The sequence below is a fragment of the Streptomyces nitrosporeus genome, assembly GCF_008704555.1.
Classification (GTDB): Bacteria; Actinomycetota; Actinomycetes; order Streptomycetales; family Streptomycetaceae; genus Streptomyces; species Streptomyces nitrosporeus.
On the sequence record NZ_CP023702.1, the window covers coordinates 569,648 to 625,608 of the forward strand.

Here is a 55,961-nt window from a genome sequence, read left to right on the forward strand (position 1 = left end):
GTCCTCGCGCAGCTCGGCGGCCGAGGTGAACGCCCAGGCGGCGTAGGCCCCGAGGAGGACGGTGGCGGCGCAGAGCAGGGCGGGGAGCCGGATCCGCAGCCGGGGCAGCCGGCGGCGGGGGCCGGCGGCGGGCTCCTCCTCGTCCTCCTTCCCCCGGTCGCCGCCGTCGCCGTCGCTGTCGCCGGGGGCCGCGCCCTCCTCGCCGGCCGGGGTCTCCGGTTCCGCTCCGGTCCCGGGGCCCGCCCCCGGGTCTCCCCCGGCGTCCGCCGCCGGGTCTCCCGCGGCGTCCGCCGCCGGGTCCGCCCCGGGGCCGGCCGGGCTCTCGGTGTCACGCGGCGGGGCGGCCGTCGCGGCGACGACGGCGAGCCTGCGGCGGCGGTTGACGAGGTGTCGGGTCGTCGACATGTACGGGTCCTCTCCGAAGGGGTGCTGGTCAGCCGGCCGTGTTGCCGACGGGTGCCTGGCCGAGGGCGCTGAGCTTCCAGCCCTGTGAGGTCCGGGTGAGCTGCCCCAGCATCCGGCTCTCCTTCACCGCCGGTTCGCCCTCCGGCGCGGTCACCGTGACCCGCAGCGCCACCATCACCCCCGCCTTGCCGGCCCGGTCGTCCAGCTCGGTCACCGCACCGGACAGCACCTCGGCGGTGCTGACGGTCCTGGCGGTCCGGATCTGCTCGACGAACGCGTCCCGCCCGTCGACGAGTTGGCGGTGCAGGTCGCCGGTGGTGGAGTCCTCCCAGCTGTCGAGCCCCTTCTCCAGCTGCGCGTGGTCGAGGGTGTTCATGTTCTGCACGGCCTGCTCCCCCGCCGCCAGCGCGTCGTCGCGGGCCTCGGCGTAGGCCGCCGCGTCGTCATGGGCCGCGTCGTAGTGGGACCAGCCGCCCCAGCCGGCCGCGCCCGCCGCCGCGACCGCCAGCACGATCGCCGCTGCCACCAGCGGGTTCCGTGTCGTCCGTACCCGTGCCATCCGGTGCCTCTCCCCTACCTGGTGGTGATGTCGACGATGACCCAGTGCCCGTCGCGCAGATGCGCGGTGACGGAGAGCTGGGCCGCCGCCGTGGTCGCGGTCTTCCCCTCGCGCTCGTACACCTGGTCGAGGAAGACCAGGAGGTGGGCGCTGTCGGTCCCGAGCCGGCTGACCCCGGCCCGGACGACCTGCGAGGTGAGCGTGAGTTTCTGGTCGGCCGCCTGCCGCTCGACCTGGCCGAACAGCGCCGCGTACTGCTGGAGCGCCTTGCCCGCGAGCACCTGCTTCGCCGTCGCCTTGGTGGCGGCGGTGGACTGCGGGCTGTACGAGAAGACCTTGCCCAGCGCGCTGCTGACGTCGCCGACCACGCGGGTGGTGGCGGCGGTGTCGGTCAGGGCCCGGTCGGAGGTGGCCGGGGTGTCGCGGAGCCGCTGCGCCTGGACGAAGAACACGGCGCCGGCTGCCACCAGGGCGGCCACGAGGACCGCCACGAGGGCGCGTACCCACGGGGCGCGCCGGGGCGCGTCCGGCTCCCCGGCGCCGTCCCCCGCCTCCGCCCTCGTCTCAGTCCCCGTCCCCGTCTCCGTCTCCGTCTCCGTCTCCGTCTCCGGAGTCTCTTCCGCCCCTGCCGCCGCAGCCGGTTCCTCGTCGTCCGGGTCCGCCGGGGTGTTCGCGAGCGTGGTCCCTCCGGGCTGTGTCATCCGCCGCTCCCGACCGGTATCGCGTCCAGTGCCTTGATCTTCCAGCCGTCCCCGGTGCGGGCCAGGGCCGCCTCGAAGCGTTTGCGTTCCGTGCCGGCCGTGCCGCCGCGCGGGGTGACCTCGACATCGACGGTGGCGATCAGCGCCGCGGTGCCGGCCCGCTCGTCGAGGGCGGTGAGCGCCGCGTCGGTGACCTTTCCGCGGGCGGTGGTCCCGGACTCGGTGAGTTCGGCGGCGTCCTTCTCCGCGCTCTTCCTCAGCTGGTCGCGCAGCGGTCCGGTGGAGGCGTCGAGCCAGCCGGCCAGCCCGGACTCCACGCTCGCCGCGTCCTTGCCGTCCATGCTGGTGAGGCGGGCGAGGTACCGCTCGCCGTCCTGCAGGGCGGTGTCCCGGGCCTTGGCGTAGGCCAGGGTGTCGTCGCCGCGCGCGCTTGCGTACGACCAGCCGCCCAGTGCGCAGACGAGCACCGCGGCCAGCAGGGCGGCCCAGCCGCTCAGGGTCTTCGTACGGGAGTTCACTCGCCGCCTCCCAGGCCCAGCAGGCCGGCCATGCCGCCGGTCCGGTGGGCTCCGCCGCCGCCGAGGGCGCCGGGCAGTGCCGTGCCGTCGGTACCGGCGAGGAGGGAGCCCGGCCGGGCCGGGGCGGGCACGGGGCCGCCCCTGGGGGCGTTCGCGCTGCCCCGGACGTTGATGCCGGTGCCGGGTGAAGAGGTGCAGCGGGCCTTGGTGTTGACGGCGGGGGCGGGCGAGAGGTCCTTGCCCGGACGGTAGGTGGTGCCGCCGTAGCCTGCGGTGCAGGGCAGCGGCTCGAAGAAGGTGACGGACATCCCGAAGCGGGCCTTGCCGTCGGAGTCGATGATGCTCGCCCCGGCCGCCGCGACCGCCGGAACCTTGACCAGCAGTTCCTCCAGACCGCGTTGGCGGGTGACGGCCACCTCGGAGGTGGTGAGGAGGTTGGCGACCACGACTCCGAAACCGGGTTCGAGGTCGCGCAGCAGTCCGCTGATCTGGGCGGTGGCCCCGGGCGCGGCGGCGATCAGCTTGCGCAGGTCGGCGTCGGAGGACTTGAGTTCGGCGGCGAGCTGTTCGGCACCGGAGGCGAAGCCCTTGAGCGCCTGCCCCTGTTCGGCCTGGGTCCGCAGGACCCGTTCGCCGTCCGCCATCAGTTTCGTGGTGGTGGGCAGGGCCTCGTCGGCTGCGTCGACGAATTCGCTGCTGGTGTCCAGCAGTACCTGGAGGTCGTCGCCGCGCCCTTCGAAGGCCGCGCCGAACTCCTCGACGACGGTGCGCAGGGCCTCGGTGTCCACGGAGCCGGTCAGGGCGTTGACGCTGGTGAGGACGTCGGTGACGGGCGCGGGAATGGTGGTGTCGGCCTGGTCGATGACCGAGCCGTTCTCCAGGAAGGGCCCGTCGGCGCGGGTGGGCCGCAGGTCGACGTACTGCTCGCCGACCGCGGAGAGGCTGGCGACGACGGCCTGGAGGCTGTCGGGGATGCGCGGGGCGTCGTTCTCGATGCGCAGTTCGGCCTCGACGCCGTCGTCGGTGAGCTCGATGGGGCCGACCCGGCCGACGGAGACGCCCCGGTAGGTGACGTTGGAGTGGGTGAACAGCCCTCCGGTCTGCGGGAGCTGGACCTTGACGGTGTAGTAGCCGCGCAGGCCGATGTAGTGGCCGAGGTCGGCGTAGCGGATGCCCAGGTAGCCGAGGACGAGCACCGCGATGACGAGGAAGGCGAGGTTCTTCAGCCGGGTGGCGGTTGTGATCATCAGCGGGTGCCCTCCGTACCGGACGGTACGTCCGTGGATGTGCCCGGGACGGTGACCGACGGGAGCGGCAGGGGCAGTGCCGCCGTCTGCGGGGTCTGCGCGGGCGGGTAGGTGGGGGTCGGGCTGCCCGGGATGAGCGCGGGGATGATCTGGGTGCCGGGGGCGGCCGTCAGGTCGAGGTAGACGTTGAGGTAGTCGCCCTTCACTCCGCGCAGCACCTCGTCGGTGAAGGGATAGGTGAGCAGGACCTGCAGGGAGTCGGGGAGGTCCTTCCCGGAGTCGGCGAGTGCCTTGAGGGTGGGGGCGAGGGCCTTGAGGTCGGCGACCATGTCGGCCTTGCTCCGGTTGACCGTGTCCACGGCGACGGCGGAGAGCGTGTCGAGGGAGCTGAGCATCGTCATGAGCGAACCGCGCTGCTCCTCCAGGACCTTCAGTCCGGGGCTGAGTCCGGTGAGGACGGTGCCGACCTCCTGTTTGCGGGTGGCGAGGGTGGCGGCGAGCCGGTTGACGCCGTCGAGGGCGTCGGTGATGTCCTCCTTGTGCGCGTCCAGGTCGGTGACCAGGGTGTCGACGCGGTTCAGCATGGAGCGGACCTGCGGTTCCTGGCCGGCCAGCGCCTTGTTGAGTTCGGTGGTGATGGTCTTCAGCTGGGCGACGCCGCCTCCGTTGAGCAGCATCGACAGGGCGCCGAAGACCTCCTCGACCTCCGGGTTGCGGTTGGTGCGGTCGAGCGGGATCCGGTCGCCGTCGGAGAGGGAGCCCTGGGCGGTGCCTTCGGCCGGCGCGGAGAGCTGGACGTACTTCTCCCCCAGCAGACTGGACTGTTCGAGGTGGGCGTAGGCGTTGGCGGGCATGTCGATCTCGCCGTTGACCCGCATGGTGACCTTGGCGGTCCAGCCGTCGGGGGCGAGGGTGATCCGGGTGACCCGGCCGACGGCCACGTCGTTGACCTTGACGGAGGACTGCGGGGAGAGGCTGAGCACGTCCCCGAACTCGGCGGTGATCTCGTACGGGTGGTCGCCGAGGTCGGCGCCGCCGGGCAGCGGCAGCTGGTCGATTCCGGTGAACTCCGGCAGGTCCACGCCGGTGACGACGAGCGCGAGGCCGACGCCGGCGGCGGCCAGGGCCACGAGGCCGGTGGTCGCGCGGGCCCCGGGCCTGCGCAGGGCGCGGCTCATCGGTCCGCCTCCTTCTTCTTCCGGGAGCCGGATCCGGTGTCGTCCGGCGTGCCGTAGACGGTGCCGACGGCCGGCAGCGGCAGGACGGGCAGGGACTTGAGCCGGCCCGTGTCGACGGGGGCCAGTCCTTCCAGGCCGGGGCTCTCGGCCTCGGGGTCCAGGAGCGGTCCGCCCATGGAGAGTTCGTTGAGGTTCGTCCGCCCGTTGAGGGTGCGGTTGGCCGGGTCGTAGGCGTTGAGCACGTTGCCCGCCGCCAGCGGCAGGGTGTCCAGTGACTCGGCGAGCGAGGCGCGCTGGTCGACGAGGGTCTGGGTGAGCGGGACCAGCAGGTCGACGTTCTTCTTCAGCGCGCCGCGGTTCTTCTGGATGAAGCCCTTGACCTGGCCGAGCGCGGTGCCCAGTTCCTTCAGCGCGGCGCTGAGGTTCTCCTTGTCGTCGGCGAGGAAGCCGGTGACGGTGTTGAGCTGCTGTTCGGCCGCGCGTACGTCACCGTCGTTCTCCTTCAGCATGGTGGTGAAGGTCTGGAGGTAGGACAGCGTGTCGAAGAGGTCGCCGCTGGACTTGTCCAGGGTCTTCGTCGCCTTCCCGAACTGCTCGATGGAGTCCCCGATCGCCTCGCCGTTGCCGTCGAGGTTCTTCGCGCCGGTCTCCAGGAGCCGGGAGAGCGCCCCGTCGGCGTTGGCGCCCTCGGGGCCGAGCGCCGTGGAGAGTTCGGTGATCGACGCGTAGAGCTGGTCGACCTCGACGGGGGTGGCGTTGCGCGCGGCGGGCAGGACGGCTCCGGCCTCCAGCCGTGCCCCGCCGGTGTAGGCGGGGGCGAGCTGGACGTACCGGTCGGCGACGAGGCTGGGGGCGACGACGACGGCGTGCGCGTCTTCGGGGACGTCCACCCCCCGGTCGAGCCGGAGCGTGACGCGGACCTCCTCGCCACGCGGCTTGACCGATTCGACGGTGCCGACCTTGACTCCGAGGATGCGCAGGTCGGAGCCCGGGTAGACACCGGTGGCCCGGTCGAAGTACGCGGTGATGACGGTGCCTTCCTGTTCCGTGGCCATCACCCCGGAGGTGGCGGCCACGGCCACGACGGCCAGTCCGGCGCCGATGCCGGTGATGCGGGTGCGTCTCATGTCAGCGGCCCCCCTGTTTCGGCGGCATGCAGTCGTTCCCCGGCTCCGTGTCCTCGGGCAGGTAGTTCTTCGGGACGACACCGCAGACGTAGTTGTCGAACCAGCGGCCGTTGCCGAGGGTGTTGCCGACGAGCCGGTTGTAGGTGCCGGCCATGGAGAGCACCTTGTCCAGGCTCTTGCGGTTCTTCACCAGCACTCCGGTGACGCGGCTCAGCGCGTCCAGGGTGGGCTTGAGCTGCTTGTCGTTGTCGGAGACGAGCCCGGTGAGCTGGGTGCCGAGGTCGCGGGTGCCGGTGAGCAGGAGGTGGATGGAGTCGCGGCGGGCCTGGATCTCGCCGAGGAGCAGGTTGCCGTCCTCCAGCAGGGTCTCGAAGCTGCTCTTCCTGGTGGCGAGGGTCCTGGTGAGCTGCTTGCTGCCCTTGAGGAGGGTGGCGAGCTGGGCGTCGCGTTCGGAGACCGTCCTCGACAGCGCGGAGAGCCCCTCGGCGGCGCTGCGTACGTCGGGCGGGGAGTCCTTGAAGGTCTCCGAGATGGTCTCGAAGCTCTGTGCGAGCTGTGCGGTGTCGATCTCCTCGATGGTCTCGCCGAGCCCGGTGAACGCCTGGGTGACGTCGTACGGGGAGGTGGTGCGGCTCGACGTGATGCGGGAGTCCGGGTCCTGGGGTCCGTCGCCGAGCGGGTCGACGGCGAGGTACTTCTCGCCCAGGAGGGTCTTGATGGCGATGCCGACGGTGGAGGAGTCACCGATCCAGGCGTCCTTCACCGTGAAGTCCACCTTGACCTCGTCGCCGTCGAGGGACACCCCGGTGACCTCGCCGACCTTCACGCCGGCGATGCGTACCTCGTCGCCGTCCTCCAGTCCGGCGGACTCGGTGAAGTCGGCGCTGTAGGAGGTGCCGCCGCCGATGAGGGGCAGCGCGTCGGCGCGGTAGGCGGCGAGGCCGAGGAGGGCCAGGACGACGAGTCCGGCGGTGCCGACGACGACGGGGTTGCGTTCCCGTACGGGCTTGGTCCTCATCCCGAGCACCTCGATCCGCCGATGGTGACGCCGGTGGGCGGGGCGCTGCCGTCGTCGGCCGTGACACCGGCGACCTTCGCCTCGCAGAGGTAGAGGTTGAGCCACGAGCCGTAGGAGGTGAGGCGGGTGATGGCCTCCATCTTGGCGGGGGTCTTCTCCAGGAAGTTCTCGATCGCGGGCGTGTTCTCGCCGAGCTGCTCGCTGAGCCGGCCGAGTTCGGCGATGTCCTTCTTGAGCGGCGCGCGGCCGTCGTCGAGGAGGTCGGCGGTGACGGTGGTCAGCGCGCCCATCGCGGTGACCGCCTCACCGAGCGGTTCGCGGTCGCCGGAGAAGCCGGTGACCAGTTCCTGAAGGGTGACGACGAGGTCGTTGAAGCCCGCCTCGCGGTCGTTGACGGTCTTCAGGACCGTGTTGAGGTTCTTGATCACCTCGCCGATCACCTTGTCCTTGGCCGCTACGGTGCCGGTCAGCGATCCGACGTGGGAGAGGATGCTGTCGACGGTGCCGCCCTCTCCCTGGAGGACCTGCACGATGGATCCCGCGAGCTGGTTGACGTCCGGCGGGGAGAGCCCTTCGAAGAGCGGCTGGAAGCCGTTGAAGAGCTGGGTGAGGTCGAGGGCCGGGGTGGTGCGTTCCAGCGGGATGGTCTCCCCCGCTCCGAAGGTCTCGCCGACGGGTCCGGCGCCCTGGTCCAGGTCGATGTAGCGCTGGCCGACCATGTTGAGGTACTTGATCGAGGCGGTCACCGAGGCGGGCAGGTCGCGGCCCTCGCGGACGGCGAAGGCGACCTCGGCCTCCCGCCGGTCGGCGACCCGGATGGACTCGACCTGTCCGATCTTGACCCCGGCGACCCGGACGCTGTCGCCGACGACGAGTCCGGTGGCGTCGGCGAACCTCGCCTTGTAGGTGGTGGTGTCGCCGACACCGGTGTTGGCGATGGACAGGGCGAGGACGGTGGTGGCCAGGGCGGTCACCACGACGAAGACGAGGGATTTCGCGAGCGGTCCCGCGAGGGAGCGGCGCTTCACTTGAGCTTCACCTCCGCACCGCGGAAGGCCGGACCGATGAGCACGCTGCTCCAGTCGGGCAGGGACTGCGGCTGGACTTTCAGTGAGGGGGCGACGAGTTCGTTGACGAGCCGGCTCTCCTGCGGGGAGTTCGGCAGGCCGAGGGCGCCGTCGTCCACGGCGGGTTCCCCGGCCTCCGGGGCCTTTCGGGTGTCCTTCGGCGCGGTGACGGGCGCGGTGCGCACGTCGGCGGTCGGGACCGTCCTGCCGGTGTACGGCACCGAGTAGCAGTGCGGGCCGCCGGTCGAGCCGTAGACCGGGGTGTCCTTCCCGGCCACGTACTTGCCCTTGGACTCCACGGTCTTGACGGTGACGTGGAGGCCGGGTGCGCCGGTGCCCTTGCCGAGCGCCTTGTCCATGGCGGGGACGAACCCGGCCATGGTGCGCAGGGTGCAGGGGAAGGCGTCGGAGTACTCCGCGAGGAGTTCGAGGGTCGGCCGTCCGGAGGCGGAGAGGCGGATGAGGTTGTCCTTGTTCTTCCGCAGGAACGCGGTGACGTCGTTGGCGGAGGCGGTGGTGGAGCCGTACAGGGAGGCGAGTCCGGCCTGCTGCTCGGCGACGGTCCCGCTGGTGGTGGTGAAGTCGGTGAGCGCGTCCAGGACGTCGGGGGCGGCGTCGGCGTAGAGGTGGCTCACCTTGACGAGCTGCTTGATGTCCTCGTTGAGCGTGGGGAGTTGCGGGTTGAACTCCTTCAGGTGCGCGTCGAGGGTGACCAGGGTGTCGCCCAGCTTGTCGCCGCGCCCCCGGAGCGCCTGGGACACGGCGCCGAGGGTGGCGGAGAGCTTCTCCGGCTTGACGGCGGTCAGCATCGGCAGGACGTTGTCGAGGACCTCTTCCAGCTCGATGGCGTTGCTGGAGCGGTCCTGCGGGATGACCGCGCCGGCGCTCAGGGGCCGCGCGGAGGGGACGGCGGGGGGCACGAGGGCGACGAACCGCTCCCCGAAGAGGGTGGTCGGCAGCATCTGGGCGGTGACGTCCGCCGGGACCTGGCCGATCCGGTCCGGTTCGATGGCGAGGGTCAGCCGTGCCCCGTCCCCGTCCGCCCGGATGTCCGTCACGTGTCCGATCACGACGCCGCGCAGTTTCACCTCGGCGTTGTCGTGCATCTCGTTGCCGACGCTGCCGGTGCGTACGGTCACGGTGGCCACCTCGGTGAAGTCCTTCTCGTACACCGAGACCGACACCCACACGAGGACCACCGGCACGAGGACGAAGGCCGCACCGGCGAGTCTGCGGCGCGCCTTCTGCGCTTTCGGGGAAGTCATCAGCCGGCCACCTTCACCGTTGTCGTCGCACCCCAGATGGCGAGCGAGAGGAAGAAGTCGGTGACGCTGATGAGCACGATGGCGTTGCGCACCGAGCGGCCCACGGCCACACCGACCCCGGCGGGGCCGCCGGTGGCGTGGAAGCCGTAGTAGCAGTGGGCGAGGATCACCAGCACGCTGAAGATCAGCACCTTGAGCACCGACAGCAGCACGTCGTCCGGGGAGAGGAAGAGATTGAAGTAGTGGTCGTAGGTCCCCGCCGACTGCCCGTTGAACAGGACGGTGATGTAACGGGAGGCGAGGTAGGAGGAGAGCAGTCCGATCGCGTACAGCGGGATGATCGCGACGACCCCGGCGATGATGCGGGTGGTGACCAGGTAGGGCATGGACCGTATGCCCATCGCCTCCAGTGCGTCGACCTCCTCGTTGATCCGCATCGCGCCGAGCTGGGCGGTGAACCCGGCGCCGACGGTGGCGGAGAGGGCGAGTCCGGCGACGAGCGGGGCGATCTCCCGGGTGTTGAAGTAGGCGGAGATGAAGCCGGTGAAGGCGGAGGTGCCGATCTGGTCGAGGGCGGCGTACCCCTGGAGGCCGACGACCGAGCCGGTGGCCAGGGTCATCGCGATCATCACGCCGATGGTGCCGCCGATGACACCGAGGCCGCCGCTGCCGAAGGCGACCTCGGCCAGCAGCCGCTGCACCTCCTTCAGATAGCGGCGCAGGGTCCGCGGGATCCAGATCAGGGCGCGTACGTAGAAGGTGAGCTGTTCGCCGGAGCGGTCCAGCCAGCCGAGCATCGACATCGCTCAGCCCCCCTTCGGGGGGACGATCTGGAGGTAGACCGCCGTCATGATCATGTTGACGGCGAACAGGAGCATGAAGGTGATGACGACGGACTGGTTGACCGCGTCGCCGACGCCCTTCGGGCCGCCGCGCGGGTTGAGTCCGCGGTAGGCGGCGACGATCCCTGCGATGAACCCGAAGATGAGCGCCTTGAGTTCACCGATGTACAGGTCGGGCAGCTGGGCCAGGGCGGAGAAGCTGGCGAGGTAGGCGCCGGGGGTGCCGCCCTGCATGATGACGTTGAAGAAGTAGCCGCCGAGGGTGCCGACGACCGAGATCAGCCCGTTGAGCATGACCGCGACGAACATGGTGGCCAGGACACGGGGCACGACGAGCCGCTGGATCGGCGAGACGCCCATGACCTCCATGGCGTCGAGTTCCTCGCGGATCTTCCGTGAACCGAGGTCGGCGCAGATCGCGGAGCCGGCCGCACCGGCGATCAGCAGGGCCACGATGAGCGGGCTGGCCTGCTGGATGACGGCGAGGACGCTGGCGCCGCCGGTGAAGGACTGGGCGCCGAGCTGCTCGGTGAGCGAGCCGACCTGGAGGGCGATGACCGCGCCGAACGGGATGGAGACGAGGGCCGCGGGCAGGATCGTGACGCTCGCCACGAACCAGAACTGCTCGATGAACTCCCGTACCTGGAAAGGCCGGCGGAAGACGGCCCGCAGGACGGCCAGGGCCAGCGCGAACAGCTGCCCGGTCTGGCGCAGCGGGGCCAGCAGGCGCGACGGGGGCTTCACCCCCGCCGTCTTCGGGGCCGGCGGGTTCGTGGGGGGCGGCTCGGGCGGCCGCACCGGCAGCGGGGCCGTCATGGGCGTCCACCGCCCGGGGCGGGGCTGTAGCTGTTCATGATGGCCGCGCGGGCGGCCTCGGGCAGCTGGCCCATCATCGACAGGACCCGCTCCCGGCGCCGTACCGCCCCCTGGCGCACCGGCAGCCCGGGGGAGGGTTCCAGCTGCGGTACGACGGTGCGCGGCCCGGAGGCGAAGGGGAGGGCCCGCGCCGATGGTCTGCTCGGCGGCCAGCGTCGCCGCGTCCTTCTCCTCGGACATCCCGATGGGGCCTTCGCGGCGCCCGGCGAGGAACTGGGAGACCACGGGCGTGTCGCTGGTGAGCAGCACCTCGCGGGGCCCGAAGGTGACCAGGTTGCGGCAGAAGAGCATGCCCATGTTGTCCGGGACGGTGGCCGCGATGTCGAGGTTGTGGGTGACGATGAGCATCGTCGCGTCGATCTGGGCGTTGAGGTCGATGAGGAGCTGCGAGAGGTAGGCGGTGCGGACCGGGTCGAGTCCGGAGTCCGGTTCGTCGCAGAGGATGATCTGCGGGTCCAGGACGAGGGCGCGGGCGAGGCCGGCGCGCTTGCGCATACCGCCGGATATCTCGCCGGGCAGTTTCCCCTCCGCGCCGAGCAGTCCGACGATGTCGATGCGTTCCATGACGATGCGGCGGATCTCGGATTCCTTCTTGCGGGTGTGTTCACGCAAGGGGAAGGCGATGTTGTCGAAGAGCGACATCGAGCCGAAGAGGGCCCCGTCCTGGAACATGAGACCGAAGAGTTTCCGGGTCTCCATGATGTCCTTCTCCGGGCTGTTCACCATGTCGACGCCGTTGATGAGCACACGGCCCTGTTCCGGCTTCAGCAGTCCGATGATGGATTTCAGGAACACGGTCTTCCCTGTTCCGGAAGGACCGAGCATCACGCTCACCTCACCGGCCGGCAGTGTCAGGCTGACATCCTGCCAGATGTTCTGTTTACCGAAGGACTTCGTCAGGCCTTCGACGACTACTTCGATTCCCATCGGCCCTCCTTCGAAAGGGTGGTGAACGATGTCATCATTCGGCGCTCCGGCTCCGGCGAATCAGGCAGCTGCTCGTCACCCGTGCACCAGGAGGCGCACGGTATGTCCGTCGAAACCGCCGGGACAAGCCGTTGAACAGCGGAAATCGTCGGACTTGGATCTTCGGGTGGATCACTTGTCACCGAGTGACAAAGTCGCGCCGCGGCTTTGTCGGATACTGCGCAAGTGCTCCGTGTGCGAGCCGGGTCCCACGTCCCGGGAGGACCGGCCCGTGGGGCCCGACGGCGGGAGCACCGGCCCCGGAGTCGAAGGTGCGGGGCCGGGCGACTCCCGGGGGAATCCAGGCTCAAGGGGGGCGCGACCAGGACTCCGTATACGTCGGACGAGCAGGTACGGACGCGTTTCCGAGCCGCTCAGGCGGGACGCTACGGGTGAGTAACCTGACTGCGCAATACCGCTCACAAAGAATTACGCAAGCCGATACCGGGAGGCTCGGTCTTTTGTGATCGGGTGAGCATGCGACGGCCGGGGGTTGTCTCTTGTTGAGCAGAAACGCTCTCCTCGCCGGCGGATCGGCGGGCAGCCTTTGTCATCGCGCGAGGAGGGGCGGCGCGGTCCGAGGGACTGTTCTGCTCGGAAAAGGCGGAACCGGCCGGTGCCCCCGCGTTCCGTGGGGAACGGGGGCACCGGCCGGTCCGGGGGGTTTCAGCGCTCCGGTGTGGGCTTCTTCGCCGGGCAGTCCGGGCTGGTGGTGTCGGCGATGACGCACAGCGGCGCCTGCGTCATCTTGATGTAGTTCCCTCCGCCGGAGACGGAGGAGGTGAGCAGGGAGGACACGTCCTCGCCGACGCCGCAGCCGGTGAAGGCCGGTATGTAGGTCTCGCCGTCCATGCTCCCGCCCCGGTTGACGGTGTAGCCCGAGGGCGGGTTGCCCGTGCCGAAGGCGTTGAGGGTCTGCTTGATCGGCTTGACGGTACGGCAGTCGGGTCCCACGTCGAGGGGGACGCCGTTGATCTCGACGTCGCTGATCCTCATCTCGAACTCGGCCGTGACGGTCGTGTACTCGGGCATGGTGGGGTCACTGGTGACGCTGACGGACTCGATCCGGGCGGGCGGGCCGACCTGGATCAGTTCCATGGTCGCCGTGGTCGGCATGAAGCCGTAGGTGAGGAAGGTGGCCTTCGCCGGGGGGAGCTGCCGGCGTCCCTCGTACTCGAAGTCGGCTTCGCTCTTGACCTTGAAGGTGCTCGTGCACGGGTCGGGGATGTACTCCTTCATGAGGGTGACCTTGAGGAGGGCCGGGCCGAGCCGGGCCGCCCCGCGCATCTTCTCCGCGTTGGCGTAGCCCGCCACGTAGGTCTCGGCGGGAGAGGGGAGCGGGATCGGGGGGAACGGGCAGGGCTCGGGGGCTTCGTCGAGCGCCTTCGCCTCACGGCGCGCGGCCTCCAGCTTCTCCCTGGTACCGGGTGGCAGTTTCCCCTCGATCACCGGCGCGCCGGGCTCGGCCCGTCCGGGATCGGACGGTGCCGCGGGCTCCGTGGGTTCCACCGGGGCCGCCGGGTCCGCCGGGCTCACCGGCTCCGCGCCCTCTCCGCCGCGGATGACGACGGTGGCCAGAGCGGTGTCCGTGCCGTCCGCCGGTGTGCACGCGGCCTCGATCACCCCGGGTTCCGTGGCGGCCCCGTCCGCCCGGAGGGGCTGGAGGGAGAACTTCAGGTCCCCCGCCGACAGGGTGGCGGGCCCGGCCGACGGGAACGTCGCGGTGGGGACGGGGCCCGAGACCTCGATCGCCACCTCCTCCTCGCCGGTGATGTCCTGGGCGGGTGCCGACAGCCCGGACCAGTCGGCCGTGGCGGTCTCCTCCCCCTGGGAGTGCAGCACCGTCAGGTCCGCGCGCGCGGAGACCGAACCGGCCCCGAGAGCGGCGAGTTCCGCGACGACGGGACTGGGCAGATCCAGGCCGACGGCTATGTCCTGCGGCTCCAGCGGCCGGCCCGCGGGCCCGCCCGCCGGGATGCGGCCCGTGAGCACGGCGGTCATCGCGTAGGTGCCGGAGGGGAACTGGCAGGTGTAGTCGACCGGGGCCTCCAGCTCCCGTGTCTGCGCCTGTGATCCCGCGGCCGGCAGGAAGGTCGCGGCGGCGATCAGCAGACCGCCCGCGGCGAATCTGGAGGAGTGACGCGTCGTCCGACGCATTCGGGCTGCCATGGTTTCCTGCCCTTCGGGTGAGGTGGGGTACGGGGCAGCGACGGGCCGCCCGCTCCGCGGTGCGCGCCGACCGGCCTACTCGGCGGTACGGTACGCGCGGCCCCGCCTCTTGGGAAGCAGCCGGGGCGCGCCGTACCGTCTCCCGGCGCGCGGGTGTGCGGCGGTTGCCAGATGGTGGCAACTCCCCGGCGGGGCCCTGCCGGTCACCGCGCACCGGGGATGACGGACGGCCCGGCCGCAGAGCGGGCCGGGCCGTCCGCGGCGGGTGGGATCAGCCACCCGCCCCGGAATCAGCTGTACTTGACGACCGGGGAGCCTCCGGCGGCGCTGACCACGGTGTAGTCGCCCTTGAAGGTCGCCGTCGCTCCGACGATGCCGCAGCCGGGGCCGGTCTTGCCGCTGATGGTGAGCAGCAGCGGGCTGGTGGCGGCGGGGGCGACGGCGAGCGTCCCGTTGGAGCCGCCGGCGGACGGGTTGTTGTACTTGGCGTTGACCGATCCGGTCACGTTGAAGGTGCAGGCGCCCAGCACGCTGGAACCGCTGACCGTGGCCTTGATGGCGCTGATGTTGCCGGTGGCCACACCCGTTCCGTTGGTTCCGCCCGTGGCGTACGAGGTGGCGTTGAGCGCCCAGGGCATGGTCGTGCTGATCGTCCAGGTGCTGCTGAAGGGGCCGGTGCAGGGCGCGTTGAACGCCGCCGCGGTGATCGAGGCGATCTGCGGTCCCGCCGTGGGCGAGGTGGGTATGTTGCCCGAGGCGGATGCCGTGGTGCACTTGATCGCGTTACCGATGTTGTCGGTGAGGGTCGTCACTCCGGCCGTCGCGCTGAAGTTGCCGGTGGGGGTGACGGTCCAGACCGCCGAGGGGCCGGCCATCGCCGAGGGGGCCGCCAGGGCCACGGCCGCCGCCGCCGCACCGACCGCGGTCACGATGCTGGTTCGCTTGAGCATGGAACTTCTCCTGTCCCGTTGGGGATTGGCCGGGCGGCTGCCTCCGTCAGGAGCGCGGCACGATCCGGCGCGGGCTTTTACGGGGAAGTGCACCCTCTCGTCGGACGAGAGGGAATCAAATGGGAGCGGAATTCGCCTGCCGGTTCACCGCATGACTCGCCGGTATCGGACGGGCGGGAATGAGCGTCGAACTCCGGCGCCGTTCCGGCTTCTCGGATCACATTCGCTACCAACCAGTACTGTAAGGCGCTGCGGCGATTCCGAGAAGGGGATGGGAATGGTTTTTCTTTTTCTTTCCGTTGGACGGGATCACTCCACGCCGACGACGGGTGATTCGCCGGCGACGAGGACTCCGAAGGTTCCCCGGAGGGTGAAGGCCGGGCCGATGGGCCCGCAGCCGGGCCCGGTCCTGCCGCTCGTGACCAGCTGCTGGGCCGCTCCGGCCGCCCCGAGGACGAGGGTTCCGTCCTGGCCCGAGGGCCCGGGGTTGTTGTAGGCGAAGTCCGATGTGCCGCTGAGGGAGAAGGAGCACGCGCCCAGGAGCCCGGTGTACCGGGCCCGGATCAGGACGGGTCCGGCGCTGCCCGTGGTGACGCCCGTGCCGTGGGTCCCGCCGTCCGGGTCGTGCGCCTGGGCCCCCAGCGTCCAGGGCATGGTGGCGGTGACCTGGAGGGTCCCCGCGAAGGCCCCCGTGCACAGGGGGAACGAGACCGAGGTGAGCCGGACGAGCGGGTCGGACGAGAAGGTGCCGCCCACGGTCGTGCCGGCGCACTGGAACTGGCCGCCGTTGCTGTCGGTGAACTGCGTGGGGGCCGTGGCCGTGAACGGCCCCGCCGGGTCCACGCTCCAGCCGTCCTCGGTCCCCGGGACGGCCGCGGCCGTCCCGGGGAGGACCGAGAGGGCCAGGGCCGAGGCGACGGCGAGCCCCCACCGGCGGAGCCCGCGCTCACCGCGCCCGCGGGCGGGGGCCGCGCTCACCGGACCGCGGAGTGCCAGAAGCGTGACAGCGCCTTGCCCTCGTCCGGAGCCAGGGACGCGGGGGCGTAGGGGCTCGCGAAGTAGGTCGAGGCGTCGTTCAGCACGACGTTGTTGTTCCCCGAGGCGGAGGGCAGGCCGGTCTTGAGGTTGACCGCCCAGTTCAGCAGTCCGGCACCGCAGCCGCTGGCGCCCGGCACGGCGAACGCGGTGTCCGCCTGGTCGGCGCCGGCGAAGGTGTAGCGGCCCATCTCGCCCGAGTCGTCGGGGGTCCCGTCGCCCGCGAACTGCTGGAGCGAGAGCGAGGGCGCCGTCACGTTCTTCGGCTTGAGCAGGATGGGGTCGGCGGTGGTGCCGAGGTAGCACTTGTCGCCGAGCAGCGGGTTCTTCAGGTGGACGCGCACCGGCAGGGTCAGGATCGGCACATCGGTGGTGAAGGCCGCGCCCATGTTGAAGTCGCGGGGGGCCCCGGCCGGTTCGATGGTGGCGGTGATCCGGTTGAGGTCCGCGTTGGTGATCGAGGCGCAGACAGCCGAGACCACGGGGATGTTGCTGGGGCACATCAGCCCCAGCAGGCCGCCGGGCACGGTCGCCGAGTCGGCGACCAGCGCGCCCTCGGCGGGCGCGACCAGACTCGTGGTGCCGTCGCTCCGCTGGAGCACACCGAGCTGGAGGTCGGTGCTGCCGGTGACCACCTCGGTGTTCCCCAGCTTGATGGAGCCGCCGGCCGAGCTCGACGCGATACAGGTCGCGACGGTCTCCACGCCGTCCGCCGCGAGCATGGCCGGCGCGTCCACCGGGCAGCGGTCGAACGGAGCCCAGTGACCGTTCAGCTGGGTCGCCGCCGTCGCCGTACCGGTGGAGAAGAGCGCGCCGAAGGCAGTGAGGGCCGCCAGCGTGCCCACACGCTTTCTGGTCGAAACGGATCTCATGTCGTCCCCTTCTCGGGCGCCGCCGTGAAAAGGCGGCTCCGGTGCACGGAATTTTGGGTCCATCGACACGTCGGGGCGCGGAGGATGGCATGCGCTGACGGCCCGATGTATGCAGTGCATTGCGGATGGTGCCGAACGGCTGAGGGCTGTCACGTAATCCGTGGTGGATCAGCGTGCGGCGTCAGACGCGGTGCATCGCAAGGCGGAGGGGCGTCCGCATACTGGATGTATGCGAACGTTCCGACAACGCCGCGAGGTGCCGTGACTTTCGCCGCACACCCGCCAGGGATTACGGGACAGTCCTTAATCTACGGGCTCGTAATTCGGGAGGATTTCCGGTCCGAATTGGATGAGCCGTGATGTTACTCGCGGGAAACACGGCGACACAATCCCGTCGTCCTAAGATCTTTTCGGCCGGAGTTTTTTGATCCACAGGTGAGCAGTGGCGGGGCCGGTCTTGTCACGGAGTGCGCATCCGGGGCGGCTGCGGCGGGCCGGATGCCGGACACCTCCACCGGATGTGCCAAACCCTGGCGGCACGCGCTCCTCGGCCGGAATGTCGCGGAGCATGCCGTTACCCGAGGTCACCTTCGGTGCCGCCAGGCTGCCGGCCGGCTGCCGCCCGTCCACCGCCCGCCCGCCGCACGGCCGAAAACATTGTCCTGAAGTGAGCATTCCCGTCCCACCTGCACGAAAGCCCCACAGCGAGGCCGAGTCGTGTGCCCCCTGCACTTCGATCTTGTCCAAGTAGTGGGCACCGCGCCTGACTTGGTCTATCTTCGGCGCCGTTGTCGGGACGCACCTGTCGGTCCGTGGGAGCGCTGCCCCCCACTGCTTCACCCACCCACCGGGCACCGGAGAGCAAGGGGACAGCCATGCCGAGACTCATCCAGCCGCTGGACACCGGAGACCCACTGGGGCCCCTCCCCCAGGAGTTCGCCGCCATCATGCGGCCCGAACTGCCGAGCCTGATCAAGGAGATCGGCATGGAGGTCACGCGCGCCTATCCCGAGTACGCGCGCCTGCTGAACGGCCCCAACGGCACGTCCATCCGCCTGGGGGTGGAACAGAGCCTCTCCTCGTTCGTGGACCTGGTCGCCGAGCCCACGACGTCCACGACGTTACGGGACGACATGTGCCGGAGGTTCGGCCGCTTCGAGGCGTACGAGGGGCGCACCATGGAGACCCTCCAGGGCGCCTACCGCCTCGGCGCCCGGGTCGCCCTGCGCCGCGCGAAGAAGGTGGGGCGGAGCTACAACTTCTCGCCCGCCCTGATGCTGAGCTTCGCGGACGCCCTGTTCGAGTACGTGGACGAGCTGGAGTCGCTGTCCCGCGAGGGATACCTGGAGGTGCAGGCCCAGTCCGACCAGCAGAGCGCGGCGATGCGCCGCAGGCTGCTGCACCTCATCCTGGCGGGCAGACCGGTGCCCGGCACCGCCATCGCCGAACTCTGCGAGCAGACCGGGTGGGCGCTGCCGGAGGAGGTCACCCTGGTCGCCGTACGCGCGCCCGCGGGGGTGGATCCCGCCGGCCTCCCCCATGACGCGCTGGTGGACCTCGGGGACCCGCAGCCCCATCTGCTCGTCCCCGGTCCGGTGGACGAGGAGAGGCGGGAACAGCTCAACCGCGCGCTGACCGGGACCAGGGCCGTGATCGGCCTGACCGTGCCGACCGCCGACGCGGCAGATTCGATCCGCTGGGCCCGGCGGGTGGTCGAACTCGTGGACGCGGGAGTGGTGGAGGACCTTCCGGTCGTGCTGTGCGAGGACCACCTCACCACCCTCTGGCTCCTCACCGACCCCGCGCTCCTGGACCAGATAGCCGCCCGGGAGCTCGCCCCGGTCACCGGAATCAGCGCCGGCCGCCGCGAACGGCTGCTGGAGACCCTGCGCGTCTGGCTGGAGACACGTGGCACCGCCGCGCAGATGGGCGAGGTCCTCGACGTCCACCCGCAGACGGTCCGGTACCGGATGCGCGGCCTGGAATCCATCTTCGGAAGCAGACTGTCCGACCCGGAGGGGCGGTTCGCGACGGAAGCGGTCCTGCGGGCCCTGCGTCTCCGGTCCCGGACCGGCCGCCCGCATTCCGGCTGACGCCTGCTCACACATCGGCCGACCAGTCAACTTACCCCCTGGTAAAACGAAATAACCGGTCAGTCCCAAACGGTTGCGACACGGAGACACGTCCGGGGAGAAACCCGGACCTGCGTCCCGTAGACAGGGAGGGAGCAGGCGGCCCACCCGGCCGCCTCGGAGTACCGCCTCCTGGCCAACCATCCGAGAGGGAACCACCCATGACCGCCCCGCACCTCCTCGTCCCCGTACCGATCCCCGACCGGGTCGCCGCCCTGATCGGCTCCTGCACCCCGCCGCACGTCCTGCGCGCGGAGTTCGAGGCCGTGTGTGCCGCACGCGAGGTCCGCAGGTTCCGGGGCCCTCTGCTCTGCGTCGAGGACCGCGCCGACCGCGAGCAGGCGCTGTCGGACCTGGCCCGGGCCAACAAGGTCCTGGCCGCCCACCATCCCGCGCTGCCGGTACGCCCGGGCGGCCCCTGCTGACCTTGCGCCCCGCGGGCACCCCCCTTACCTTACTCAGAAGTAAGTTTACTTTCGGGTAAGGAGTTGGCGTGTCCGAGAACAGCAACGGCGGTCTCACCGGCGAACTGGCCGCACTCGACTTCGGCGCGGTCTCACCGCAGGAGTTCGCCCGCATCGTCAAGGGGCTGTCGGCCGGACAGCTCGCCGAGGTCATGCGCGGTGAACTGCGCGTCCGCGTCCTGGGCGAGGTCTTCGGCCGGATGCGCCAGCAGTTCCGTCCCGAGGCGGCGGGCCGGCTGGACGCGCTGATCCGCTGGAAGATCACCGGCGAGAGCGACCTGGTCTACGAGACGGCCATAGCCGACGGCACCTGCACGGTGACCGGGGGCCGCTCCGCCGCCGAGCCCCGGACGACGCTGGTGATGGCCGACGCGGACTTCCTCAGGCTGGTCTCCGGCAACGGCAACCCGGTGACGATGTTCATGACGCGCAGACTCAAGGTGGCCGGAGACGTCGGCCTGGCCTCGGGGCTCACCCGCTACTTCGACATCCCGAAGGCCTGAGGCCATGAGCTACTTCTCCCTCGCCCTGACCGAGGAGCAGCAGGATCTGCGCGACTGGGTGCACGGCTTCGCCGCCCAGGTCGTCCGCCCGGCGGCGGCCGAGTGGGACGCCCGCGAGGAGACCCCCTGGCCGGTCATCCAGGAGGCGGCCCGGATCGGCCTCTACGGTTTCGAGTCACTGGCCGACATGTACGGCGATCCCAGCGGGCTCTCCCTCCAGATCGCCAACGAGGAGCTGTTCTGGGGCGACGCCGGTATCGGCATGGCCCTGTTCGGCACCTCGCTCGCGGTCGCCGGCATCTTCGCCTCCGGGACCCCCGACCAGCTCGCCGAGTGGGTCCCGCAGTGCTACGGCGACGCGGACGACCCGAAGGTCGCGGCCTTCTGCGTCTCCGAGCCGCAGGCCGGGTCCGACGTCTCCGCGATGACGACGAGGGCCCGCCACGACGAGGCCAAGGACGAGTGGGTGCTCTCCGGCCAGAAGGCGTGGATCACCAACGGCGGGATCGCCGGGGTCCATGTGGTGGTCGCCTCCGTCGACCCGTCCCTCGGTGCTCGCGGCCAGGCCGCGTTCATCGTCCCGCCGGGTACGGCGGGCCTGACGGCGGGCCGTACCGTCAGGAAACTGGGCCTGCGCGCCTCCCACACGGCGGACGTCTTCCTGGACGACGTCCGCGTGCCGGGCCACTGCCTGCTCGGCGGGAAGGAGAAGCTGGACGCCCGCCTCGCCCGCAACCGCGAGGGCACGGGTGCGGGACGCCAGGCGGCGATGGCCACCTTCGAGGTCAGCCGCCCCACGGTCGGCGCCCAGGCACTGGGCATCGCCCGCGCCGCGTACGAGTACGCGCTGGAGTACGCCGGTGAGCGCGAGGCCTTCGGCCGGCCGGTCATCGAGAACCAGTCGATCGCCTTCGCCCTGGCCGATCTCCGTACCGAGATCGAAGCGGTACGCCTGCTGATCTGGCAGGCCGCCTGGATGGCCCGCAACGGCCGCGCCTTCGACGCGGGCCAGGGTTCCATGTCCAAGCTCCGTGCGGGCGAACTGGCCGTCGCGGCGACGGAGAAGGCCGTCCAGATCCTCGGCGGCGCGGGTTACAGCAGGGAGCACCCGGTGGAGCGGATGTACCGCGACGCCAAGATCTACACCATCTTCGAGGGCACCAGCGAGATCCAGCGTCTGGTCATCGCCCGCGCGATCTCGGGCCGTCACATCCGCTGAGCCCGGCCGCACACGGACCGTCCGCCCCGGCACACGCTGCCCGCCGAAGCGGTCCGTGTGCGGGCCCGGTTTCCCCGCCCGCACACGGGAGAGACGCTTTTCGGCCCGCCCCCCGTAGAATCGGCCCATGCCCATACCTCCCGCCGAGCCGGCGCCTGCCCGCTCGCTCACCGAGCTGAACGCGGCGATCCGTGCGCTCGTGCACGGCGGCCTGGGCTCTCCCGAGGCCCGCCGGGAGTACGAACGGCTCCTCGTGGAGTGGGCGGCGGCGGTCCAGGCGGATGTGAGCGACGCGGCCTGACCGGCGCCGGACCACGGCCGCCCCGTGCCCCCGGTGTTCAGCCGTTCACCGGGGTGAAGCGGACCGGGAGCGCGGCCGGGCCGCGGGTGAAGACGCCCTGTTCCACCGGGACGAATCCGTCGGCGAGCCGCAGGCCGGGCATCGCGTCGAGGAGCTGGTTCACGCCGGCGACGACCTCGGCGCGGGCCAGCAGCGCGCCGACGCAGAAGTGCCGGCCGAGCGCGAACGCCAGGTGGTCGGCCGCTGCGGAGAAGGCGTTGGCGGTGGTCAGGTCCGTGCGGAAGATGTCGAAGCGGTCCGGGTCGGCGTAGCGTTCCTCGTCGCGGCCCGCCGAACCGATCAGGCAGGTGACGGTGGCCCCCGCCGGGACGGTGCCTCCGGTCAGTTCCACCGGGTTCGCGGTCTGCCGCATGATCATGTGGACGGGCGGGGTGTAGCGCAGGGTCTCCGCGAAGGCCCGTTCGATCAGGGACCGGTCCTCGCGGACGGCGGCGAGCTGGGCGGGGTGGGCGAGCAGGTTGGCGAAGAGCGAGGCGAGGGCCTTGTCGGTGGTCTCCCCGCCGGCCGCGAGCAGCAGGCTGCAGAAGGCCTTGACGTCCTCGTCGCTCATCGTCACACCGTCGACCTCGGCGGCGCAGAGCACGGAGAGCAGGTCGTCGCCGGGGGACTCCCGGCGCCGGCGGATGACCGGGATCATGTACTCGGCGAACTCCCGCCGGGTCCGCTCCCCCGCCGCGGCGACGGCCGGGTCGCCCGCGAGGTTGCCGAGGAAGGCGATGACGCTGGTGTACCAGCCGTGGAAGCGCCGGTGGTCCGCCCGGTCCAGCCCCAGCATGTCGGCGATGACCAGGACGGGGAAACGGGTCGCGAAGTCCTCGACCAGGTCGGCCTCGCCGGTGTGGCGGAAGGCGTCGACGAGCTCACGGGCGTTGCGTTCGATGACCGGCAGGAACCTCTCCTGCAGGCCGGCACCGCGGAAGGCGGGGGCGACCAGGGCCCGGCGCACGGAGTGCTCCCGGCCGCCGAGCTGGAGGATGGTCCTGCCGTGGACGGGTTCGAGCTGCCAGTCGTAGTTCTCGGTGGTGAACTCCTGCGCCTTGTCCCTGAAGACCCTCTCGATGTCCTCGTACCGGGAGACGAGGTAGCTCCCGGTCGCCTCGTGGCGGATCAGCGGCGCGTCCCTGCGCATGGTCCGGTAGGCCCGGTAGGGGTCGGCGGCGAAGGCGGGCGAGAGAATGTCGGGCGGCGGTGCCTGGGACACGTGGGACTCCTGTGAGAGGGGGACGCGAACGGGCAGCGTCCCCGAGCCTATTGATCCGCGGCACTGTCCCGCATCCCCCTGGGAGTACATGGTGAACGCCCTGTCCGGTGCCCCGCGCACCTCCGTTCTCTTCGTCACCGACCTCGCCTACCAGGCGCGGGGCCGCCGCTACTGCGACGAGGACGTCTTCCTGACCTCCAGGCTGCGGGAGGCGTTCGACGTGGCGCTCTGCCACCCGAAGGACGCGGCGGCGCTGCTGGACGGATTCGACGCCGTGGTCGTACGCAACAGCGGTCCGGTGCTGTACTACCCGGAGGCCTACGCCGCGTTCCGCAACCGCGCGCGCGAGGTGGGGGCCAGGGTCTACAACAGTCTGGACGGCGGCGGCGACATGGCCGGCAAGCAGTACCTGGTCGATCTGACCCGCGCCGGCTGCCCCGTGATACCCACCGTGGACCGCGTCGCCGACCTGGGGCTGCTGCCCGGGGCCGCCGAGTACGTGGTCAAGCCGAAGCTGGGCGCCGACTCGGCCGGGCTGCGGTTCGTCCGTGAGGCGGAGCTGGCCGGGGCGTTCGCGGACGGCGGGGACGGCGAGGGCGCGCTGCTGGTCCAGCCCCGGATCGGCTTCCGGTACGAGGTGTCCTTCTACTTCGTCGACCAGGACTTCCAGTACGCCCTGTACGCCCCGGACCCGGAGCGGCGCTGGGTGCTGGAGCCGTACACCGCGAGCGGGGCGGACCTGGACTTCGCCCGGCGGTTCGTGGCGTGGAACAGTCTCAGCCGCGGTATCCAGCGGGTGGACGCCTGCCGGACCGCCGGGGGCGGGCTGCTGCTGGTCGAGCTGGAGGACCTCAATCCGTACCTCTCCCTGGACCTGCTGCCCACCGGTGTCAGGGACGCGTTCGTGGCCCGGATGATCACCGCCGTGCGGGAGCTGACGGCCTGACCCGTCCGGCTGTCATCCGCATGCGCCACCCGGGTGCCGGTGTGAGGGTGCAAGCGTGACGACTGCCAGCGAGACCGCCCCCGCCCCGCGGAGTGCCGCCGCGCCCCCCGTGCTCGATCCCCGGCGCAGGAACATCGTTTTCGCGACCATCGTGCTCGGGATCCTGCTGGCCGCGCTGGACCAGACGATCGTGGGGACGGCCCTCCCGACGATCGTGTCGGACCTCGGCGGCGCGGAGCACATGTCGTGGGTCGTGACGGCCTATCTGCTGGCGGAGACCGTGGCGACGGTGCTGGTCGGCAAGTTCGGTGACCTCTTCGGCCGGAAGCTGGTCTTCCAGATCTCCGCGGTCGTCTTCATCGTCGGCTCGTTCCTGTGCGGTCTCGCCTCGAACATGCTGCTGCTGATCATCTGGCGGGGGGTGCAGGGCATCGGCGCGGGCGGTCTCATGGTGACGTCGATGGCGCTGATCGCCGATGTGATCCCGCTGCGCGACCGGGGCAAGTACCAGGGGGCGATCGGGGCGGTGTTCGGGGTGGCGACGGTGGTCGGGCCGCTGCTCGGCGGGCTGTTCACGGACCATCTGTCCTGGCGCTGGGCGTTCTACGTCAATGTGCCGATCGCGATCGTGGTGGTGATCGCGGCGGCCCGCACCATTCCCTCGGTCCGGGCGGCGGGGCGGCCCGTCATCGACTACCTGGGCATCGCGCTGGTCGCGGTGGGGGCGAGCGCGCTGATCCTGGGGACGAGCTGGGGCGGCAACGAGTACGCCTGGGGCTCGCCGGTCATCCTCGGGCTGTTCGCGGGCGGTGTGGTGGCGCTGGCGCTGTTCTGCCTGGTGGAGCTGCGGGCGAAGGAGCCCATGCTGCCGATGCGGCTGTTCCGCAACCCGGTGTTCTCGGTGTGCTCGATCCTGAGCTTCATCGTCGGTTTCGCGATGCTCGGCGCGATGATCTATCTGCCGACGTACCTCCAGTACGTGGACGGGGACTCGGCGACGCTGTCGGGGGTGCGGACGCTGCCGCTGGTCCTGGGCCTGCTGGTCGCGTCGGTCTTCAGCGGCAACGTGGTCAGCAAGACCGGCCGCTACCGGATCTTCCCGGTCATCGGCACGCTGGTGATGGCGGCGGGGCTGTTCCTGCTGTCGCGGATGGGCCCGGACAGCGGGGTGTGGCTGGAGTCGCTGTACATGCTGGTGCTCGGTGCCGGCATCGGGCTGTCGATGCAGGTGCTGACGATCGCCGTGCAGAACACCGTGGACTACGCGGACCTGGGGACGGCGACCTCGGGCGTCACCTTCTTCCGGACCCTGGGCAGCTCCTTCGGCACGGCGGTGTTCGGCACGATCTACGCCAACGCCCTCCGGCCCAATCTCACCCAGGGCGTCGAACAGGCGGCCAGGGCCGGGGGCGATCCCGCGGCACTGGCCCGGGCCGCCGAGAGCCCGCAGGCCGTGCACGCGCTGCCCGCCGGGCAGACCGCGCCGCTGGCGCAGGCCTACGCCGACACACTGCACACGGTCTTCCTGTGGACGGTGCCGGTGGCGCTGCTCGGCTTCGTCGTCTCGCTGTTCCTGAAGCAGGTCAAGCTCCGTGACACGGCGCGGGCGAGCTCCACCGACATGGGCGAGGGCTTCGCGCAGCCGGGCCCCGGGGACTCGGAACGGCTGCTGGAGACCTCGGTCGCCCGGATCCTGAGGGACGCCGGTCCCGGCACGGCTCGGCGCATCGTCGCGGACTCCGACACCCGCCTCGACATGGCGGGGGCCTGGGCGGTGATGCAGGTGGACCTGTTCACGCGGATGGTCGGCCATGCGGGGCTCACCCTGATCGCGACCCGCCACCGGCTTCCGCCGGAGGTGCTGGTGCCGGTCTTCGACCGGATGATCGAGGAGGGCTACCTCACCGGGGACGGGCACCTGTTCACCCATACGGCGGCGGGCAGGCGTGAGGCGGCGACGATCTCGGCCGCCTGGGGCCGCTGGCTCAACGAGCGGCTCGCAGAGGACGGGGCCCGGCCCGACGACCGGCGGCTCCGGGCCGCCGTCGACGTGATCGCCAAGCGGCTCCTCGCGGAGGACCTGGCCGAGGAGCCGGCCCCGTCGGACACCCGGGTCACCGTCCCGGTCTGACGCCGCCGCGGTGGCCGCCCGGTGCCGGCCGGTTCACAGCTCCCAGGACCGGGGGCGGTCCAGGGCCTCCCACTCCGGGCGGAGCAGCGAGAGGACCGCGTTGTCGTAGCGACGGCCCCGGTGCATGCAGGACGAGCGGCGGACACCCTCCCGGACGAAGCCCGACGCGGCGAGCACCGCGAGGGCGGCGGTGTTGCCGGTGTGGGTGAAGGCCTCGACACGGTGCATCGGGAGTTCGCCGAAGGCCAGGTCGGTGAGGGCGTCGAGGGCGGCCGTCCCGTATCCGCGGCGGCGGTGTGCGGGGTCCAGCATCAGACAGGCCTCGGCGGTGCCTTCCGAGAGCTGCTGGCCGGTCAGGGCCGCGAGTCCGATCGGCGTGCCGTGCGGGTCGAGGACGAGGAAGTCGTCGCGGTCGGTATCGCCGAGGTGGCGCTCGACACGCTCGCGCAGATCGTGGAGGGAGCCGGGCCAGACGCCGGTCTCGTGGGCCGCCACCGGGTCCGAGCGCCAGCGGTGGACGAGCTCGGCGTCCTCGATCTCCAGCGGGGTGAACGTCAGGCCGTCCCGGCCGCGCCAGCAGGGGTTGCGTGGGGTGTCCGGTTCGGCCGTGTCCTGGTCCATGCGCGGATCGTACGAGGCCGTGGGCGCGGTGGCCCACCGGTTTTCGGGTGCCGCCTCCCTCCCCCGGCGGGCCCTCAGTCGGCGAAGACCGCCGTCGTGTACACCCAGGCGCCGTCGTGGCGGGCGAACCGGCTCTGCTCGTGGAGGGAGCCGGGGGCGGCGCCGTGGGTGAAGTGGGCGCGGAAGGTGACGGTTCCGGTGGTGTGGAAGGGGCTGCCCTCGGTGGTGCCGAGGATCTCCAGACCCGTCCAGCGGGTGCCGGGGTCCAGGTCGAGGGTGGCCGGACGGGTGTCCGGGTGCCAGGTGCGCAGCAGATAGGCGGGGTCCTGGACGGCGAAGGCCGCGTACCGCGAGCGCATCAGCGCCTCGCAGGTCGGGGCGGTCCGGCCACCGGCGTGGAAGCGGCCGCAGCAGTCGGCGTAGGAGGCGGGCAGGCCGCACGGGCAGGGCGAGTCCGCGGTGGTGCGGCGGGCGGGGGCCGGCCGGTGCGGGCGGGAGGCGCGTCGTGACATGGGGCCATTGTCCCGCGTGCCGGCGGGCCGGGGTCCCGTGGCGTCCGGGGGTGGTCCGTCGGCTCCTCCGCGGACACCGGGGACAGAGGCCGCGGCCGGTGTACTCCTGCGGCAGGCCGGCCCGGGCCCGGCGGGGCGGGAGCCGGCCGGCGCGTCCGGGGCGGGCTGCCGGAGACCGGGGGGCGCGGAGGCGGATCAGATCAGGCAGGTCAGGCGGGCGGGCAGGCAGGTCGGGTCAGGTCAGGTCAGGTCAGGTCAGGTCAGCAGGAAATCGGCCTGTCCTGCCTTGGCACCCTGGATGAAGGCGGCGATCTCGCCGTTGGAGTAGATGAGCGCGGGGCCGTCGGGGTCCGCGGACTGGCGGACCGCCACCCTGCCGTCGGCCAGCTTCATGGCCTCGATGCAGTTGCCCCCGTTACCACCGCTCCACGGCTTGTACCAGCCTTCGGTGCCGAGATCGGCGGCCGGCATGCCGTTGTATATGTGGTTCATCACAGCTCCTTGCGGAAATCCCGGAGGATCTCCTTCGTGCGTTGTGCAGTCGCGGCCTGGGCCGCCATGCGGTCCATGACCTCGAGGTAGGAAGCCACCTCCGGGCGCGCGTCGAAGTAGACGGCACCGGTCAGGTACTCGCTGTAGACCATGTCGGGCAGTTCGGGGACGGAGAAGCGGAAGAGGACGAACGGCCCGTAGGTGCCCGGGTGGTGCCCTGTGGCGAACTCCGCGATCTGCAGGGTGACATGGTTCATGTCCGTGGCGTCGAGCAGTCTGTCGATCTGCGCCCGCATGATCCCGGGACTGCCGACGGGGCGGCGCAGGACGGTCTCGTCCATCACCACCCACAGCTTCGGCGCCTCGTCCTTGGTGAGCAGCGACTGCCGCTCCATCCGCAGCGCCACATGGCGCTCGATGTCCTCGGGACGGGTCTGGCCGACCGCGCCGGTACGCATGACGGAGCGCGCGTAGTCCTCGGTCTGGAGGAGGCCGGGGACGAAGTGCGGTTCGTACATACGCAGCAGACTGGCCGCGCCCTCCAGGCTGACGTACATGCTGAACCAGTCGGGCAGCACGTCGTGGAAGCGCTGCCACCAGCCCGGCTTGTTGGCCTCCTCGGCGAGTTCGACGAAGGCGTCCGTCTCGGCGTCCGTGATGCCGTAGGCCTTCAGGAGGAGCTGGACGTAGGGGATCTTCAGCCCGACCTCCGCGGTCTCCATCCTGCGTATCGTCCCGGGGGCGACGCGGAGAACCTTGGAGGCCTGGTCACGGTTCAGGCCGGCGCGCTCCCGCAGGTCCTGCAGGCGCTTGCCCAGAACGACCTGGCCCACGGTCGGGGCGGACCGCGGTTCGCTCACTTCAGACCTCCCGATGCGCTGTATCCGAGCAGTGTGCCATGCCGGCCGACAGAGGAGAACTGCCACTCTGGATTTTTCAGAGTGCCTCTTGCCAAGTGTTCTTGTCAGGGGGAGAGTTGCTCCGTGAACCCGTTCACGTGGTTGCCACTGCCTTGTTCCGTGACAGTGCGAAGCGTGACGCAGCCCCCACTGTGAGGAATCGGTCGTGGCACCTGGCAGTGCGCTCATCCCCCGGCTCGCGGACACCGGCGCCGGGACGGCAGCGCTCCGTTATCGCTTCGCGCTGCCGGCACGGCCCGGGTCCGTCGCGGACGCGCGGCAGTTGACCCGGGCGCGGCTGAGGGAGTGGCGGCTGGACGCCGACACCTGCGACTCCGCGGTCCTCATCGTGTCCGAACTGGTCACCAACGCGGTGGTGCACACGGCCAGCGCGCAGGTCGTGTGCGAACTGGAGCGCTCCGGGGGCGCCCTGCGGATATCGGTGCGCGACCAGGGCCACCAGCCCGGCGGCCCGCGGATCTCGCCGTCCGCGGACGACGAGCACGGGCGCGGTCTGCTCCTCGTGGACTCGCTGAGCGCGGCCTGGGGTTCGCACGACGCGGGGGACGCGTCCGGGAGAGTGGTCTGGGCGCGGCTGGTTTGGGACCCGGAGGCGGCATGCTGAGGCACGCGCTGGCCCATTTCCTCGGGGCACGCCGTTTCCGCCCGGTGGAGGAGCCGGGCGGCGGCCGGGTCCGGCTGTCGCTGCCGCCCGCCCTGACGACGAGTCTGGGCTGCGACGCGGTGGGGGTGCCCGCCCGGTACGGCTTCCGGCTGATGTCGCACCTTCCGCGCGCGGGGTGCGTGTTCGCCGACGCGGACCAGTGGTGGTGGATCGTCCCCTCGGGTTCGGACCTCGACCTGAACTGGCCGGAGCAGGTCTCGTACGCCGCCGGGGCCGTCGTTCCGGCGGGACGGCCGCGGCTGATCCACACGCCCGAGAGCCGTACACCGTACACCCCGCCGATCCCGCTCTACCTCATGGTGTGCCAGGTCACCGGTGTGGCGCCGTCGTGGACGCCGTCCGGGCGCCCGAGAGCGGTCCCCGCGCCCTGACACCCGGTGGCCGGGGCGCGGCCCGGCCACCGGGTGCGGTGTCCCGGCGGTTCAGGGCCGGTGGAGGTAGGCGAGTTGGGGGTGTGCCTCCCGGTAGCCGTCGACCAGCCGGCGGGCCACCGTGACGGAGTCGACCAGCGGGTGCAGGGCGAAGGCGCGTACGGCCGCCGCCCGGGAGCCGCTCTCCGCCGCCTCCAGCACGGCGCGCTCCACGGCCTTGACCGCGGTGACCAGCCCCACCGCGTGGTACGGCAGCGGGTCGACGGCGACCGGGTGGGCACCGTTGGCGTCGACGAGGCAGGGCACCTCGATGACCGCGTCCGCGTCGAGGACCGGGAGGGTGCCCCCGTTGCGCACGTCGAGGATCAGCGAGGTGCGTTCGTCGCGGGCCACGGCCCGCATCAGGGCGAGCGCGACGTCCTCGTAACCGCCCGGTTCCAGGTCGCTCTCCTCCCGCTCCCCCGCGCCGGCCACGTCACGGTTCTCCGCCATGTAGGTGGCCTCGCGTTCCGCGCGGGTGCGGTCCCAGGTGGCGAGGGCCGGAGTGGCGGGATCCTTCATCCGGGCGTAGAAGCCCTCCTGCTGGTCGCGCAGGAAGGCTCCTCTGGTCCGCTCCGCCTCCTGGTAGGCGCGGACCGCCTCCCGGTTGAAGTAGTAGTAGTGCAGGTACTCGTTGGGGACCGCGCCCAGGGAGCGCAGCCAGTCCGCACCGAAGAGACGGCCCTCCTCGAAGGAGCCGAGGAGGACCGGGTCGGCCAGCAGCCGGGGCAGTTCGTCGCGGCCGTCGACGTACAGCCCGCGTACCCAGCCCAGGTGGTTGAGGCCGACGTAGTCGATCCGGGCACGGCCGGGGTCGGCGCCGAGGGTACGGGCGATGCGGCGGCCGAGGCCGACCGGGGAGTCGCAGATCCCGATGACCCGGTCGCCGAGGTGGCGCGACATCGCCTCGGTGACCAGCCCTGCCGGGTTGGTGAAGTTGATGACCCAGGCGTCCGGGGCGGTCTCGGCGATCCGCCGGGCGAGCCGGTCCGCGACGGGCACGGTACGCAGCCCGTAGGCGATGCCGCCCGCTCCGACGGTCTCCTGGCCGAGTACGCCCTCGTCGAGGGCGACGCGTTCGTCCGCGGCACGGCCGTCGAGGCCGCCCACCCTGATCGCGGAGAAGACGAAGTCGGCACCCCGCAGGGCCTCGTCGAGATCGCCGGTGGCCACGACGGCCGGGGCGTCGGCGACGCCTTCGGCCTGCTCGGCCAGGACCCGGGCGACGGCCGCGAGCCGGTCCTGGTCCGTGTCGTACAGGGTCACCCGGGAGACGCGGCCCTCGGCGTGATCATCGAGCAGGGCCCTGTACACGAGGGGCACCCGGAATCCGCCACCGCCAAGAATAGTCAGCTTCACGCTGCTCGATGGTACGGGGCGGGCACCGCGTCGGCAGTGCTCCGTGTGCCCGGGAGAGCCGGCCGCGGGTGTTCCGGGGGGCGGAGGAAGGACGGGCGGCGGCCCGCACGCACAGGCCGTGCGCCGGCCGCCGCCCGCTTCACCGGGACGCGGGTGCCGTCACTGGCCGCTCCACCAGCGGGTCACGGACTGCCAGAGCCTGGCGGGGCCGCTGCGCTGCGCGGGTACCGCCGGCGTCGCGGGGGCGGCGGGCCCGGTCTTCGGTGTCACCGCGCGGGCGTGGCCCCGTGCCGGGGCGGCGGGGTTCCCGGTCCGGGCCGAGGAGGAGATCTCCCAGTCGGTCCGGGCGCGCGGCGGGGCCGCCAGCGGGTCGGCGTCGATCTCCTGCTGCGGGGCGGGGGCGAACTTCACCGGGAGCTCCACCAGGTGACGGGACATGATGTTGCCCACCCAGCTCAGTTCGCTCTCCGGGATCGCGAGCTCCAGATCGGGCAGCCGCATCAGCAGGGCGTCGACGCCCACGTCCGCGATGGCCCGGCCGATGTCCTGGCCGGGGCATTCGTGCGGGCCGCCGCTGAAGGCCAGATGGGCGCGGTTGCCCTCCATGCCGGCGGTGAGGTCGGGGCGTACCGCCGGGTCGGTGTTGGCGGCGGCGATACCGACCAGGAGGGCGTCGCCCGCCTTGATCTGCTGGCCGCCGAGTTCGGTGTCGCCGACCGCCCAGCGGCCGAAGACGGCGGTGAAGGGCGGTTCGTCCCAGAGGGTCTGCTCCACCGCCTCCGGCACCGTCATGTGGCCGCCGCTGAGCCGGGCGCGGAAGCGGGGGTCGGTCAGCACCATCCGCAGGACGTTGGCGATGAGGTTGGCGGTGGACTCGTAGGCGGCGATGAGGATGAGCCGCAGGTGTTCGGCGACCTCCACGTCGGTCAGGCCCGCGGGGTGGCTGACGAGCCATCCGGTGAAGTCGTCCTCGGGGGTGGCCCGCCGCCGTTCGACCAGCCGGGTCAGCGCGGCGACGACGTAGGCGTTGGACTCCACCGCGGTCGCGGTGCCGCGGATCATGTCGCGGGCGGCCTGGACCATCCGGTCGTTGTACTCCTCGGGCATGCCGAAGATCGCGCACATCACCATCATGGGCAGGTGCTCGGCGAACTGGCCGACCAGTTCGGCGGTGCCCTTCCGGCAGAAGTCGTTGACGAGCCGGTTGCTGAAGCGGTTGACGTGCCGGCGGACACCGCGGGTGTCGATCCGCTCCATGCTGTCGGTGACGGCTCCGCGCAGGCGTTCGTGGGCGTCACCGTCGGCGAAGGCGCAGACGGGCTGCCAGGTGAAGATCGGCGCGAGGGGGTGGTCGGGGCCGACGGACCCGTCCTGCAGGGCGCGCCAGCGCCGGGAGTCGCGGGAGAACTGCGAGGGCGTCCTGGTCATGTGGAGGTTCTCGCTGTGTCCGAGGACCAGCCAGGCGGGGACGTCGCCGTGCAGCAGGACCGGTGCCACCGTGCCGTGCTCGGCGCGGAGCTTCGCGTAGAGGCCGGCGGGGTCGTTCTCGGCCTCGGGGCCGTAGTACCGGCGCAGCCCGCCCGGCCCGGCGCCCATGGCGTGGGCGGGGCACCCGGGGGGAGGCACGGGTCCCGCGAAGGATCCGGGTTCGTGGTGGAAGGGGGTTGTCACAACAGCTCCAGATATCGGGCTTTCCGGGGGACAGGGGATCGGACGGGGTGCGCGCGGGGGGAGGCTCCCGGCGGGGGACGCGGGACGTACGCGCACCCTCGTCAGCCGAGCGGCACGGCGATCCTGTGCAGATAGCGCATCAGCGTCATCAGCACATCGCGGCTGGACGTTCGCAGCCGCGCGTCGCAGTCGATGATCGGCACCGCCTCGGGCAGGTCGAGGGCGTCCCGGAGCGCCTCGGTGGGGTGGTGGGGGGCGTCGGGGAAGGTGTTGACGGCGACGACGAAGGGCACGCCGCGCTCCTCCAGCCTGCCGATCACGTCGAAGCTGACCTGCAGCCGCCGGGTGTCGATGAGGACGACGGCTCCGAGCGCTCCTTCGAACAGTCCGTTCCACAGGAACCAGAAGCGTTCCTGGCCGGGGGTTCCGAACAGGTAGAGGATCAGTTCCTCGCTGAGGCTGATCCTGCCGAAGTCCATGGCGACGGTGGTGGAGGTCTTGTTCTCCACCCCGGCGTTGTCGTCCACGCCCACGCCGGCCTGGGTCATGGTCTCTTCGGTCGTCAGGGGCCGGATCTCGCTCACCGAGCCGACCATGGTCGTCTTGCCGACCCCGAACCCCCCGACGATGACGACCTTCACCGCGGCCGTGGCCGTGGTGGGCAGGACGTCCTCGCTCCGGGGGCCCGTGATCGTGTCAGAGTTTCTGAAGTCCATGCATCACCGCTTCGAGAAGGGACCGGTCCGGCAGCGTGGCGCGCACGATCGGTGCGCGGGATTCGACCAGTTCGGTCGCCAGGAGTTCCGTGAGGAGCGAGGTGACCACGCTGAAGGGCAGGCTGAGGTAGGCGGAGATCTCGGCGACCGACAGCGGTGCCTTGCAGAGCCGCAGGATCGCGGCCTGCTCGGGCTGGATCGTGGGCGAGGCCTCGGCCTGTGCCACGACCATCGTGACCAGGTCGAGCGCGGCCCGCTCGCCGTCGTGGTCGCCGGTGATCACATACAACCGTTCCGGATCACTGAGTTCCGGATCGGCTTTTCTGCGTTCTCGTCGGGGAGCACTCATCCGGCCTGCCCGTCATGGCGCGGAGGGCTCGTCAGGTGGGCGCCGATCCGGACGACCATGTCCCGCATACGGGCTCCGACGAGTCCGGCGTCGACCGTCTCCCCGGCCAGTACCGCGAGGTAGGCACCGGTGCCGGCGGCCATCAGGTAGAAGAACCCGCCGGTGACCTCGATGACGACGAGCTTCATCTGCCCGTCGCTGTAAGGGATCTCGGTGGCGACGGCGGCGGCCAGGCTCTGGAGCCCGGCGCAGGCGGCCGCGAGGCGGTCGGCGACGTCGGGGTCACCGCCGTGGCGGGCGATACGCAGCCCGTCGGCGGAGAGCACCACGATCTGGTGGATGCTCGGTACGTCGTCGGCCAGTTCCTTGAGCATCCAGTCCATGTTTCCCCGCTGCTGGATCACTTCTGATCTCCCTTGTCCCACGCGTCGTCGGAGTCTTCGCCGTTCTTCTGTTCCCTGGGCACACCGTTGACGGCCTGGGTGAATGCCTCCAGCCAGAGTCCGGGCGGGGTGTCACCGCCACCGGGCTGCCCGCCGTTGTGCGGGCCCCGCACCGCGGGGGCCTCGGCGGGCGGAGCGGCCTGCTGCGGGAGGTTGTGCGAACCGAGCGGGGCACGGCCGCGGCTGCGGCGCTGCGGGAGGCCGCCGGCGGTCCACTCGGTGACCACGATCTCCTCGTCGTCCAGGGCGGACGCGGGGGCCGCGTGCCGTGCGGAGGACGCGAGCGGCGCGGGCGCGGCGGGAACGGCCGAGGGGACGGGTCCCGTCGCGGCGGGGCGGGCCTTGCGCTTGCCCGGCGGCGGGACGACGTGCTGCATCTGCGACATGTCGAGCGAACTCTGGGGCCGCGAGGTGGCGCCGATGCCGTGGGCGATGCCGGGGGCCGGGCCGGTGGTGATCATGTCGCGCGGGACGATGAGCACGGCGCGTACCCCGCCGTACGCGGACTGCCGCAGGGAGACCTGGAGCTGGTACATCCGGGAGAGGCGGCCGACCACGGCCATACCGAGGCGGGGGGACTCGCCGAGGTCGTTCATGTTGATGCCGGCCTGGGCCTGGGCGAGCATGTTCTCCGCCCGTGCGCGGGCCTCTTCGCTGAGGCTGACGCCGCCGTCCTCGATCTCGATGGCGATGCCGGTCTGCACCTCGACCGCGGTGACGTGCACCCGGGTCTGCGGCGGGGAGTAGCGGGTGGCGTTGTCGAGGAGTTCGGCGCAGGCGTGGATGAGCGGTTCGACCGCGGTGCCGACGATGGCGACCTTGGAGATCGAGTGCAGGTCCACGCGCTGGTACTCGAGGATCCGGGACATCGCGCCGCGCAGCACGCTGAACAGGGGGACGGGCTTGGGCCACTGACGGCTGGGGCGGGCTCCGCCGAGTACGGCGATGGAGTCGGCGAGCCGCCCGATCAGGGCGGTGCCGTGGTCGATGCGGAGCAGGTCGTCGAAGACCTCGGGGTTGCGCCCGTGGTGCTCCTCCATCTCCCGGAGCTCGCTCGCCTGGCGGTGGACGATCGCCTGGACCCGGCGGGCGACGCTGACGAAGGCGCGCTGCGCGGAGTCACGCATGGCCTCCTCGTTGTCGACGATGTCCAAGACCTGCAGGACGAGGGCGCGCTGGGCCTTGGGGAGGTTGCGGTAGGTCTCGTCGGCGTCGACGATGTCGCGCATCACCTCCTGCGGGGAGTTGCTGGCGCGCAGCCGCCGGATGGCGGTGGGCAGGAGTTCCTTGGTGAGCCGCACGGTCTCCTGGTCGTAGGCGGCGATGCGGTGTTCCAGGAAGGCGATGCGCTGTTCGTACTCGGCGCGCTGGACGCCCATCGCGCGGCGCCGGCGGTTGAGTGCGACGGCGAGCGTCGCGACCACGGCGGTGGCGATCGCACCGCACCAGAGCACCGCGGCCCGGGCGCCTCCGCCGGTCGCCACAGCGGCGGCCGCGGTGGCGCCGGCCATCAGGACGACGGGCAGCAGGGCAGCACGGACGACGGGGATGTCTCTTTTTGTCGGCGGTGATTCAACACGAGCCATCTAAAACCCTCTGGCTGTTGATTCGGCAGGTATTCGGGAGGTACACGCACCTGCACGGGCAAGCCGGGACAAGTGCTCGATTTCATATCAACTCGGCTTCACTGTGAGTGAGCCTAACCAGATGAGAACAGGGCTTCGGCATATTCGCCCAACCCCCTGCGCGAGGGCCGTGGCGGTAATACACTCACCAGTTTTCGCACTCAGCGCTTCCGATCGTGTGCGGTGCGTGAGGGAGGGGCGGAATCATCAGAAAGCAGACCCGAGTGTCCCGCAGCACGGGACAATGCGCCGGTGCGCCGACCGTGCCTCCGCAGGGGAGGTTTCCAGGAAGGAGGGGGATTAACTCGCATATTCAAACGAGTACTTGACGCATGTGCGATTAATCGTGCACCGCAGAACGGGACAAACGCACATGCGATCGAATCGGATCGAAAGGGGCAGAATCGTGATCGACGAACAACCGTACGAGCGCATGCCGGCGGAGGTGGAACAGGTCCGCCGGAGTGGCGGGCGTGCGGGTTCACGGTCCGGAGGGCGTGGTTACACGATCGAGTCACTGGACACGGGGCTGCGGCTGATGCAGCTGTTCCTCGTCCTGGACACCGTCACCGTGAGCGAGGCGGCCGGCCGGCTGGGCATCGGCCGCTCCACCGCGCACCGGGTGCTCAGCACGCTGGAGGGGCGGGGCTTCGCCGTCCGCGACCCGTCGGGGCGTGGCTACGAGGCCGGGCCCGGACTGCTGCGGCTGGGGCGTCCCGCGGGGCTCGGGACCACGGCACGGGCGCAGCTGGCCGCCGTACTGGACGACGCGGCACGGCGGACCGGGGAGACGGTGGAGTGTGCGGCGCTGGTCGGGGGGCTGGTCCTGGTCACCGACGGCCGCGAGTCGGCCCGGCCGGTGCGGGTGACGCTGGAGACGGACCGGGTGGCGCCCGCGTACGCGACGGCGGCGGGCAAGGTACTGCTGTCGCGGCTGACCGCCGATCAGGTCCGGGAACTGTATCCGCGGGAGGACCTGCCGCCGCTGACCCCCCGCACCCTGGTCTCCCGGGCAAAGCTGCTGGAGGAGCTGGCGGAGGTCCGGGAACTCGGCAGGGCCTTCAGCCGGGGCGAGTTCGCACCGGGCCTCCACGCGGTCGCGGTGCCCCTGCCGGGAGCGGGCCGCCGGAACCGGATGGCGCTGAGCGCCTCCGCCCCGGCCGACCGGGGCGACGACGCGGCGCTGGCCGAACGGGCCGGGCAGCTTTGGCAGTCGGCCGCCCGGCCGGCCGCGGTCCCGGCCCAGGACCGTCCGCGCGCGCCGGGGGGCCAGGGAGGCCAGGGGAGCCGAGGAGGCCCCGGATGAGGGGCGAGGCTCGGGCGCGGCACCGCATCACGTCCCGCCCGCGCCCCGTCACGCCCCGCCGCACCCCGTCACGCCCGCCGCGTCCAGCCCGCGTTCCGGGCCGGGCCGGGGCCGGGTGCCGGGCCGGGGCCGGGTGCCGGGCCGGGCGCCGGGCCGACGCCCGGCGCCGGGTCAGCGCCGGGACCCGCCGAGGCGGCCTTCCAGCTGGATCAGCAGGTCGCTGAGGTGGGCGCCCAGTTCCGTGCGGCTTCGCTCGTCGAGGCCGGAGAGCACCGACCGTTCGTAGGCGAGCTGGGCGGGCAGCAGCCGGTCCACCAGGGCGCGGCCCTCCTCGGTCAGCTGGAGGTAGGCGACCCTGCGGTCCCGTACGTCGCTGCGGCGGGCGATCAGGCCGCGTTCCTGGAGGGCGCGGAGCCGTTTGGTGACGGCGGCCCCCGAGGAGAAGGTGTCGCGGGCCAGCTCTCCGGGGGTCAGTTCCCGGTCGTTGCGCCGCATCGCGCCGAGCAGGTCGAATTCGGCGCGGGTCAGTCCGGCGCCGCGCAGGGGCGCGTCCTCGGCCTGCTGGAGGAGGGCCGCGCAGCGGTTGATACGGCCGATGAGCTCCATCGGCCCGGTGTCCAGTTCCGGGTTGACGGCCTGCCACTGCCGTACCACCGCTGCCACGATGTCGTCGGTCACACCGCTCCGTTCGAAGGGGGCAGGGTGATCAGTCCCTGCCGCTGTGCTGTCGCCGCGAGCGTACGGTGCGCCGCCTGCTCGGCCGCGAGCATGTCCTCCTCGGGCAGTGCCCGCTGCCACCACTCCCCCGACGCGACGTCGCTCGCGTCCCGCAGTTCGACGAGGCCGGCGGTCAGGCGCCTGCGCGCCGTTTCGAGCGCCAGGGCGTCGGGGGCCGGTTCGGCCAGGAGCCGTTCGGCGCGGGCGCGGGCCTCCTCCGTCGCGGCGATGGCCTTCTCGACCCGGCCGCCGGCCCGCCGGTTGGGCACGGCGAACACCGCGAGCAGGCCGAGGGCCGCGCCGACGAGGGTGTCCAGGGCGCGGTCGCTGATGAGTTCCCAGGCGGGGTGGGTGCCGGAGAACTCCAGGACGAGCAGGGCGAGCGGGGTGACCGCGACGGAGCCGAGCCAGTAGTTGCGGGTGATGAGGGCTTCGGCGGCGAAGTTGAAGAAGAGCACGCACAGGACGAGGGCGAGCGGGCTGATCCGCGCGGCGGGGATGACGGCGGCGAAGACCAGGACCCCGACGAGGTTGCCGAACACCCGCTGGAGGGCCCGGCTCCAGGACAGGGTGAGATTGGGCTGGTAGACGGACGCGGCGGTGACGAGGGCCCAGTAGGGCCGCCCCACGCCGAGTCCGGCGGACACGTAGCCGGCCAGGGCGCAGCCGATGAGCGTACGGACGGCGACGGGCAGGACCGGGGAGCTGGGGCTGATCGCGCGCAGCAGCCGGAGCCGGGCCTCACGCCGGCCGCGCCGGTTGCGCTGTCCGGACCGCTCCGCATCGATACCGAAGAGCTGTTCGACGGTGCCGGGGGCCGGCGGCGGGTCGGGTACGGGGCCGCGGCCCCGGGTCCGCGCCGCCCAGTCGGCGAGCTGCCCGGGGCCGGCGTCCCGGGGGCCGCCGGCGGAGACGGCGGCGAGGGCCCGCTCGGCATGGACGACCAGGCGTTCGAGCCGCTGCCGGTCGGGGGTGGGACGGCCGGCGGCGAGGAGCGACTGCCAGGCTCCCTGGACTGCCGCCGCCGCGGCGTGCCGGGTGCGGGGGCCGGGGTCGGCGGCGTACGCGGCGGCGGCGTCGAGGGCGCGTGCGGTGGCCCGGCGCTCGGGCCCCTCCCTGCGCCACAGCGCGGGCCCGGCGGTGACCAGCCAGGAGAACGCCCCGGCCGCGAGGGCGAGCGCCAGGTGCCCGGGGATCTGCCCCGGCTCCTGGGGGACGAACAGCGCGGCGGAGCTGACGAAGGTGAAGATGACGTTGCCGGGCGGCCCGATGCGGCTGGCGTCGCAGAAGGTCTTCTGGACCGCCGCGAGAACCGCGCCGACGGCGATCAGTACGGCGGTCGAGTCGGTGAACGCGGCGGTGGCCAGGGAGACGGCGAGGCCCGCGACCATGCCCAGGACGACCCGCAGCACGGTGTGGACCCGGCGGGCGTACGGCAGGTTGTGGCCGTAGAGCGCGCAGAGCGAACCGGCCATCGTGTACATCACGAGGTCGAGCCGGTCGAGGGAGTACAGCAGCAGGTTCGGTGCCCCGGAGGCGACGACCACGCTCAGCGCGGGCTTGTACCAGGTCTCCGCGGGGCTCCTCAGCCGGAGGGTGCCGCTCACCGGCAGTCTGGGGGCGGACGGCTTCCGGGGTCGCATGGCTGTATCACTCACTCAATTACGTTAACAGGTATTACACACGTAAAACACTCACGAAGCATCTGCCCGCTCCGCGGCACCACGGCGCACTTCTCCCGGTGGGCGCCGATCCGGCCGGGCCGTCCCGGAACACCGCCGGTCACGGCACCAGCATGCTGCACAGAGGCACCTGAAAGTGATCCATGACTCGCTCAAGGCGAAAACACCCGGAGCACCGACCCGGGCGGCGGTTTCCAGGGGGTCGGAGCTCCGGGAGCCAGGGCTTCGGGGTCCAGGACTCCGAAACCCTGGCTTCCGGCCCGCCGGGGCCCGGCCTCAGCCGGCGCCGGGGCCCGGCGCCCCGTCCGGGGTCCGGGAGGGCTGGGCCGGGGAGCGCAGGGCCTCGGCCGCGTCCGACACCCGGTGCAGCAGGTCGAACAGCACTCGCTGCTCGCTGTCGGAGAGGGGGCCGAGGAAGACCTGGTTCATCCGGGTCGTGCGCAGCGCCAGTCTGCGATGGGCGCGTTCGCCCTCGTCGGTCAGGCGCAGCAGCCAGCGCCGTCCGTCGTCCGGATCGCGCGCCTTGTCCAGCAGCTCCCGGCGCAGCAGCCGGGTGACCACCTCGGCGATCGTGGAGCGGTCGAGCCCGACCCGCTCCCCCACCGTCCGCTGGTCCAGGCCGGGCTCCGCGGTCAGCGCGTTGAGCACGGCGAACTGGGGCGAGGTGATCTCCTCGGAGACCATCGAGTTCCACAGCAGATGGTGCGCCTGCTGGAGGCGCCGGGCCAGATGCCCGGGGTGGGTGCTCAGATCGACCGCCGGCACGGCACCGTCCTCTCCGTCCCCGGCCGGACCCCGGCCGGGCCCTGCCCGATGAGTTGCACAGTGTACTGAGGGTCTTGACCTCACGGCCGCTGCTGGATAGCTTCACAGCCATCGGCATTTACTCAGTGCACTGAGCATTACGCGTCACGCGGCCTCCGCACCGAGCACGACCGGCCGATCCGCCCCCTTTCCGGAGCCGTGAGATGAGCAGATATCCACTCCCCGACGGTCTGAGCCAGCAGCAGATCGACACCGCGGTGGCCGAGGCGCAGGCCGCCGCCCAGCCCGGCGCCCACCATCCGCCGCGCGACTACCCGCCCTACCGCAGCAGCCACTACCGCCACCCGCACCGGCCGCTGATACCGGTGCGCGATCCGGAGGCGGTCGAACTCTCGGGGCCCGCCTTCGGGGTCACCGACGTCACCGCGCTGGACCGCGACCTCACCGCGCAGCACGCCGGTGAGCCGCTGGGCGAGCGCATCACCGTCAGCGGCCGGGTGCTGGACCGGGCGGGCCGGCCGGTGCGCGGTCAGCTGGTCGAGGTGTGGCAGGCCAACTCCTCGGGGCGGTACGCCCACCAGCTCGACCGGCACCCGGCTCCGCTCGACCCGAACTTCACCGGTTTCGGGCGCTGCCTGACCGACGACGACGGGGCCTACTCCTTCACCACGGTCAAGCCGGGCCCTTACCCGTGGCGCAACCACGTCAACGCCTGGCGTCCCGCGCACATCCACTTCTCGCTGTTCGGCACGGCCTTCAGCCAGCGGCTGGTGACGCAGATGTACTTCCCCGGCGACCCCCTCCTCCCGTACGACCCGGTGCTCCGCTCGGTGACGGACGAGGCCGCCCGGCAGCGGCTCGTCTCGGCGTACGACCACGACCTGTCCGTGCCCGAGTGGTCGCTCGGCTACCGCTGGGACATCGTCCTGGACGGTCCGGCGGCCACCCTGACCGAGGAAGGCGACGCCTGATGTCCCTCCCCCTTGCCCCGACCCCGTCGCAGACCGTGGGCCCGTTCTACGGATACGCCCTGCCCTTCGCGGGCGGCGGCGAGATCGCCCCGGCCGGCCACCCCGGCACCGTCACCGTGCACGGCCTCGTCCTCGACGGGCAGGGCGCGCCGGTACCGGACGCCCTGCTGGAGATCTGGCAGCCCGCGCCGGACGGTTCGCGCTCCGGACACCCCGGAACGCTGCGCCGTGACCCGGTGACCGGCCGGGTGACCGGACGCGACGGTGTGCGCTTCACCGGTTTCGGCCGGGTGCCGACCGACGCCGACGGGCACTGGGCGGTGCGTACGCTGCGGCCGGGCGGCGCGCCCTACCTCTGTGTCGCCGTGTTCGCCCGGGGCCTGGTGCACCACCTCTTCACCCGTGTCTACCTGCCCGACCTGCTGGACCTCCCGGACGGGGACACGCCGGGAGGCGACCCGCTGCTGGACTCGCTGGACGCCGGACGGCGCGCCACACTGGTCGCGACCCCCACGGACCCGCGCACCTACCGCTTCGACATCCGCCTCCAGGGCGACGGCGAGACGGTCTTCCTGGAGTTCAGCTGATGCACGAGAGCGACGCCGGTCTGCTCGCCCCCGGGCGGGCCGGCTCCCCCGCCGAGGAGTCCACCGGTGACCACGCCTTCCTCCAGGCCCTGCTGGACGCCGAGGCGGCGCTGACCCGCGCGCAGTCGGCCACCGGGGCCGCCCCGGCGTCCGCGGGCCGGGCGGTCACGGACGCGGCGCGGGCCGGGCGTTTCGACATCCGTGAACTGGCGCTCGCGGCACGTTCGGGCGGCAACCCGGTGATCCCCCTGGTCGCGGCGCTCGGCGCGGCGGTCGAGGAGGACGTGCGCCCGTACGTCCACCGGGGGGCGACCAGCCAGGACATCATGGACACGGCCACGATGCTGGTGGCGTCCCGGACCCTGGCTCCGGTCCTGGAGGACCTGGAGCGGACGGCCGGCGCGCTGGCGCGCCTGGCCGCCGGGCACCGTGACACGCCGATGCCGGGCCGCACCCTCACCCAGCACGCCGTGCCGACCACCTTCGGGCTGAAGGCGGCGGGCTGGCGCTCGCTGGTGCTCGACGCCCGGGACCGGCTGGCCGCGGTACGCGGCGCGCTCCCCGCCCAGCTCGGCGGCGCCGCGGGGACGATGGCCGCCTTCGGTACGGAGGCGGACGGCGCGGCGGGGCTGCCCCTGGCCGCCGCGTACGCGGCCGAGCTGGGGCTGGCGGAACCGCCACTGCCCTGGCACACCCTGCGGACCCCCGTGGTGGACCTGGCCGGCGCGCTCGCGTTCACCGCGGTCGCGCTGGGCAAGGCGGCGGCCGACGTCCTCACCCTGTCCCGCACGGAGATCGCCGAGGTCGCCGAGGGTACGGGCGGGGGCTCGTCGGCGATGCCGCACAAGGCGAACCCCGTACGGGCCACGCTGATCGCCGCCGCGGCCGGGCGCGCCCCGCTGCTGGCCGCCACGCTCTACGGCGCGGCCGTCGCCGGGGACGAGCGCCCCGCCGGCGCCTGGCACTCCGAATGGGAGCCGCTGCGCGACCTGCTGAGGCTCGCCGGAGGGGCCGCCCGGAACGCCGTCGCGCTGATGGAGGGCCTCCGGGTCGATCCGGAGGCGATGCGGGCCCAGCTGGCCCGCACCGGCGGGCTGATCGTCTCGGAGCGGCTGGTGGCCGTCGCCGGGGCCCGGGTGGGCCGCGCCCGCGCGAAGGAGATCCTCACCGGGGCCGCCGCACGGTCCCGGGAGACGGGCGCGGCGCTCGCGGACGTACTCGCCGGGGAGCCGGCCTTCGACGGCCTGGATCTCGCCGCGCTCACCGACCCCGCCCGGTACACCGGTTGTGCCGGGCCGCTCACCGACCGTGCCCTGGAGCGCCGTTGACCACCTCATCCGCCCGTCTGCACCACCGCTGCGAGGGACCGGCCGCCGCGCCGCCGCTGCTGCTCGGCCCGTCCCTGGGGACTTCCACCGCCCTCTGGGACGGCGTCGCCCCCGAACTCGCCGCGTCCCACCGGGTCGTGCGGTGGGACCTGCCCGGCCACGGCGGGTCGCCCGCGGAGCTGATCGGGCCCGGGGCGGACGTCGCGGACCTGGCCGCTCTGGTGCTGGAGCTCGCCGACTCGCTGTCCCTGGACCGCTTCTCGTACGCCGGGGTCTCGCTCGGCGGCGCCGTGGGCCTCTGGCTCGCCGTCCACCATCCGCAACGGGTGGAGCGGCTGGCGGTGGTGTGCTCCTCCGCCCGGTTCGGCGACCCGGGCCCCTGGCGCGAGCGGGCGGAGCTGGTGCGGGCCCGTGGGACCGGGCCGGTGGCCGAGGGGGCGGCGGCCCGCTGGTTCACTCCCGGGTTCACGGCTCCCGAACTGCTGGACGACCTGCTGGGTGCCGACCCCGCGGCCTACGCGGCCTGCTGCGACGCCCTGGCCTCCTACGACCTCAGGGACCGGCTGTCCTCGGTACGCGCGCCGACGCTGGTGATCGCGGGGCGCGAGGACCCGGCGACGCCTCCGGCGCACTCCCGGCAGATCGCCGACGGGGTGCCCGGCGCCGCCCTGGTGGAACTCCCGCACGCCTCCCACCTGGCCCCCGCCGAACGCCCGCAGGCCGTGCGGGAGGCGCTGGGGGCGCATTTCGCGGCACGGCGCGGCGCGGACACCGGGCCGGGCCACGAGGGGAGGGCGAGCGGTACGGCGGTGCGCCGGGAGGTCCTCGGCGACGCGCACGTGGACCGGGCGCAGGCGGGGACGACCGCGTTCACCGCGCCGTTCCAGGAGTTCATCACCCGCTACGCCTGGGGGGAGGTCTGGACCGACCCCACGCTGCCCCGGCGCGAGCGCAGCCTGATCACCCTGACGGCGCTGGTCGCCCACGGTCATCTCGACGAACTGGCGATGCACGTCCGCGCGGCGGTCCGCAACGGGCTCACACCGGCGGAGATCGGCGCGGCGCTGTTGCAGACGGGGGTCTACTGCGGGGTGCCCGCGGCGAATTCGGCGTTCAAGGTCGCGGAACGGGTGCTGGAGGAGATCGCGGAGAGCGAGCGGGCGGAAGAGTAGCGGGAACGGCGGAGGGAGGAAAAACGGAAGAGCGGCGGGACGGGGCCGGCCGGGGCGGCGGGCGGCCCTGATCTGGCCGGATCCAGCCGTTCCCCGCCCCGGGTGGGTGCGCCCGGCCCACCGCCCGCCGTCCCGGTGGCGCAGCAGGTGAGAGGCGCTGTACGGGTCCGGTTGCCGGCCTGCGGCCCGGTGCGGCCGCGCGGTCGTCGGGGCGCGCCATCCCGCCAACTTGCAGCCGGTACTCATTGAAACTTCACACACCATTACGATGGCGGCGATGACCGGAACGAGTGTGCGCGCGACAGGGCGGCGGGGCGTTGTCGCCGCCGTTCCGTCCGCCGTGCTGCCCGCCGCGCTGGGCTGGGTGCTGGTCCTGGCCGCCGTGTTCCTCTGCTGCTCGCAGGCCGCGCCGGCCTCACGGGGTGAGGCACAGGCCGCCGCCGCGGTCCGGGTCTTCACCCCGGCGCCCACCGCCGCCGCGGTCGTCGTGGCCGACGCCCCTGGCGACCGGGGGCCGGGGAGTTCCTGCCACGGCGCCACGGACCACTCCTCGTCCGCCGTCCTCCCCGGCCCCACGGCTCCGGTGGCCCTTCCCTGCGTGACGTCGGCGGGGGCGCCGGCCGGTCCGCTCACCGGTGCCGCGGCCATCCGGGGGCCGTCCGACGAGAGCGCGGACTCCGTCGACCGTCACCGACTCCAGATTCAGCGGATCTAGAAGGACCCGCCGTGCCCCGGCCCGTGTGCCGTGGGGCGGCTCCCGTACGTCCTCATGTCTTTTTCCGACCCATGCACCGCGCGCGTGCCGCCGCGCGTGCGTTCCGCCGAATCCGAGGATCCCCGAGATGGCTTCCGCCAAGAACCCGAACAGCAACGCCGCCGCGCGCCGCGCCAAACTGGACGAGGCCCGCCGCAAGGAGCGGGCCCGTGAGCGCCGCAGCCGTATCGTCACCATCACCGCCGCCGTCGCCGTGGTCGCCGGCCTCGTCGTCGGAGGCGGCTATCTGATGAACGCCGCCGACGAGCAGGACAAGGCCGAGGAGCAGGCGAAGACCTCGCCGGTCACCGGCGAACGGTCCTGGGACGACCTCACCCAGGAGCACGTCGAGACGCCCGTCGACTACCCGATGAACCCGCCCGTCGGCGGTGACCACAACCCGGTCTGGATGAACTGTGACGCCGACGTGTACACCGACCCGATACCGAACGAGAACGCCGTCCACTCCCTGGAGCACGGCGCCGTGTGGGTCACCTACAACGACAAGGCCTCGGACGCGGACGTCAAGGCGCTCGGCGAGCGCGTCGGGAAGACGCCGTACTCCCTGATGAGCCCCGTGCCCGACCAGAAGGACCCGCTGGTCCTCAGCGCGTGGGGCAAGCAGGTCACGGTGGACAGCGCCACGGACAAGCGTGTCGCGCAGTTCTTCACGAAGTACGTGCAGGGACCGCAGACACCCGAGCCGGGTGCCGCGTGCAGCGGTGGGGTGGCCGGGTGACCGCGGGCGTGCGCGCTCCCCGTTCGCTGGTGGCGGCGGGAGTCGTGGTGTTCCTGGTGGCTGCGGGGCTGGTGCTGCTGATGGTCGTACGGCCGTCGGAGGCGTCCCCCTCCGGTGCCGGAGCCCCGGCCCCCGCCGAGAGTTCGGCGGACGTGGGGTTCGCCCGTGACATGTCGGTCCACCATCAGCAGGCGGTGGAGATGTCGTTCGTCGTACGGGACCGCACGGCGGACGAGTCGGTGCGCCGGCTCGCGTACGACATCATCAACACCCAGGCCAACCAGCGGGGGATGATGCTGGGCTGGCTGGAGTCCTGGGGCCGGCCGAAGAGTTCGGAGCGGCCCCCGATGGAGTGGATGGGGCACTCCGTCACCGCGAAGGACGGCTCCCTGATGCCGGGCATGGCCACCGACACCGAGATGGCCGGGCTCCGCGCGGCGAAGGGGGTGGACGCCGAGGTGCTGTTCCTGCGGCTGATGACGGTCCATCACCGGGCGGGGGCCGACATGGCCCGCGCGGCACAGGCCGAGGCGGGGACGGACCTCGTCCGGAACCTGGCGGCGGGCATGGTCTGGGGCCAGGAGTCGGAGATCTCCCTGATGACCGGCATGCTGAAGGACCGGGGCGCACGGCCGTAGCGGGAAGGGGAGGCGGTACCGGACCGGTGCCGCCTCCCGGACCCCGCGCCGGGTCCGTTCCGCACCTGTACCGCGTCCGCCCCGCGCTCGCTCCGGCGACGCGAATTCACCCGGAGCCCATGTCCTCCTCACCCGGCCGACACCGGGGCATCCCTCTTCCGCCCGAGACTTCCTGTCGAGTCATGAACATGTCCCTCTGATGACAGGAAGCCTCGTGCGTCTGCACCGCTCCTCCCGCCTGACGGCGTCCGCTCTCCTCGGTACGGCGCTGATGACCCTCGTACCGCTCTCCCCCGCCCACGCCCGGACGCTGCCCGCCGTCGGCGCCACCGCCGAGACGGCGGCGCTGTACGACGACGAGGCGGGCGGCAACGCCGACGCGGACGATCCGGCGATCTGGCGCAACGACGCCGACCCGGAGCGCAGTCTGGTCGTGGCCACCGCGAAGGAGGGCGGGCTGCGGGTCTACGGCCTGGACGCCTCCCTGGTCCAGTCGATACCCGCGCCGGCCGCCCCGTCCGAGGACGACGCCCCGGGCCGGTTCAACAACGTGGACCTGGTCACCGGCCTGCGTACGCCCTCGGGCCGCGCCGACGTGGCCGTGGTCAGCGACCGGGGCAGCGACCGGCTGAGGATCTACCGCATAGACCCGTCCCGTCCCGGACGGCCGCTGACCGACGTCACGGACCCGGCCGCCGCCCCGGTGTTCTCCGCCGGCCAGGAGGAGGTCAACGAGCAGAGCACCGTCTACGGTCTGGCGACCTGGCAGGACCGCCGCAGCGGTCGCTCGTACGCGCTCGTCAGCCGCCGCGACGCGACCGAGCTGGCCCTCCTGGAACTGCTCCCGAACGCCTCCGGCACCGTCGGCTACCGCACGGTGCGCACCCTCGCCCTCCCGTCGTCCTTCCGCCTGCCGGACGGCACGTCCTGGACCCCCTGCGGGGAGCCGGGCGAGCTGCCGCAGGTCGAGGGCATGGTCGTAGACCCGGCGAACGGTGTGCTCTACGCCGGCCAGGAGGACGTCGGCATCTGGCGGATCCCCGCCACCCTTGACGGCCGCGCCACCCTGATCGACAAGGTCCGCGAGTACGGCGTCCCGGGGACCTACGACCCCGGGACCGAGGAGTGCGTCCCGGGCGCCGACCCCGGTTTCGGCGGCAAGCGCCTCGCGGCCGACGTGGAGGGCCTCACCCTCTTCCAGGAGCCGGACGGGGACGGCTATCTGATGGCGTCCAGCCAGGGTGACGACACCTTCGCGCTGTACGACCGCGAGGTCTCCGAGCGCAACGAGTACGAGGGCGGCTTCCGGGTCACCGCCGTCTCGGACGACCTCGACGGCAGCGAGGAGTGCGACGGCGCGGCCGTGCTGAACGAGCCGCTGGGCTCGCGCTACCCCGACGGTCTGCTGGTGGTCCAGGACGGGCACGAGACGTCCGCCCCGGGCGCCGGGGACGGCCGGGAGGCGACCGGGTTCAAGTTCGTCGACCTGGGCGCGGTGGTGGACGCGGCCGGCCTGTAGGGGCCGGCCCGGAGGTCCTGTGCCCCGGTACGGCCGGCCTCTCCGGCCGTACCGGGGTCCGCGGTCCGCCCGTACCGGGGTCCGCGGACCGCTCGCGGGGGCCCGCCGGGCATCACATAGGCTCATCGGCGATATGAAGAACTACCTCGCTCCGCTGGGGCCCAAGGCGGACAAGGACACCGTGCGCCGGCACAATCTCAGCCTCGTACTGCGCGCGGTGCGGGAGGAGGGCCCGGCGGCCGAGGCGACCCGGGCCGGGGTCTCGTCCCGGGTCGGGCTCACCCGGGCCGCGGTGTCCTCGCTGGTCGAGCAGTTGATCGCCAGCGGTTTCCTCACCGAGTCGGGCAAGACGTTCAGCGGCCAGGCCGGGCGCCCGGGTACCGCTCTGAAGGTGGCCCGCACCGGGCCCGCCGGACTCGGCGTGGAGATCAACATCGACTACGTGTCGGTGTGTGTGGTGGATCTGGCGGGCACCGGCCGGGTGCGGCAGACCGAGCACCTGGACAACCGGGGCGCGCCGCCCGGAGAGGTCCTGGCCCGGGCGGCCGGGATCGCGGCCCGCACCCTGGACTCGGCCCGGGAGCAGGACCTGTTCCCGGTCGGGGCGGCGCTGGCACTGCCCGGGCTGGTGTCGGGCGGTTCGGTGCGCCAGGCCCCCAACCTGGGCTGGAACCAGGTCCCGGCCGAGGAGGTGTTCGCCGGTGCGCTCGCCGCGCTGCGGCCCGGCGCGGCCGTGCTGCCGGTGCGCTCGGAGAACGAGGCGAACCTCGCGGCCCTGGCCGAACTGTGGTTCGGCGGGCTGGAGGCCGTCCGCAGCTTTCTGTACCTGACCGGTGAGATCGGTGTCGGTGGCGCCCTGGTGCTCGACGGTGAGCTGCTGCGCGGGGCGCACGGGTTCGCCGGGGAGATCGGGCATGTGGTGGTCGACCCAGACGGCCCGGAGTGCCGGTGCGGTTCACGGGGCTGCCTGGAGCAGTACGCGGGGCAGACCGCGCTGCTGCGGGCGGCCGGGATCGACGCGGCCGGCGGCGGGGCGTCCGGGGTGATGGAGCTGGAGCGGCGTGCCCACGCGGGGGACGCGCGGGCCGTCGGGGCCGTGGCCGAGGCGGGCCGGATGCTGGGGCGGGTGCTGTCGGGCGCGGTCAACCTGTTCGACCCGGACGCGGTGGTGCTGGGCGGGATATACCGGCCCCTGATGCCGTGGCTGTCGCCGCCCGCCGACCGGGAGCTGACGGGCCGCGTGGTGTCCGGGCTCTGGTCCGGCGGGAGCGGCCGGCTGCGTGCCTCGTCCGTGGCGGGCGACGCGGCCCGGGGCGCGGCGGCGCTGGTGGTGCAGGACGTACTGGCCGATCCGGCGGCGTACGCGGCCGGATCGGAGCGGCTGGGCGCCTGACGTCAGGTGCCCGCCCCGGGACGGCGCCCGCCCCGTTCCGGCGCCGCGGCCCGCCGCCGTCCCGGACGTGGTGCCGGGACGGCGGCGGGCCGCCTCCGCCGGTCCCCCGGCGGGTCCGGCGGGACGGCCCGCCGGGTTACGGCTGTCCGGTTCAGCGGACGCCGAGGAGGTGTTCCATGGCGAGCTGGTCGAGTGCTTCGAAGGCCATGGAGCGGGTGGCGACGGTGTCGGCGTCGAAGTCCTCGTAGGCCGTCCTGTCGGCGAGGAGGGCCTTGAGGCCGTCCTCGGCGGTGGGGCGGGCGAGTTCGTCGAGGCGGGAGGCGGTCAGGGCCTCCTGGACGGCGGGATCGGCGCGGAAGGCCGCGGCCCGGTCCTTGAGGATGAGGTAGTTGCGCATGCAGTTCTTCGCGGACTCCCAGACCCCGTCGATGCCGTCGGTGCGCACCGGCTTGAAGTCGAAGTGGAGGGGGCCCTGGTAGTCGGAGCTCTCCAGCAGGTCCACGAGCCAGAACGCCTGGCGCAGGTCGCCGGCGCCGAAGCGGAAGTCCTGGTCGTACTTGATGCCGGACTGGCCGTTGAGGTCGATGTGGAAGAGCTTGCCGGCCCACAGGGCCTGGGCGATGCCGTGGGGGAAGTTCAGGCCGGCCATCTGCTCGTGGCCGGTCTCCGGGTTCACGCCGACCAGCTCGGGGCGCTCCAGGCGCTCGATGAAGGCCAGGGCGTGGCCGATGGTGGGCAGGAGGATGTCGCCGCGGGGCTCGTTGGGCTTGGGCTCGATGGCGAAGCGCAGGTCGTAGCCCTGCTCGGTGACGTACTCGCCCAGCAGGTCGAAGGCCTCCTTCATCCGGTCCAGGGCGACCCGCACGTCCTTGGCCGCACCGGACTCGGCGCCCTCGCGGCCGCCCCAGGCGACGTAGGTGGTGGCGCCGAGCTCGACGGCCAGGTCGATGTTGCGGATCACCTTGCGCAGCGCGAAACGGCGCACCTCGCGGTCGTTGGAGGTGAAACCGCCGTCCTTGAACACCGGGTGGGTGAACAGGTTCGTCGTGGCCATCGGGACCTTCAGCCCCGTCCGCTCCAGCGCGTCCTTGAACCGGGAGATGTGACCGGCACGCTCGCTCTCGGTGGACCCGAACGGGATCAGGTCGTCGTCGTGGAAGGTCACACCGTGCGCGCCCAGCTCCGCCAGCCGCTCGACCGACTCGACCGGGTCCAGCGCCGGACGCGTCGGCTCACCGAACGGGTCGTTGCCCCGCCAGCCCACGGTCCACAGACCGAAAGTGAACCTGTCAGCAGGAGTGGGAGTGAAGCGTTCCGTCATCGTCTGTCCGCCTTCGCATGCGTCGGGTGAGGCACCGGCCGCCCCGGGTCACCGATTTGTTCAGTAACATTATTAATCATGCACGGGACTCCCTGTCGACGTAACCCCCCTGCAGGTCGAAAGCCGGTCGCCTCTGGTCGGAAAGCCTTCGATCACGTAATTTGTTCGTCGCACGATCAAAATCAGCATGCGAGGAAGAGGTAGCCCATGCCGCCGCGTACCGTCGTCATCGGCGTGGACAGTTCCACCCAGTCCACCAAGGCGGCCGTCACCGACGCCGTGACCGGCGAGCTGCTCGCCGTCGGCCGGGCCCCGCACGTGGTCACGGGTGAGGGCGGTGCCCGCGAGAGCGATCCCGAGATCTGGTGGCGGGCCCTGTGCGACGCGGTGGCCGCGGGGATGAAGGAGTCCGGTCTGGCCGCGTCCTCGGTCACCGGCATCGCCGTGGCCGGCCAGCAGCACGGCCTGGTGGTGCTCGACCGGTCCGGCCGCCCGCTGCGCCCGGCGCTCCTGTGGAACGACACCCGGTCCGCGCCGCAGGCGGCGGCGCTGACCGCCGCGCTGGGCGGGCCGGAGGCGTGGACCGCGCGGACCGGGACGGTGCCGGTCGCCTCCATGACGGCGTCGAAGTGGCAGTGGCTGCGGGAGAACGACCCGGCGAGCGCGGGGGCGGCGGCCGCGGTGCGGCTGCCGCACGACTTCCTGACCGAGCGGCTCGCGGGTGTCGCGGCGACCGACCCGGGTGACGCGTCGGGCACCTGCTGGTACTCGACCAGGACCGGTTCCTACGACCCGGAACTGCTGTCCCTGCTCGGTCTGGACGAGGCCCTGCTGCCGCCGGTCGCCGCCACCGGCGGGGTGCGCGTCGGCTCGCTGACCCCCTCGGCGGCCGAGGCGCTCGGCCTGCCGGCCGGGATCGCGGTCGCGGCCGGCACCGGCGACAACATGAGCGCGGCGGTCGGGCTGGGGCTGGGCGGGAGCGGACTGCTGGACCACCCGGTGCTGAGCCTCGGCACCTCGGGGACGGTCTTCGCCGCCTCCCGCACCAGGCCCGCGTCCACCGCGCTGTCCGGTTTCGCGGCGGCCGACGGTACGTACCTCCCGTTGGCCTGCACCCTCAACTGCACCCTGGCCGTCGACAAGGTCGCCTCCCTGTTCGGGCTGCACCGGGACGACACGTCGCCGGGGGGCGAGGCCGTGCTGCTGCCCTTCCTGGACGGTGAGCGCACGCCCGATCTGCCGCTCTCCGCGGGCCTGCTGACCGGGCTGCGGCACGACACCACCCCGCAGCAGCTGCTGGGTGCCGCCTACGAGGGGGCGGCCTTCACCGTGCTGCGGGCGATGGACGAGCTGCTGCGGGCATGCGGTCTCGACCCGGCCGACCCGGAGGTGGCCGCCCGGCCGCTGCGGCTGATCGGCGGCGGGGCGCAGGGCCGTACCTGGGTGGAGACGGTCCGCAGGCTCTCCGGACGCCCGCTGATCGTGCCCGCCGGAGGCGAACTGGTCGCCCGGGGCGCGGCGGCGCTCGCCGCTTCCGCGGCCGGCGGCGGCGACCCGGTCGCGGTGGCGACGGGCTGGAACTCCACCTCCCAGGACACCGAACTCCCGGCGGTGGAGCGGGACACGGAGACCTGGGAGCGGGTCGGGTCGGTGCTGGACCGGTCCGCCGGTCCGCTGCTCGGCGGCTGACGGCCGCTCGGTACGGGGCCCGGCGCGGGCCCTTCGGCCCGCGCCGGGCCGGTTTTGGGGATGATCGAGGATCTTCAATAAGATCCGTCGATGATCACACGAATACGGCTGAGGGCCGGGGTGTGCGTACTGCTCGCCACCCTGGCCGCCGGGCTGGGCACCGCCCTCCCCGCCGCCGCCGGCGAACCCCCCTCCGCCCTGACGCCCAAGGTCGAACTCGTCCTGGACGTCAGCGGTTCCATGCGCACCCGCGACATCGACGGCCAGTCCCGGATGAGCGCCGCCAAGCAGGCGTTCAACGACGTCCTGGACGCGGTGCCCGAGGAGGTCCAGCTCGGCATCCGGACGCTGGGCGCCGACTATCCGGGCGACGACCGCAAGGTCGGCTGCAAGGACACCCGGCAGCTCTACCCGGTCGGCCCGCTGGACCGCACCGAGGCCAAGACGGCGGTCGCGACGCTCGCGCCGACCGGCTGGACCCCGATCGGCCCGGCCCTGCTGGGCGCGGCCGACGACCTCGAAGGCGGGGAGGCCACCCGGCGGATCGTCCTGATCACCGACGGCGAGGACACCTGCGGGCCGCTCGACCCGTGCGAGGTGGCGCGTGACATCGCGGCGCGCGGGATCCACCTGGTCATCGACACGCTGGGCCTGGTGCCGAACGCCAAGATCCGGCAGCAGCTGACCTGTATCGCCGAGGCCACCGGCGGCACCTACACCGCCGTCCAGCACGCCGACGAGCTCTCCGGCCGGGTCAAGCAGCTGGTGGACCGGGCCGCCGAGCCCACCGTCACCCCGGTCGCCACCGAGGGCGCGGGCAGCTGCGAGGCCGCCCCGCAGCTGCGGGATGGCCTCTACACCGACCGCCAGGAGACCGGCAAGCACCGCTGGTACCGGGTGGACGTGCTGCCCGGCCAGGAACTGCGCGCGTCGGTGAGCGTGTCGGCCGACCGTGCCGTGCGCGAGGACTACGGGATCCTGCTGCGCGCGGTGACCGTCCACGGCCGTGAGATCGTCCGGGGCGCCGAGGCCGGCACGGGACGTACGGACGCGATCTCCACCGGGCTGCGCTATCCGAAGGCCGAACTCGACGGCGTGGACGGCGACGTGAAGCCGGCGGCGGAGACCGTCTGCCTCCAGCTCGGCAACTCCTTCTCCACCCCCGCCTCCGTGAAGACCACCCCGGGCATGCCCGTGGAGCTGACCATCGACCTGGTGGACGGGCCCGACGAGGCGTCCGACGTGGCCGCGTTCGGCCTGGGCCGCGGCTGGTGGCTGCTGGGCCTCATGGTCCTGACCGGACTGATCGCCGGCCTGCTGTTCGGCTGGATCTCGCGCTGGCGCATCGCCGTCTGGAGGACCAACTGATGGGTACCACCCGCAGGAACCGCCTGGTGCGCGCCTGCGCGGGCACACTGCTCGCCGGGGCCGCGCTGTTCACCTCGGCCGCGGTGGCCGTCGCCGACGGCCCGTCGGCGGGCGCGAGCCCCGCCGGGGACGGGTCCGCCGGGCCGACGGAGGCCGGTACCACCTTCCGTACCGCCACACCCGTCCAGGAGGGGCAGACCGCGACGGCCGAAGCCTCCACGGGCGACTACCTGTACTGGGCCGTCCCCGTGGACGCGGGCCGGCGGGCCACCGTGCACGCGAAGGTGACGCTCCCCGAAAACGCGGCCCGGCACGGCGCGTCGACCTGGCAGGTGGACGTCTACGACGGACTGCGCCGCCGCCAGGCGTGCGTGTACGGCCACCAGACCCGCAAGGCCCAGCCGGACGCGGGCAGCGTGGAGCTGTCCTGTGTGCTGCGTACCGTGCGCGCCTGGTCAGAGCCGTGGGCGAACGACCCGCTGCCGGGCAGTTACTACGTGCGGCTGACTGTCGTGGACCTGGCCGAGGAGGACCTCGGGCTGCCGGTCCGGGCCGAGGTCAGGGTCACCGCGGCCGACGAGGGCGGCGCCGCCGACGTGGACGGCACACTCGCCGAGCCGCTGGTCCCGGGGATCTCGGCCGCGCGGGCGCCGTCCGGCGACAGCGGTGACGGCACACCGGGCACCGGCCCCGAGGACGGCTGGGCGTCGGGCTGGTGGACCTCCCGCTGGCTGTGGACCGCGGGCGGTGGCGTACTGGCCGCGCTCGCCGGGGTGTTCGGATACGGACTCACCCGCGGCTCCGGTCGTCCGGCCGGGATCCCGCCGGGCGTCTGACACCGCGCCGGTCCCGGAACGGTCCGGACGGCCCCTGGCGAAGGGCCGTCGTGCAGGTCACAGACCTGTCCGGCGGCCCTTCGGCGTGCCGGGGCGAAGCGGGCGGGAGCGCCGGGGAGAGGATGGCGGTGAGATTCCCTTTCCTCTGGAGGCCATCATGTCGGACACCGTCACCGTCGGGCTGGACGGAACCGGCCACTCCCTCGCCGCCGCCGGCTGGGCGGCGCGCGAGGCCGGACTGCGGGGCGCGGCGCTGCGCCTGGTCCACGCCTGGGCGTGGCGTCCCGGCGACACGGGTTACGTCGGGGACCGCGACTCCGAGGAGCGCATGGTGCGGGCCATGCTGAGCGATGCCGAGGCCCGGGTGACCGCGGACCACCCCGGCCTGGAGGTGGACGCCGAACTGCTGGTCGGTGACCCGGTGTCCACCCTGGTCGCCGAGGCCGCCGGGGCCGGGATACTGGTGCTCGGCTCACGGGGTTACGGGACCCTCGCCGGGTACCTCGTCGGTTCGGTCTCGCTGCACGTGCTGCGCCGGACGGCCCGGCCGGTCGTCATGGTGCGCGAGACGGGGAAGGACTCCCCCGCGCCCGGAGCGTCCCGGGGGGTCGTCGTCGGTGTCCAGGACGCCGAGGAGGAGAGCGGCCGGGTGCTGGACTTCGCGTTCGCCATGGCGGCCGAGCGCGGGGTGCCGCTGCGCGCCGTGTACGCGTGGGAGCTTCCGCCGGTCCTCATGTGGAGCCCGGGTTCGCTCTGGGTGGCCCAGCAGCAGGGCGGCCTCGAACCGGTGCACCGGGAGATCCTGGCCGCGGCCCTGCGGCCGTGGCGCGAGAAGTACCCCCGGGTCGAGGTGGTCGAGCACGTCCGGGCGGGTTCGGCCTCCGAGGTGCTGCTGCCGTACGCCGGGGAGGCGGAACTGCTGGTGGTCGGCCGCCGCACCCCTGAGCCCGGTGTGCGCAGGCTGGGCCCGGTCACCCACGCGATGCTGCACCACGCGCCGTGCGCCGTGGCGGTGGTCCCGCACCTCTGACCCGGTGGGGCCGGGGCGTGGGGCCCCGGCCCGGCGCCCGGCCGGCGTCCGGCCGGCGGCAGGGGCGTGAGGAGGCCGCGGCGGCCGCCGGTTGACCTCAAGCAAAGTCGAGGCCTTAGCGTTCGCCGCGTACCGATCCCACTCCCGGAGGCATCGTTCCCATGAACATGGAAGTCACGGCCTGGTCCTCGCTGCACAGCGCGATGAACGCCCAGGAGGGCCGCAGACCCTTCTCCCGGGCCACCCTCCGCCGTATCGCGGCGTTCGCCCGGCCGCACCGGAGCCGGATCATCCGCTTCCTGCTGGTGAGTGTGGCCACCGCGCTGCTGGCGGTGGCCACACCCGTGCTGGCCGGGCAGGTCGTCGACTCGATCGTCGAGGGGGACGACTCTGGTACCGTCACCCGGCTCGCCCTGCTGATCGCCCTCATCGCCGTGTCGGAGGCGGCCCTCGCGCTCCTCACCCGGTGGCTGTCGGCGACGCTGGGCGAGGGGCTGATCCTGGACCTGCGCACGGCGGTCTTCGACCATGTGCAGCGGATGCCGGTCGCCTTCTTCACCCGCACCCGGACGGGCGCGCTGGTCAGCCGGCTCAACAACGATGTGATCGGCG

At 72.4% G+C, this 55,961-nt stretch carries 55 protein-coding genes and 1 pseudogene (2 of these 56 running past the window's edge); 24 read left to right on the plus strand and 32 right to left on the minus strand.

Going from position 1 to position 55,961, the window contains the following annotated elements; all coding sequences use genetic code 11:
- The 17 genes and pseudogenes from CP967_RS02560 to CP967_RS02640 form a co-directional block, all read right to left on the minus strand.
- Positions 1-405 carry the beginning of a hypothetical protein gene (locus CP967_RS02560; protein WP_150486349.1) on the minus strand. It extends 414 nt beyond the left edge of the window, so 405 of the gene's 819 nt are visible here — the first part of the coding sequence; the start codon lies at positions 403-405; its stop codon lies beyond the left edge, outside the window.
- Between the two features lie 28 nt (positions 406-433).
- Positions 434-931, minus strand: coding sequence for a nuclear transport factor 2 family protein (locus CP967_RS02565; protein ID WP_190175376.1), 498 nt, complete (start codon positions 929-931; stop codon positions 434-436).
- Between the two features lie 47 nt (positions 932-978).
- Positions 979-1,665, minus strand: a complete 687-nt coding sequence (locus CP967_RS02570) for a hypothetical protein (RefSeq protein ID WP_150486351.1) — start codon at positions 1,663-1,665, stop codon at positions 979-981.
- A complete protein-coding gene (locus tag CP967_RS02575) occupies positions 1,662-2,183 on the minus strand; it encodes a hypothetical protein (protein ID WP_150486352.1) in 522 nt (173 codons plus the stop codon). Before CP967_RS02575 ends, CP967_RS02570 begins: the two co-directional genes overlap by 4 nt.
- Positions 2,180-3,430, minus strand: coding sequence for an MCE family protein (locus CP967_RS02580; RefSeq protein ID WP_150486353.1), 1,251 nt, complete (start codon positions 3,428-3,430; stop codon positions 2,180-2,182). Before CP967_RS02580 ends, CP967_RS02575 begins: the two co-directional genes overlap by 4 nt.
- Positions 3,430-4,608, minus strand: coding sequence for an MCE family protein (locus tag CP967_RS02585; protein WP_150486354.1), 1,179 nt, complete (start codon positions 4,606-4,608; stop codon positions 3,430-3,432). Before CP967_RS02585 ends, CP967_RS02580 begins: the two co-directional genes overlap by 1 nt.
- The gene (locus CP967_RS02590; protein WP_150486355.1) at positions 4,605-5,735 is read right to left on the minus strand and encodes an MCE family protein; all 1,131 of its coding nucleotides are present in this window, start codon (positions 5,733-5,735) and stop codon (positions 4,605-4,607) included. Before CP967_RS02590 ends, CP967_RS02585 begins: the two co-directional genes overlap by 4 nt.
- A 1-nt stretch (position 5,736) precedes the next feature.
- A complete protein-coding gene (locus tag CP967_RS02595) occupies positions 5,737-6,753 on the minus strand; it encodes an MCE family protein (RefSeq protein WP_150486356.1) in 1,017 nt (338 codons plus the stop codon).
- Positions 6,750-7,781: an MCE family protein gene (locus CP967_RS02600; protein WP_150486357.1), complete on the minus strand. Its 1,032-nt coding sequence runs from the start codon at positions 7,779-7,781 to the stop codon at positions 6,750-6,752. Before CP967_RS02600 ends, CP967_RS02595 begins: the two co-directional genes overlap by 4 nt.
- Complete coding sequence (locus CP967_RS02605) at positions 7,778-9,085, minus strand: MCE family protein (RefSeq protein ID WP_150486358.1); 1,308 nt, start codon at positions 9,083-9,085, stop codon at positions 7,778-7,780. The genes CP967_RS02600 and CP967_RS02605 overlap by 4 nt, the downstream gene beginning before the upstream one ends.
- Positions 9,085-9,888, minus strand: a complete 804-nt coding sequence (locus CP967_RS02610) for an MlaE family ABC transporter permease (protein ID WP_150486359.1) — start codon at positions 9,886-9,888, stop codon at positions 9,085-9,087. The genes CP967_RS02605 and CP967_RS02610 overlap by 1 nt, the downstream gene beginning before the upstream one ends.
- Positions 9,889-9,891: 3 nt before the next feature.
- Positions 9,892-10,743 (minus strand): MlaE family ABC transporter permease, encoded by an 852-nt coding sequence (locus CP967_RS02615; RefSeq protein WP_150486360.1) that lies wholly within the window; start codon positions 10,741-10,743, stop codon positions 9,892-9,894.
- A pseudogene (locus CP967_RS02620) lies at positions 10,740-11,730 on the minus strand (ABC transporter ATP-binding protein). The gene CP967_RS02615 and the pseudogene CP967_RS02620 overlap by 4 nt, the downstream one beginning before the upstream one ends.
- A 705-nt stretch (positions 11,731-12,435) precedes the next feature.
- Positions 12,436-13,938, minus strand: a complete 1,503-nt coding sequence (locus tag CP967_RS02625) for a DUF6801 domain-containing protein (protein WP_150486361.1) — start codon at positions 13,936-13,938, stop codon at positions 12,436-12,438.
- A gap of 290 nt (positions 13,939-14,228) precedes the next feature.
- Positions 14,229-14,888: a hypothetical protein gene (locus CP967_RS02630; RefSeq protein WP_150486362.1), complete on the minus strand. Its 660-nt coding sequence runs from the start codon at positions 14,886-14,888 to the stop codon at positions 14,229-14,231.
- Between the two features lie 309 nt (positions 14,889-15,197).
- Positions 15,198-15,866: a hypothetical protein gene (locus CP967_RS02635; protein WP_150486363.1), complete on the minus strand. Its 669-nt coding sequence runs from the start codon at positions 15,864-15,866 to the stop codon at positions 15,198-15,200.
- A complete protein-coding gene (locus CP967_RS02640; protein WP_150486364.1) occupies positions 15,863-16,795 on the minus strand; it encodes a hypothetical protein in 933 nt (310 codons plus the stop codon). Before CP967_RS02640 ends, CP967_RS02635 begins: the two co-directional genes overlap by 4 nt.
- 875 nt (positions 16,796-17,670) lie before the next feature.
- On the opposite strand from CP967_RS02640, the gene CP967_RS02645 reads away from it, so the two are divergent.
- The 5 genes from CP967_RS02645 (at position 17,671) to CP967_RS33835 (ending at position 21,414) form a co-directional block, all read left to right on the plus strand.
- Complete coding sequence (locus CP967_RS02645; RefSeq protein ID WP_150486365.1) at positions 17,671-18,888, plus strand: PucR-like N-terminal domain-containing protein; 1,218 nt, start codon at positions 17,671-17,673, stop codon at positions 18,886-18,888.
- A 200-nt stretch (positions 18,889-19,088) separates the two neighbouring features.
- Positions 19,089-19,352 carry a hypothetical protein gene (locus CP967_RS02650; RefSeq protein WP_150486366.1) on the plus strand — a complete coding sequence of 88 codons (264 nt, stop codon included), beginning with the start codon at positions 19,089-19,091 and terminating at the stop codon, positions 19,350-19,352.
- 68 nt (positions 19,353-19,420) lie between these two features.
- Entirely contained in the window at positions 19,421-19,894 is a 474-nt protein-coding gene (locus tag CP967_RS02655; protein WP_150486367.1) for an SCP2 sterol-binding domain-containing protein, read from the plus strand.
- Between the two features lie 4 nt (positions 19,895-19,898).
- Positions 19,899-21,113, plus strand: a complete 1,215-nt coding sequence (locus CP967_RS02660) for an acyl-CoA dehydrogenase family protein (RefSeq protein ID WP_150486368.1) — start codon at positions 19,899-19,901, stop codon at positions 21,111-21,113.
- Between the two features lie 127 nt (positions 21,114-21,240).
- Positions 21,241-21,414, plus strand: a complete 174-nt coding sequence (locus CP967_RS33835) for a hypothetical protein (RefSeq protein ID WP_167535315.1) — start codon at positions 21,241-21,243, stop codon at positions 21,412-21,414.
- A gap of 37 nt (positions 21,415-21,451) precedes the next feature.
- On the opposite strand, the gene CP967_RS02665 is transcribed toward CP967_RS33835, so the two are convergent.
- Positions 21,452-22,675 carry a cytochrome P450 gene (locus CP967_RS02665; protein ID WP_229888602.1) on the minus strand — a complete coding sequence of 408 codons (1,224 nt, stop codon included), beginning with the start codon at positions 22,673-22,675 and terminating at the stop codon, positions 21,452-21,454.
- A gap of 88 nt (positions 22,676-22,763) precedes the next feature.
- Between CP967_RS02665 and CP967_RS02670 the strand changes: the two genes are divergently transcribed.
- Positions 22,764-23,621, plus strand: a complete 858-nt coding sequence (locus CP967_RS02670; protein WP_150486370.1) for an ATP-grasp domain-containing protein — start codon at positions 22,764-22,766, stop codon at positions 23,619-23,621.
- A gap of 55 nt (positions 23,622-23,676) precedes the next feature.
- Positions 23,677-25,752 carry an MDR family MFS transporter gene (locus CP967_RS02675; protein ID WP_150486371.1) on the plus strand — a complete coding sequence of 692 codons (2,076 nt, stop codon included), beginning with the start codon at positions 23,677-23,679 and terminating at the stop codon, positions 25,750-25,752.
- 33 nt (positions 25,753-25,785) lie between these two features.
- Here the strand turns inward: CP967_RS02675 and CP967_RS02680 are convergent, their stop codons facing one another.
- The 4 genes from CP967_RS02680 to CP967_RS02695 all read right to left on the minus strand — a co-directional run bounded on the left by CP967_RS02680 (position 25,786) and on the right by CP967_RS02695 (position 28,237).
- Complete coding sequence (locus CP967_RS02680; protein ID WP_150486372.1) at positions 25,786-26,373, minus strand: GNAT family N-acetyltransferase; 588 nt, start codon at positions 26,371-26,373, stop codon at positions 25,786-25,788.
- A 74-nt stretch (positions 26,374-26,447) separates the two neighbouring features.
- On the minus strand, positions 26,448-26,885 hold the full coding sequence (locus CP967_RS02685; protein ID WP_150486373.1) for a YchJ family protein: 438 nt from the start codon (positions 26,883-26,885) through the stop codon (positions 26,448-26,450).
- A 255-nt stretch (positions 26,886-27,140) separates the two neighbouring features.
- Positions 27,141-27,377, minus strand: a complete 237-nt coding sequence (locus CP967_RS02690) for a DUF397 domain-containing protein (protein WP_014049581.1) — start codon at positions 27,375-27,377, stop codon at positions 27,141-27,143.
- Positions 27,377-28,237, minus strand: coding sequence for a helix-turn-helix domain-containing protein (locus CP967_RS02695; protein ID WP_150486374.1), 861 nt, complete (start codon positions 28,235-28,237; stop codon positions 27,377-27,379). The genes CP967_RS02690 and CP967_RS02695 overlap by 1 nt, the downstream gene beginning before the upstream one ends.
- Before the next feature lie 205 nt (positions 28,238-28,442).
- On the opposite strand from CP967_RS02695, the gene CP967_RS02700 reads away from it, so the two are divergent.
- Together CP967_RS02700 and CP967_RS02705 are read left to right on the plus strand one after the other, a co-directional pair.
- Positions 28,443-28,901 carry an ATP-binding protein gene (locus CP967_RS02700; protein WP_150486375.1) on the plus strand — a complete coding sequence of 153 codons (459 nt, stop codon included), beginning with the start codon at positions 28,443-28,445 and terminating at the stop codon, positions 28,899-28,901.
- On the plus strand, positions 28,895-29,332 hold the full coding sequence (locus tag CP967_RS02705) for a hypothetical protein (protein ID WP_150486376.1): 438 nt from the start codon (positions 28,895-28,897) through the stop codon (positions 29,330-29,332). The genes CP967_RS02700 and CP967_RS02705 overlap by 7 nt, the downstream gene beginning before the upstream one ends.
- A gap of 51 nt (positions 29,333-29,383) precedes the next feature.
- Here CP967_RS02705 and CP967_RS02710 read toward each other — a convergent pair whose 3' ends face one another.
- From CP967_RS02710 to CP967_RS02735, 6 genes are all read right to left on the minus strand, one after another.
- The gene (locus CP967_RS02710; protein ID WP_150486377.1) at positions 29,384-30,730 is read right to left on the minus strand and encodes a 6-phospho-beta-glucosidase; all 1,347 of its coding nucleotides are present in this window, start codon (positions 30,728-30,730) and stop codon (positions 29,384-29,386) included.
- A 159-nt stretch (positions 30,731-30,889) separates the two neighbouring features.
- Complete coding sequence (locus CP967_RS02715) at positions 30,890-32,401, minus strand: cytochrome P450 (protein ID WP_150486378.1); 1,512 nt, start codon at positions 32,399-32,401, stop codon at positions 30,890-30,892.
- A 101-nt stretch (positions 32,402-32,502) separates the two neighbouring features.
- Positions 32,503-33,117 (minus strand): GTP-binding protein, encoded by a 615-nt coding sequence (locus tag CP967_RS02720; RefSeq protein WP_150486379.1) that lies wholly within the window; start codon positions 33,115-33,117, stop codon positions 32,503-32,505.
- Positions 33,098-33,466, minus strand: a complete 369-nt coding sequence (locus CP967_RS02725; protein WP_150486380.1) for a DUF742 domain-containing protein — start codon at positions 33,464-33,466, stop codon at positions 33,098-33,100. Before CP967_RS02725 ends, CP967_RS02720 begins: the two co-directional genes overlap by 20 nt.
- Positions 33,463-33,870, minus strand: coding sequence for a roadblock/LC7 domain-containing protein (locus CP967_RS02730; protein WP_150486381.1), 408 nt, complete (start codon positions 33,868-33,870; stop codon positions 33,463-33,465). Before CP967_RS02730 ends, CP967_RS02725 begins: the two co-directional genes overlap by 4 nt.
- On the minus strand, positions 33,867-35,495 hold the full coding sequence (locus tag CP967_RS02735; protein WP_150486382.1) for a sensor histidine kinase: 1,629 nt from the start codon (positions 35,493-35,495) through the stop codon (positions 33,867-33,869). The genes CP967_RS02730 and CP967_RS02735 overlap by 4 nt, the downstream gene beginning before the upstream one ends.
- Positions 35,496-35,940: 445 nt before the next feature.
- On the opposite strand from CP967_RS02735, the gene CP967_RS02740 reads away from it, so the two are divergent.
- The gene (locus CP967_RS02740) at positions 35,941-36,840 is read left to right on the plus strand and encodes an IclR family transcriptional regulator (protein ID WP_229888601.1); all 900 of its coding nucleotides are present in this window, start codon (positions 35,941-35,943) and stop codon (positions 36,838-36,840) included.
- 171 nt (positions 36,841-37,011) lie between these two features.
- Here the strand turns inward: CP967_RS02740 and CP967_RS02750 are convergent, their stop codons facing one another.
- From CP967_RS02750 to CP967_RS02760, 3 genes are all read right to left on the minus strand, one after another.
- Entirely contained in the window at positions 37,012-37,518 is a 507-nt protein-coding gene (locus CP967_RS02750; RefSeq protein ID WP_150486383.1) for a MarR family winged helix-turn-helix transcriptional regulator, read from the minus strand.
- On the minus strand, positions 37,515-39,200 hold the full coding sequence (locus CP967_RS02755) for an FUSC family protein (protein ID WP_150491663.1): 1,686 nt from the start codon (positions 39,198-39,200) through the stop codon (positions 37,515-37,517). Before CP967_RS02755 ends, CP967_RS02750 begins: the two co-directional genes overlap by 4 nt.
- A 315-nt stretch (positions 39,201-39,515) precedes the next feature.
- Positions 39,516-40,004, minus strand: a complete 489-nt coding sequence (locus CP967_RS02760; RefSeq protein ID WP_150486384.1) for a MarR family winged helix-turn-helix transcriptional regulator — start codon at positions 40,002-40,004, stop codon at positions 39,516-39,518.
- 203 nt (positions 40,005-40,207) lie between these two features.
- Between CP967_RS02760 and pcaH the strand changes: the two genes are divergently transcribed.
- From pcaH to CP967_RS02805, 9 genes are all read left to right on the plus strand, one after another.
- Positions 40,208-40,975: a protocatechuate 3,4-dioxygenase subunit beta gene (pcaH, locus tag CP967_RS02765; RefSeq protein ID WP_150486385.1), complete on the plus strand. Its 768-nt coding sequence runs from the start codon at positions 40,208-40,210 to the stop codon at positions 40,973-40,975.
- Positions 40,975-41,562 carry a protocatechuate 3,4-dioxygenase subunit alpha gene (gene pcaG, locus CP967_RS02770; protein ID WP_150486386.1) on the plus strand — a complete coding sequence of 196 codons (588 nt, stop codon included), beginning with the start codon at positions 40,975-40,977 and terminating at the stop codon, positions 41,560-41,562. The genes pcaH and pcaG overlap by 1 nt, the downstream gene beginning before the upstream one ends.
- Positions 41,562-42,890: a 3-carboxy-cis,cis-muconate cycloisomerase gene (gene pcaB, locus CP967_RS02775; protein WP_150486387.1), complete on the plus strand. Its 1,329-nt coding sequence runs from the start codon at positions 41,562-41,564 to the stop codon at positions 42,888-42,890. The genes pcaG and pcaB overlap by 1 nt, the downstream gene beginning before the upstream one ends.
- Complete coding sequence (gene pcaDC / locus CP967_RS02780; RefSeq protein ID WP_150486388.1) at positions 42,887-44,062, plus strand: bifunctional 3-oxoadipate enol-lactonase/4-carboxymuconolactone decarboxylase PcaDC; 1,176 nt, start codon at positions 42,887-42,889, stop codon at positions 44,060-44,062. The genes pcaB and pcaDC overlap by 4 nt, the downstream gene beginning before the upstream one ends.
- A 268-nt stretch (positions 44,063-44,330) precedes the next feature.
- Positions 44,331-44,777, plus strand: a complete 447-nt coding sequence (locus CP967_RS02785; protein WP_150486389.1) for a hypothetical protein — start codon at positions 44,331-44,333, stop codon at positions 44,775-44,777.
- 127 nt (positions 44,778-44,904) lie between these two features.
- A complete protein-coding gene (locus CP967_RS02790) occupies positions 44,905-45,555 on the plus strand; it encodes a DUF3105 domain-containing protein (RefSeq protein ID WP_150486390.1) in 651 nt (216 codons plus the stop codon).
- 80 nt (positions 45,556-45,635) lie between these two features.
- A complete protein-coding gene (locus CP967_RS02795) occupies positions 45,636-46,193 on the plus strand; it encodes a DUF305 domain-containing protein (protein ID WP_373300444.1) in 558 nt (185 codons plus the stop codon).
- 199 nt (positions 46,194-46,392) lie between these two features.
- The gene (locus tag CP967_RS02800) at positions 46,393-47,712 is read left to right on the plus strand and encodes a phytase (protein ID WP_150486392.1); all 1,320 of its coding nucleotides are present in this window, start codon (positions 46,393-46,395) and stop codon (positions 47,710-47,712) included.
- A gap of 133 nt (positions 47,713-47,845) precedes the next feature.
- Positions 47,846-49,105, plus strand: a complete 1,260-nt coding sequence (locus tag CP967_RS02805) for an ROK family protein (protein WP_150486393.1) — start codon at positions 47,846-47,848, stop codon at positions 49,103-49,105.
- A gap of 151 nt (positions 49,106-49,256) precedes the next feature.
- Here the strand turns inward: CP967_RS02805 and xylA are convergent, their stop codons facing one another.
- Entirely contained in the window at positions 49,257-50,426 is a 1,170-nt protein-coding gene (gene xylA / locus CP967_RS02810) for a xylose isomerase (RefSeq protein ID WP_150486394.1), read from the minus strand.
- 207 nt (positions 50,427-50,633) lie between these two features.
- Here xylA and xylB point away from each other — a divergent pair, with 207 nt between their 5' ends.
- The 5 genes from xylB to CP967_RS02835 all read left to right on the plus strand — a co-directional run.
- Positions 50,634-52,115 carry a xylulokinase gene (gene xylB, locus CP967_RS02815; protein WP_150486395.1) on the plus strand — a complete coding sequence of 494 codons (1,482 nt, stop codon included), beginning with the start codon at positions 50,634-50,636 and terminating at the stop codon, positions 52,113-52,115.
- A gap of 90 nt (positions 52,116-52,205) precedes the next feature.
- The gene (locus CP967_RS02820) at positions 52,206-53,483 is read left to right on the plus strand and encodes a VWA domain-containing protein (protein WP_150486396.1); all 1,278 of its coding nucleotides are present in this window, start codon (positions 52,206-52,208) and stop codon (positions 53,481-53,483) included.
- On the plus strand, positions 53,483-54,319 hold the full coding sequence (locus tag CP967_RS02825) for a hypothetical protein (protein WP_150486397.1): 837 nt from the start codon (positions 53,483-53,485) through the stop codon (positions 54,317-54,319). Before CP967_RS02820 ends, CP967_RS02825 begins: the two co-directional genes overlap by 1 nt.
- Positions 54,320-54,476: 157 nt before the next feature.
- The gene (locus CP967_RS02830) at positions 54,477-55,349 is read left to right on the plus strand and encodes a universal stress protein (protein ID WP_150486398.1); all 873 of its coding nucleotides are present in this window, start codon (positions 54,477-54,479) and stop codon (positions 55,347-55,349) included.
- A gap of 161 nt (positions 55,350-55,510) precedes the next feature.
- On the plus strand, positions 55,511-55,961 hold the start of the coding sequence (locus CP967_RS02835; RefSeq protein WP_150486399.1) for an ABC transporter ATP-binding protein. The gene runs 1,448 nt beyond the window's last position; only the first 451 of its 1,899 coding nucleotides appear in the window; the start codon lies at positions 55,511-55,513; its stop codon lies off the right edge, out of view.

What these genes read in the sequence shown, in the direction of transcription:
- pcaH (WP_150486385.1), top strand. Translation starts at nt 40,208, where the DNA reads ATGAGCAGATATCCACTCCCCGACGGTCTGAGCCAGCAGCAGATCGAC.
- xylB (WP_150486395.1), top strand. Translation starts at nt 50,634, where the DNA reads ATGCCGCCGCGTACCGTCGTCATCGGCGTGGACAGTTCCACCCAGTCC.
- CP967_RS02720 (WP_150486379.1), bottom strand. Translation starts at nt 33,117, where the DNA reads ATGGACTTCAGAAACTCTGACACGATCACGGGCCCCCGGAGCGAGGAC.
- CP967_RS02660 (WP_150486368.1), top strand. Translation starts at nt 19,899, where the DNA reads ATGAGCTACTTCTCCCTCGCCCTGACCGAGGAGCAGCAGGATCTGCGC.
- CP967_RS02820 (WP_150486396.1), top strand. Translation starts at nt 52,206, where the DNA reads ATGATCACACGAATACGGCTGAGGGCCGGGGTGTGCGTACTGCTCGCC.
- CP967_RS02800 (WP_150486392.1), top strand. Translation starts at nt 46,393, where the DNA reads ATGACAGGAAGCCTCGTGCGTCTGCACCGCTCCTCCCGCCTGACGGCG.
- CP967_RS02585 (WP_150486354.1), bottom strand. Translation starts at nt 4,608, where the DNA reads ATGAGCCGCGCCCTGCGCAGGCCCGGGGCCCGCGCGACCACCGGCCTC.
- CP967_RS02805 (WP_150486393.1), top strand. Translation starts at nt 47,846, where the DNA reads ATGAAGAACTACCTCGCTCCGCTGGGGCCCAAGGCGGACAAGGACACC.
- CP967_RS02605 (WP_150486358.1), bottom strand. Translation starts at nt 9,085, where the DNA reads ATGACTTCCCCGAAAGCGCAGAAGGCGCGCCGCAGACTCGCCGGTGCG.
- xylA (WP_150486394.1), bottom strand. Translation starts at nt 50,426, where the DNA reads ATGACGGAACGCTTCACTCCCACTCCTGCTGACAGGTTCACTTTCGGT.
- CP967_RS02790 (WP_150486390.1), top strand. Translation starts at nt 44,905, where the DNA reads ATGGCTTCCGCCAAGAACCCGAACAGCAACGCCGCCGCGCGCCGCGCC.
- CP967_RS02595 (WP_150486356.1), bottom strand. Translation starts at nt 6,753, where the DNA reads ATGAGGACCAAGCCCGTACGGGAACGCAACCCCGTCGTCGTCGGCACC.
- CP967_RS02645 (WP_150486365.1), top strand. Translation starts at nt 17,671, where the DNA reads ATGCCGAGACTCATCCAGCCGCTGGACACCGGAGACCCACTGGGGCCC.
- pcaB (WP_150486387.1), top strand. Translation starts at nt 41,562, where the DNA reads ATGCACGAGAGCGACGCCGGTCTGCTCGCCCCCGGGCGGGCCGGCTCC.
- CP967_RS02735 (WP_150486382.1), bottom strand. Translation starts at nt 35,495, where the DNA reads ATGGCTCGTGTTGAATCACCGCCGACAAAAAGAGACATCCCCGTCGTC.
- CP967_RS02755 (WP_150491663.1), bottom strand. Translation starts at nt 39,200, where the DNA reads ATGCGACCCCGGAAGCCGTCCGCCCCCAGACTGCCGGTGAGCGGCACC.
- CP967_RS02830 (WP_150486398.1), top strand. Translation starts at nt 54,477, where the DNA reads ATGTCGGACACCGTCACCGTCGGGCTGGACGGAACCGGCCACTCCCTC.
- CP967_RS02590 (WP_150486355.1), bottom strand. Translation starts at nt 5,735, where the DNA reads ATGAGACGCACCCGCATCACCGGCATCGGCGCCGGACTGGCCGTCGTG.
- CP967_RS02580 (WP_150486353.1), bottom strand. Translation starts at nt 3,430, where the DNA reads ATGATCACAACCGCCACCCGGCTGAAGAACCTCGCCTTCCTCGTCATC.
- CP967_RS02725 (WP_150486380.1), bottom strand. Translation starts at nt 33,466, where the DNA reads ATGAGTGCTCCCCGACGAGAACGCAGAAAAGCCGATCCGGAACTCAGT.
- CP967_RS33835 (WP_167535315.1), top strand. Translation starts at nt 21,241, where the DNA reads ATGCCCATACCTCCCGCCGAGCCGGCGCCTGCCCGCTCGCTCACCGAG.
- CP967_RS02615 (WP_150486360.1), bottom strand. Translation starts at nt 10,743, where the DNA reads ATGACGGCCCCGCTGCCGGTGCGGCCGCCCGAGCCGCCCCCCACGAAC.
- CP967_RS02610 (WP_150486359.1), bottom strand. Translation starts at nt 9,888, where the DNA reads ATGTCGATGCTCGGCTGGCTGGACCGCTCCGGCGAACAGCTCACCTTC.
- CP967_RS02650 (WP_150486366.1), top strand. Translation starts at nt 19,089, where the DNA reads ATGACCGCCCCGCACCTCCTCGTCCCCGTACCGATCCCCGACCGGGTC.
- CP967_RS02640 (WP_150486364.1), bottom strand. Translation starts at nt 16,795, where the DNA reads ATGAGATCCGTTTCGACCAGAAAGCGTGTGGGCACGCTGGCGGCCCTC.
- CP967_RS02705 (WP_150486376.1), top strand. Translation starts at nt 28,895, where the DNA reads ATGCTGAGGCACGCGCTGGCCCATTTCCTCGGGGCACGCCGTTTCCGC.
- CP967_RS02680 (WP_150486372.1), bottom strand. Translation starts at nt 26,373, where the DNA reads ATGGACCAGGACACGGCCGAACCGGACACCCCACGCAACCCCTGCTGG.
- CP967_RS02690 (WP_014049581.1), bottom strand. Translation starts at nt 27,377, where the DNA reads ATGAACCACATATACAACGGCATGCCGGCCGCCGATCTCGGCACCGAA.
- CP967_RS02625 (WP_150486361.1), bottom strand. Translation starts at nt 13,938, where the DNA reads ATGGCAGCCCGAATGCGTCGGACGACGCGTCACTCCTCCAGATTCGCC.
- CP967_RS02825 (WP_150486397.1), top strand. Translation starts at nt 53,483, where the DNA reads ATGGGTACCACCCGCAGGAACCGCCTGGTGCGCGCCTGCGCGGGCACA.
- CP967_RS02570 (WP_150486351.1), bottom strand. Translation starts at nt 1,665, where the DNA reads ATGACACAGCCCGGAGGGACCACGCTCGCGAACACCCCGGCGGACCCG.
- pcaG (WP_150486386.1), top strand. Translation starts at nt 40,975, where the DNA reads ATGTCCCTCCCCCTTGCCCCGACCCCGTCGCAGACCGTGGGCCCGTTC.
- CP967_RS02670 (WP_150486370.1), top strand. Translation starts at nt 22,764, where the DNA reads ATGGTGAACGCCCTGTCCGGTGCCCCGCGCACCTCCGTTCTCTTCGTC.
- CP967_RS02785 (WP_150486389.1), top strand. Translation starts at nt 44,331, where the DNA reads ATGGCGGCGATGACCGGAACGAGTGTGCGCGCGACAGGGCGGCGGGGC.
- CP967_RS02795 (WP_373300444.1), top strand. Translation starts at nt 45,636, where the DNA reads ATGGTCGTACGGCCGTCGGAGGCGTCCCCCTCCGGTGCCGGAGCCCCG.
- CP967_RS02685 (WP_150486373.1), bottom strand. Translation starts at nt 26,885, where the DNA reads ATGTCACGACGCGCCTCCCGCCCGCACCGGCCGGCCCCCGCCCGCCGC.
- CP967_RS02630 (WP_150486362.1), bottom strand. Translation starts at nt 14,888, where the DNA reads ATGCTCAAGCGAACCAGCATCGTGACCGCGGTCGGTGCGGCGGCGGCG.